Genomic DNA, 55,092 nt, shown 5'->3' with positions numbered 1-55,092 from the left:
GGCCATGCGGCCCAACCGTTCCCGCTCGAGGAGCAACCGCTCGTGCTGGCGTTTCAACGCCGCGAGCGTGTCCGGTTCGGAATCGACCGCCTCGGCGATCTCGCCCAGGCTCAGACCCAACTCCCGCAGCACGAGGATCTGCTGCAACCGCAGCAGCTGCTCGGACTCGTAATAGCGGTACCCGTTGACTCCCGAATAGGCGGGCTCGAGCAGACCGATCTCGTGATAGTGCCGCAGCGTGCGGGCGGTGACCCCCGACATCCGCGCCACCTCCGCGATCGACCAGCTCATCGCGTCTCCCATCTGTGTCGCGAGACCGGTCCCTCCGGCCTCGTCATCGACGGTAGAAGTTGCCGTAACGAGAAGGTCAAGCCGCAATTCAGCCCACCCGCGCGGGTGCGATCGGGTCCGCGGTCACCACCACCCGCGCGCCCCCCGCCGGGACGTGGGTGATGTTGCGGACCCGGGCGTGCTCGGCGCCCGCGCCCGGCGGCAACGACAACGCGTGCCGGATGAGGATCTCCCGCAACACCACCGTGCCCTCCAGCACCGAGAACCCCGCCCCGATACAGCGCCGCACCCCACCGCCGAACGGCAGCCACGTGTGCGCGGGCACACCGCCGTCGAGAAACCGCTCCGGACAGAACGATTCGGGCTCGCGATGATTGCGCGGATCGCCGTGCGCGAGCACGATCGACGTCGCCACCACCGTGCCCGCGGGCAACTCCAGCCCGCACAGCGTCAGATCCCTGGTCAGCCGCCGCACCACCCCGCCGATCACCGGCCGCCGCCGCAGCGCCTCCTTGAGCACCGCCTCCAGATACCGGTCGTCGCCCTCGACCGCCGCCCGGCGCGCGCGTCGCTGGATCTCGGGCGCGGCGGCCAGCTCGTGCAGCGCCCACGCCAGCGCCGAGGACGTCGTCTCGTGCCCGGCCAGCAGCAACGTGACCAACTGGTCGCGCAGTTCGGCATCGCTGAGCGGGGCGTCGGCGGGATCGGCGCCCGCCCCGACCGCCAGCAGCCGCGACAACACGTCCGTGCCCGCACCCGGCGCGGCGCGACGACGCGCGATCTGCGCGAACAGCAAGCGATCGAGTTCGATCAGGTTGTCGCCGAAGCGTTTCCACGGACCGTAGCGGCGCAGCCGCTCCGACGTCCAGCCCAGGAACGTGAGCGCGTCCAGATCCACGATGCGCCGCAACCGCGGGGCGAGTTCGGCGCCGCCGCGCTCGTCCACCCCGAACACCACCCGCAGGATCACCGCCAGGGTCAGCTCGTTCATCCGGTCCAACGTCACCACCGTCGACCCCGACTCCCACTCGCGCACATGCGCGGCCGCGACCTCGGCGACCAGATCGCGGTAGCCGCGCAGCGCCGACCCGGTGAACGCGGGCATCAGCAGCCGCCGCGACCGCGCGTGCGCCGCCTCGTCGGTCTGCAACAGCGAATGCTCACCCATCACCGGGCGCAGCAACCGATTCGCCTCGCCCGCATGCAGATCCGCCGGGTCGGCGGCGAAAATCTCCCGCACATGCTCCGGGCGGGAGAACACCACCAGATGTCTCGCGTACGGCGGGGCCATGCGCAGGGTGAACACGTCCCCGTAGCGGCGGGCCATCGCCCGCAGGAACGGGGCGCGGCGCCGGTTGTACAGGACGGTCTGCACGACCGAGGGCAGGCGCGGGCCCGGCGGGTACACGGTGGTCATGGCATTCACGGTAGAGCCGAACACCGCCGCGCCCAACCCCTCGCGCGATCACGGGCACAGGGTGCGCGCCAGCAGGGTCGCCACATCCAGCGGCGCGGCGTCGGGCAGGCCCGTCGCCACCACCGTCACCGCGCGTCCCGCGCTCGTCGCGCCCGCGATCGTCCGGAACCCTTGGATGCCGCCGACGTGACCGACGAACCGTGTGCCGCAAGGCAATTCGGTGGTGATCACGCCCAAGCCGTAGAACAGGCGGCCCGAGTCGTCGGCGGGTATCCCGTCGAGCATCCGTGCCAGCCACACCGGATCGAGCAGCCGCCCGGCCAGCAGCGCGGTGTAGAAACGGTTCGGATCCGCGCCGCCGGATACCAGCGACCCGGCCGTCCACGGGATCGACGGCTCGATTCGGGTGACATCGGTCGGGGGATCGCCGGAGTAGGCGTGCGGGTGCGGGGCGCGCAACTCCACCTCCCCGGGTGCGGGCAGATAGGTGTGAACCAGGTTGAGCGGGGCCAGGATTCGGCGCTGTAATTCCTCGGTGTAGGAGTGGCCGGTGACGCGTTCGATGAGCATTCCGGCCACGATGTAATTGATGTTGGTGTACCGATAGCGGGTGCCGGGCGGGAATTGCGCGGGCATCCGCAACGTCGCGGCAATCTCCTGCTGCGAGGTGACCGTGTGCCCGGCGCGGGCGGCGGCGAATTCGTCGAAGGACGGATCGTCGACCAGTTCGGGGAGCCCGCTGCGGTGCTGGAGGAGCTGGCGGACCGTGATCGCGCGGCCGTCGACGCCGTCGCCGCGCAACAACCCCGGCAGGTAGGTGTCGATCGGATCATCCAGTGCCAGAAGGTTTTCCGCGGCCAGTTGCAGCGTCAGCACGGCGGTGAACGACTTGGTGATGCTGCCGACCCGCACGTACTGGGGGCGGTCGGCGGGCATCGGTGTCCCCGTCGCGGTGTCGGCGGAACCGGCGGCGAGGGTCGCGGTGCGGTCCCCGTCGGTGACCGTCGCCAACGCGCCCACCGCGCCCGCCGCCAGCAGCGAGTCCAACTGCGCGCGCACCGCCGCCAGCCCGTCCGGCGGGGGCGGTGCGGGCGGGACGGGTGCGGGACAGCCGCTCACCAGCATCGCCACCGCCGCCAGGATCGCCGCGGCGGGCGGGAGCAGGGACAGGCGCATGATTCGACGATAGAAATGCCAAGGGCCGCAGCACATCCGGCACAACCCTGAACGGTACCCCGAATCCCACCGGTACGCCGGAAAATGGCAAATGTTCAGTTATTCGAGCGTGCCGGTCATACCATTGATCTATGCCCATCCTGCGAGTCACCGGGCGCACCGAGGTCTTCCTCGGTGACGCCTGGGCGGCGGCACTGGCCGTCGGCTGCGCTTCGGTGGGCCTGGGAGTGGCGCTGCTGGTGTGGCCGGACAAGTCGGTGCGGGTGGGCGAATACCTCTTCGCCCTCACCCTGTTGCTGACCGCGGCCTGGCAACTCGTGGTCACCTTCCGGGCCCGCATCCGCCCCGGACTGCGGGTCCCGCAATTCCTCACCGCCGTACTCACCGTCCTGCTCGCCCTGTGGTGCGCCCGCAGCGGCGACTCCGTCCCCATGCTCGCGATGTGGGTCGGAATGGGCTGGACCATCCACGGGATCATGTCCGCGATCGTCGCCGTCTGGTCCGAGGACGTCCCCGGCTCCGGGCGGCGGGAGGTTCTGGGGCTGCTCACGCTGCTCGGTGGGTTGATCATCGTCGTGTGGCCCATCGACACCCTGACCGCGCTGGCCGCGTTGGTGGGGGTGTGCTCGATTCTGTTGGGGGGCAGCCAGATTCACACCGCCGCGGAGATCGGGCGCGCTGTTCCGAGTGCGCGGCGGGTGCGTGCGCCGCGGTTGGCGGGCGCTCGGGGGCACTGAGGCCCGGCGCCCTGGGGGCACCGGGAGAGGTGCCCTGAGGCGGTCGGGCAGGGACAAGTGGAGGGGGAGCGCCCTGAGGGCAGAGGCTCGTCGAGGGCGGAGGGGGAGCGCATTGAGGGGAGTGGGTATGCCCTGCCCGGTGCCCTGGGGGCGCCGGGCAGGGACAGGGGGAGGGTGCGTGAGGGTGCCAGGCAGGGGCAGGGGAGGTGCCTGAGGGGGCCGGGCAGGGACAGGGAAGGAGAGGGCGGCTGCCTACCCGTCGAGGGAACGGAAGAACTCGCGGATGTCGGTGACGAGTTCGGTGGGGGCCTGGAGGGAGGCGAAGTGGCCGCCGGTGGGGTACTCGGTCCAGCGCACGATGGTGTTGGTCATCGCGGCGAGGCCGCGGACGGCGTGGTCGCCCTGGAAATTCGCGACCGCGGTCGGGACTCCCGAGTTCGCGGGCTTGCTGCCCCACGACGTGCCGGACTCCCGGTAGAGGCGCGCGGCCGAGCCGGCGGTGCCGGTCAACCAGTAGGTCGTGACGTCGGTCAGGATGGCGTCGCGGTCGACGGGCGTCTGAGCGGTGGCGGTCGGATCCCAGTCGACGAACCATTCGAGGTTCCATGCCAATTGGCCGGTGGGTGAATCGTTGAGGGCGTAGGCGAGGGTCTGCGGGCGCAGGGCCATCTGCGTGGCGTAGCCGTTGTGCCCGAACCACCATCGCTGATTCTCGATCGCCTTCGCGCGGTCCGCCTCCGACAACTCGGCGAGCTCCGCGCCGGTGCCGCTCGCCGTCGCGGCGTCGGCGAGCGCGTTGACGTGGACGCCGATGACCTTGTCCGGCGCGACCCGCCCCAGCGCGGGGGAGATGAGGCTGCCGTAGTCACCGCCTTGGGCGCCGTACCGGTCGTAGCCGAGTCGTTGCATCAGCGTCGCCCAGGCGCGCGCGATGCGCGGCACGTCCCACCCGGTGTCGCGGGTCGGGCCGGAGAACCCGAAACCCGGCACCGAGGGGGCAACCACGTGGAACGCGTCCGCCGGGTCCCCGCCGTGGGCCCGCGGATCGGTCAGCGGGCCGAGGATGTCGAGGAAGTCGGCGGGTGTGCTGGGCCAGCCGTGGGTCAGGATCAGCGGGGTCGCGTCGGGCTCGGGGGAGCGCACATGCAGGAAATGGACGTTCTGCCCGTCGATTTCGGTGGTGAACTGCGGGACCTTGTTCAGCCGCGCCTCCTGCTCACGCCAGTCGAAGCCGGTGCGCCAGTACTCGACCAGGTCGAGCAGATAGTCGCGGTCGACGCCGTAGGACCAGCCGACCCCGGGCAGGGCGTCGGGCCAGCGGGTGCGGGCGAGCCGATCGTTCAGTTCGTCGAGATCGGCCTGCGGAATGTCGACGCGGAAAGGGACTGTCCCGGAGGGTGTTTCGCTCATGGCACCAGCCTCTCTCCTGTGTAGGACAGATCCCGTCCTACACATGCGGCATGATCGAATCATGTCCGAATCCCCACCGGCGCGGCTGCTGCGGCTGCTGTCGCTGCTGCAAACGCATCGAGACTGGACGGGAACCGAACTGGCCCACCGACTCGACGTCAGCACCCGCACCATCCGCCGGGACGTGGACCGACTGCGGGAGCTGGGATATCCGGTGCACGCGGTGATGGGACCGGTCGGGGGATACCGGCTCGGCGCGGGCACGACGCTGCCGCCGCTGCTGTTGGACGACGACGAGGCGGTGGCCGTCACGCTGGGCCTGCAGACCAACGTCACCGGCAATATCGCGGGCATCGAGGAGACGTCGCTGCGCGCCCTCACCAAAGTGGAACAGGTGCTGCCCACCCGCCTGCGCCACCGCGTCGACGCGCTGCGGGTCGCCGTGGTCGCCATGCCCGCCCGATACGACCAGGGCTCGGCTGTGGACCCCGACTCGCTCACCGCGATCTCCGCCGCCATCCGCGCCGCCGAGGTCCTGCGCTTCGACTACCGCAGCCATACCGACCAGGACACCCGCCGCGCCGTCGAGCCCCACCGCATCGTGCACTGGGGCCACCGGTGGTACCTCGTCGGCTGGGACCGCGACCGCGACGACTGGCGCACCTTCCGCATCGACCGCATGGCGTTGCGGACACCCAACGGCGGACGCTTCACCCACCGCCCGTCCCCCGACGGCGACGTCGCCGCCTATCTCCGCCGCGCCATGGGTTTCACCATGTGGCCGTACCGCTCGGTCCTGCGCGTCCACACCCCCGCGGAGGACCTCGCCGGGCGCGTCGAAGGCATCGTCACCCCCATCGACGACCACACCTGCCGACTCGAAATGGGTTCGGACTCCTACCCTTTGGTCGTGCTGGCCGTCGGCATGCTCGACGTCGAATTCGAGGTCGAATCCCCGCCCGAACTGGTGACCCACCTGCGGACCTTCGCCGACCGGTTCGACCGCGCCGCGCGTCGATGGCGGACCTGACGGCGGCACCCGCGGACAGGACAATGGGGACTCCCCCGCGCGGTGCCGGGGTTTCGGCGGTGGGAAGGGGCTACAGTCGGCGGCTGTCGTTGCCGTCTGCGAGGGGAATGCCGATGTCGTTGTCTCGTCGAGGGTTCATCGCCGCCACCGCGGCCGCGGCCGCCGTCGTGGGGGCCGGGCGGGCGAACGCCGAGACCGCCGTGTTCACCCCCGGCCAGCCGGAATATCTGCGAGCGACGCTGCGGGGATACAACCGGCGATTCGCCGCGCAACCGGTCCGGGTGTGCGCGCCCACCACTGCGGAGGAGGTGCGAATCGCGGTGGGGCAGGCGGTATCCGACGGATTGCGGGTCGCGGCGCGCTCGGGTGGGCATTGTTTCGACGACTTCGTCGACAACGCCGAGACGAAGGCGCTGATCGATCTCGAGCGGATGAGCGAGGTCCGATGGGACGAGCGCTATCGCGCCTTCTCCGTCGCCGCGGGCACCGAACTCGACACCGTGTACCGGGCGCTGCACCCCTACGGGGTGACCGTGCCCGCGGGCATCTGCAAGGGCGTCGGCGCGGGCGGGCACATCGCGGGCGGGGGGTACGGGCCGCTGTCGCGGCGGCACGGACTGGTCGCCGATCACCTCTACGGGGTCGAGGTCGTCACCGTCGACGCCGAGGGCCGCGCCGCGCTCACCGTCGCGACCGCCGACGGACCGAACCGCGAGTTGTGGTGGGCCCACACCGGCGGGGGCGGCGGCAATTTCGGGATCGTGACCCGATACCTGTTGCGCTCCAACGGCTCCGACGGCGCCGACCCGCGCACCGCGTTGCCGCGCCCGCCCGCTTCGATGCTCACCACCCGGATCATGCTGCCGCTCACCACCGAGGACGCGTTCGTCCGGTTCCTCGGCAACTACCTCGACTTCTTCCACCGCCACCGCGACCCCGGCAACCCCTTCGCCGGACTGTACGCCCCGCTCAGCGTGCGCCCCACCCTCACCGGATCGATCGAGGTGCTGGTGCTGCTCGACGCCGACGCCCCCGACGCGCAGACGAAACTCGACAGCTTCGTCGCCGCGCTCACCGACGGCGTCCCCGTCCCGCCGCTGATCGAACCCGCCACCCGCGCCTCATACCCCGAGACCGTCGAGCAGGTCTACTACCCGAAGGCCCCCGTCCCGCCGCGCGTGAAGATCAAAGCCGCCTATCTGCGCCGCCCCTACACCGTCGAGCAGCTGCGAATCTGCTACCGGCACATGGTCGATCCGACCGTGATCGGCGAATCCGAACTGGAACTGCTGCCCTTCGGCGGGCAGATCAACGCCGCCGCCCCCGGCGCGACCGCCATGCCCGCCCGCGACGCGTTCATGAAGATGCTCATCCACGCCGCCTGGCGGCTGCCCTCCGACGACGAGCACCTCGTCGACTGGGCGCGCCGCTTCTACGGCGAGCTCTACGCCGCCACCGGCGGCGCCCCCGTCCCCGACGACGCCAACGGCGGCAGCTACATCAACTACCCCGACCCCGACCTGGCCGACCCGCGCTGGAACACCTCCGGCGTGCCGTGGCACGTCTTCTACTACGGCGCGGGATATCCACGGCTGCAACAGGTCAAGGCCGCCTGGGACCCCGGCGACCGGTTCCGTCACCAGCTGTCGATCGCGCTGCCCTGACTCACACCAACGCCAGCACCCGGCACGGGCCGCCCGTGCCCCCGGCGTGGGTCGGCGCGCCGATCACCACGCTCGCCCCGATCGGCGGGACCGTGTCGAGCCGCGCGAGCATCTCCACCCCGTAGCGGCCCGCGCCCAGCACCGCGGTGTGGACGCCGTATTCGCGGTCCGCGGCCCGGTCCAGGCTGAGGGTGTCCACCCCGAGTCCGACGATATTCCGTTCGCGCACAAGGTGATTCGCGGTCGTCGCGTGGAAGCCGGGGGCGTGCGGGGTGCCGCCCGGGTCGAGATTGACGAATGCCCCCGGCGTGGCCAGGCGTCGTTCCCAGCCGGAGAACATGGCCACGAACGCGCGCTCGGGAATCCGGCCGTGCCGGTCCTCGAACGCCTCGACGTCGGCGACGGTCACCATCGCGTCGGCGTCGGTGTCGGCGCGGGCGCTGATGTCGAGCACCACCAGCGGCGCCACCAGATCCGCGGCCGGGATCCGGTCCACGCTCGCCCCGCCCGGCACCCGATGCAGCGGCGCGTCGATGTGGGTGCCGGTGTGCTCCCACAGGATCAGGCTCTGCTGGGCGAACCCGCCGAGCTCGTGGCGGGCCACCGGCGCGGCCAGCAACGGCGGATTGCCCGGCCACACCGGCAGTTCCGGGGTCAGTGTGTGGGTGAGATCCACCACCGACTCCGCGCTCACCGCCGCCGAGGTCGCGGCCGAACCCAACGCCACCACACCGGCCGCGGCGAACAATCCGCGGCGGGTGAGTCGCGCGAGGGCCTGCTCGTGGGCCACGCGGACGATCCGAGGTGCGCACATGGTCGCCGCAGCTTACGCGCCGGTCTGGTCGCGTCGCGTGCGACGCGCGGTGCGGAACGGAGCCGGTGTGGGTCGATGTCGCGGGCGACGGCCGCGGCGCAGGGTCGATCCCGCGTCCGCTGACGGGGTCGGAGGTGGTCCGGCAGCGGAGGGAACGACGCTGCGCTGATGGGGCTGGACGCGGCCCTGCGGTCGGCGGGGTGACGCTGCTCGCGGTGACGCGGGCTCGGTGGGGACGGCATGATGGGAAGATCGACACACCCGGCGAGGGGAGCTGTTCCGTGGCCAAGGAGTTCACCGGCATCGACGACAAGCTGCGGCGGTTCATCGCCGAGCAACCCATGTTCTTCGTCGCCACCGCCCCCTCCCAGGGTGGCCGGATCAATCTGTCCCCCAAGGGGTATCGCGACACCTTCGCCGTGCTCGACGACCACACCGTCGCCTACCTCGACCTGTTCGGCAGCGGCGTGGAAACCATCGCCCACCTGCGCGACAACGGCCGCATCACGATCATGTTCTGCTCGTTCACCCGCACCTCGAAAATCCTGCGCCTCCAAGGCACCGGCCGGGTCGTGCGCCCCGACGACGCCGAATTCGCCGCCCTGCGCGGACATTTCGGCACCGACCACCCCGGCGTGCGCGCGATCATCGTCGTGCACTGCGAACGCATCGCCGACTCCTGCGGATTCAGCGTCCCCTACCTCGAATTCGTCGACGAACGCGCCGTCCTCGACACCCACCACGCCCGCAAGACCGACGCCGACTTCACCCGCCGCATCAGCGGCGACAACGCCACCAGCATCGACGCCCTCCCCGGCCTCGACGCCGACCACCCCGTCCCGACCCGCGACCCGGTAGCGTGACCGCCATGGCGCGACCCGAATCCGGCCCCCGGGCGGTGCTGGAACGCTTCCGGCAAGCGGCGATCGACCAATCCGTCGAGGCGATGACCGAGCTGTACGCCGAGGACGCGGTGCACGAATTCCCGTTCAGCCGACCGGGATTGCCCACCCGGCTCGAGGGGCGGGACCGGATCGTCGAATTCATCACCGCGGGCTGGCGGTCGGGGGTGTTGCGGTACGAGTCGTATCGCACCCTCGCGATTCACGACACCCTCGACCCGGACACGATCGTGGTCGAGCAGGAGGCGGTGGGGACCAGTACGGTCAGCGGCGCGGTCGCGTTGCCGAATGTCGTGGTGCTCACGGTGAGCGACGGGCGGATCAGGATCTTTCGTGATTACGTCAACATCTTGGCCGCCGCGGAGGCCACCGGGATCACGATCGGGTGACGCGAGGGCGAATCCTGTTCCGACACCGCCCGTTTTGCTCTGGAACCGCGGGGGCGCGGCTTGCGTCGAACAACCATGTGAGACAACTGATCGCCGCCCTTCCCCGAGGAGCATCTCGTGGACAGGGCTGAACCCAGCGTGGACGAACTCGCCGACTCGGTGATCCGCACAGCGGCGGAACTGCGATACCGGATCGTTCGCGACGAAACGGGCGGATTGGCGCTGACCGCCGACGGGGATACGCCGGTGGAACCCCCGCTGGTATTCGAGATGACCGAGGACGAACTGCTGGACTACTACCGGCAGTCGGCGGCGGACGCGGGCGATGCGAGCACCTCGTGGAAGACGTGGCTGCTGTTGATGTCGACGCACCTCCAGGAAGCCCTGTATCAGGCGGAGGGTCTCGATCGACGGTGCGTGATCGTGATCGGCGAGACGGGGTTCGAACCCCGGCCCCGGTGAGCCGTTTCCGCTGCGGAACACCCGACCGACCCCGGCCCCGCACCTACTCGTCAGATATCCTCAGAATCCCTGGCGCCGAATCGCTTTCCTTCGAGCGCACCCGGCCTCGATGGATAACCCCACGCAGCTTGCGCGGCACGATGGCGATCAGCAACGGCGCTCAATGGGTCGGTGGTGTCCAGCCGAGCGGCGGCGATTCCGAGGCGTCGCCGTAGGCGGTGACGAACTCCTCGTCGGCCGGGATGGGCTGGGCCCAGAATTTCAGGCCGAAAGGGACGGGCAGCGGGCGGGCGTCCACGGTGATCACTCGGCGCGTCGTCTCCAGGTGCAGGGCGGGCAGGGTGGGGTCGAACCGGGCGATCACGAACTCCGTGCCCTCCCCGTCGACACGGTTGTAGTTGAACCGCACCCGTTTACCCGGCTCGAGCGGCGGCCCGCCGAACCCCCACCCCGATCTGACGCCGCGGCCCTCGACTCGGATGGAGGTCATCAGCATCTCCTGGCCGGGGTAGGCAGCCCGCATGGTGGAGGGAGGCGGACCCGCGAACACCTGCCACGTCAACCGCCCATCGGATCGGCGGTCGGTAACCGGCCGCTGCTCCTCCTCCACCTGCGGACTCCTCTCGGCTCAGCGCTCGATGTCGGCGCACGCGACGCCCGGCCGTCGTTCGCCTACTCGTCGGATATCGCCAGAATCCTGACCGCCGAATCGCTTTCGCTCAATGCCACTCGGCGCAGTTCGGTGATCACGTCGAGGTAGCGGGAGACCTCCGCGGAGCGTTCGAGGTAGAGGTTGCCGACGTATTCCTCGATGTAGATCAGCGGGGGTTCGACGAATTTCGAATGCGGGGTGAGGGGGAATTCCAGGAGCGAGAACGGTCCGGCCAACGCGCCGATCCGGCTGCGGGCATTGAACGGGACCACGCGGATCGAGACATTGGGGCGTTGGCCGATCTCCACCAGGTACCGGCGCTGCTCGGCCATCACCGCGGGGCCGCCCCATTCCTCGCGCAGTGCCGCCTCGGAGACCAGAATCTCGGCCGAGAAATTCGGATCATGAAGGCGCTGTTGGTGTTTCAGCGCACCTCCGATGCGCTCTTCGATCTCGGCGGTGGCGGCGTGCGGGGTCTCGGTCCAGGCGACCGCGCGCAGATAGTCGGGGGTTTGCACGATCCGGGGCAGCAACAGGAGCGACCAGGACGTCGACCGTTTCATCGTGTCCCGCAGGCAGGCGTAGGGATCGATCCCATCGTCCCGGCGATCCATATGCGCGCGCCACCAACCACCGCCCTTGCGCTTGGTGATTCGAACGTCCTGCGCCAGAGCGAGAATCGTGCGGCGGGTGTCGTCGCAGACGTGGTAGTGATCGCACAGGGCGTTCATGTAGAGATCGCTGGCCGAGGGGCCCGCGATCCCGTCTTCGAGGCGGGCCATCGTCTGGGACGAGATGCCGAGCATGTTCGCGACGCTGTATTGGCTGAGGCCGGACTTCTTTCGCAGTGCCTGCAATTGTCGGCCGAGTACTCGGCGGGCGATTGTTGAACCTGCTGTGCCCATGGCATTCTCTCGCTTTCGGATCGGTTGGAATATCGGAGGAAAGAACTGCTCCTGCTGGTGGTCCCGACAGTGATTCACGCCCGGGTGTGCCAGAGCGCTGGACATCGAAACCTCCGAGTGTGGTTTGTCCGGAATTGTGGCTTCGCCATCGAACCCCGATTTCAAGGCTGTCAAATCGGTGCCCGCCCGGGTGCCAGAAGAGTGACAGTCCGGTCTTGTGGATCGCGCGCGCACGTCTATACCCTCGAGGCAGGAGGGGGACTCCTACACACCGAGGGCCGTTGTCGTGGCAACCGAAGGTATCGGCAGTCGAATCAAGCACGAACGCAAGCTCGCCGGGCTGACACAGGCGCAACTCGCCAATCGCATCGGCTACAGCGTGTCCTACGTCCGGGCCGTCGAGCAAGGTCGCGAGCCCGCCAGCCCGGCGTTCACCGCGGCCGTCGCCGCGAAAGTCGGTGTCGATCCCGATCGGCTCAACGGAGCCCCCTACATCGAGACCTTGGAGGAAGAGGGCCCGATCGAGGGGCTCGAGAAACTGCGCGTGATTCTCGCCGAGGGCACCCATGTGCGGGCGGCCGAACCTCGGTCACCTCAACAACTGCGGGCCGACCTCACCGCGGTGCAGGCGGCACTGCACAAGGACCGCACCCGGCTGTCGCTGTCCTTGGTGCCCGATCTGATTCGTGGATTGCACGGTGCGGCGCAGGCCGCCCGGACCGACGCGGAACGCCGGACCGCGTACGAAATGCTTTGTGAGGCATACATCGCCGCCGAGGGCGCGGTGTGCCGATTGGGTTTCTCGTCGCTCACCGCACTGATCCTCGACCGCCTCGACGCGGCGGCCGCGCACGCCGACGACCCCGGATACGCGGTCCGCGGCCTGATGAAACGCGCGCGGCTGCTGATGGCGCACGGGTCCACCACCGTGGCCATGTCGTTGGTCGAGCAAGGGTTGGGAATGATCGACGGGGATTCGGAATCGGAACGAGTCCTGCGAGGCTACGGCCACCTGCGGGGCGCGATCGTCGCGGCCCGGAGTCGTCAACTCGATTCGGCCACCGAGCATATTCGCGAAGCGCAACGCATAGCGTCGGCGATGAATCATGAAAGTGCGCTCTACACCACCGAATTCGGCCCAGGGAACACGGCGATACACGACTGCGCCGTCGAACTGGAAGCGGGCGATCCCGGGAAGGCGGCGATAACGGGATCCCGTCTGCGACTGCCCCCCGACGTCGCCGCTCCCCGGGCGGGTCATCATTGGCAGGACAACGCGCGAGCATGGCTCATGGCCGGTAAGCCCCACGAGGCGTTGCAGGCACTGAACAAGGCTCGCGCTGTCGCACCCCAGCAAACTCGCCTCCACCCCTCGGTCCGCGAGACCGTCTACGGGATCGCCTCCGCCGAGCGTTACCGGAGCGACAGTCTGGGGAATTTCACGCGGTGGCTCGGAATGAATGTCTGAGGCCATGGCCGAGGCCGAGGTGGGCAGATCGCTCATCTGCCAACTGACGCAGAACGCCGTACCGGTGCGAAAGGTCGATGAGCTTCGTGCTCGCAACGATTCGGCTGTGGGGGAGTGAGCGAGATCGCCGAAGACGCGCTGGCTGAAGTACTTCGAAATGCTTGTCTCTCAGCCGGATTCGATCCTTCCGATGCTGATCTTATGCGGATTGGTGAGAACGCCATATACCGGCTACCCGGCGGCATCGTGGTTCGAATCAGCCGACCACGACAAGAAGTCGCGGCTTCCCGAGAGGTGGCGGTGGCCCGGTGGATGGAGGGCGCGGGTGTCGAGGCGGTGCGGGTCGCGCCGGGCATCGAGCAGCCGATGGACGTTGATGGGCGGGCAGTGACCTTCTGGCGGGAGCTGCCGCCGCATCGACGCGGCACACGCGTCCAAGCGGCCGAAGCCCTCAGGAAACTGCACCGCCTCGCGCCTCCCGCGGGCTTCGATCTGGCGAAGGTGGCACCGTTCGTTCGGCTCGAGGGGCGGATCGAGGGCGCGCGTTTCCTGCCAGACGATGATCGGCGCTGGATGCGTGAGCATCTGGCGCGGTTGCGTGAGCGGTGGGAGGGGCTGCCAAATGGGTTGCCGTGGTGTGTGATTCACGGTGATGCCTGGGTCGGCAATGTCGTGGTTGCCGACGACGGCCGTGTGATCCTGCTCGACCTGGAGCGTGCCTCGATTGGGCCGCCGGAGTGGGATCTGGTGCATACGGCGATCAAATTGTCGTCGTTCGGTTGGATCACGGCGGAGCAGTACGGTGAGTTCTGCGCGGTCTACGGGTACGACGTCACAACCTGGGACGGCTTCGAGTTGCTGCGCGATATCCGGGAGTTCCGGATGACAACGATGGCGGTGCAGGCAGGGACGACCGATCCCAGGTGGCGGGAGCAGGCGGGGCATCGGCTCGCGTGTATCCGGAGGGGGTCGGGTCGGCCGTGGCCGGGGTGGGAGGCGCTTGGATGACGTCCTGTAATCGGCCGCTCGACGAATTCGATTGCGGCGGCGCGAGTCCGTCAGATCCAGACATCGAACCTCGGCAACGGGCGGCGTGTTTCCCGGCCAAATTCTCGATACCCTCGAAGAGGGTGCTTGGGGGCAGCGCAGGGCGGCGATGAGTTGGACATCGGGCAGCGGATAGAGATCCAGCGGGAGCGAAAAGGCATGTCCCGGTCCGTTCTCGCGGGTCTTGTCGGGCTTTCCCCGGAGTGGCTGGCGGCCGCCGAGAACGGACGCTTACCAACCCCGAGTCTGTCGATGCTGCTTCGCATTGCCCGCGCGCTCGAACTGCACGATCTCGCCGAGTTGACCGGGAACGACCACGCCGTACCGGTGGCGGTCTTCGCGGGCGAGCGGCACGCCGCCCTCACCGCGGTAGAGGCGGCACTGCTTCGGAGCGTTCCTTCCGAAACAACCATCACCCCAACGGAACTCGCCGAACGCCTACGGCAGGCGTGGATCATCCGCCACGCCAGCCCCGATCATCGAACCCAGTTGGGAGCGTTGCTGCCCGACCTGATCCGGGATGCGCAATCGGCCGCCCGCACCCCGGGACCCGACCGGCGGGCGGCGCGGAAGCTGCTCGCGGGCGTCTACCAGCTGGCCGACTTCTATGTCGCGTATCAGCCTGCGCCCGAACTGGTTTGGCTGGTCGCCGACCGGGGACTGCACGAGGGATACGAGGCCGACGATCCCTACGTGATCGCGTGCAGTGCGTGGGCGATGGTCCAGGCCCTGCGCGACTCGGGCCGATGGGAGGAGGCCATCGGCCTTGCGCAGGACGCGGCCGACCGGTTGCGCCCCTATCTCGAACGGGACACCATCGGCGACGACTGGCGCGGAATCGTCGGCGCGCTGGAGGCCGAAATCGCTTACGTGTACGCGCGGCGCGGGCGGCACGGGGACGCGTGGCGTCATTGGGAACGGGCTCAGCGGGTCGCCGAGCGACTGGGTGCGGCGTACCGGCACATACAGACCTCGTTCTCGCTCCCGGTGATGGGCGCGCACGCCGTCACCCTCGGGGTGGAACTGCGCCAGCCGGGGGAGGCGTTGCGGGCGGCGCAGCGGGTCGACGCCGAGCGGATCGTGTCGGTGCCCCGGCGCAGCCGCCACTTCATCGAGGTCGCCAGTGCGCACGCCGTGCGCGACGAGCCCGCCGCGACCTTCGCTCTGCTGGCGAAAGCCGAGAGCACCGCGCCGGAGACCATCCGATACAACGGGTTCGCGCGGGAGCTGCTGCTCGACTTGCAGAAGCGGCCGCCGTCGGGGATGCGGAACGAGGTCCGGGAGTTGAGCCGAAGGGTCGGTGTCGCCGCGTGAACTGGGCACCCGCGAGTCGAGGCATATCGTGGCAACCGAAGGTACCGGCAAATCACGCACGCGCGCAAGGTCGCTGGGTTGACGCGACCGAATTCTCGGTACCCGCGAGCGGGAAGGCCCGTCCCCCGCGAGGGCCGTGGTCACGCAGCGGGCGCGGTTCTCGAGACATCATGAAAAAAGTTGTGGCTGAGCCGATTACGAAATGGAGCGGACGGTTCCCCCGGCCGCGGACTGTTCGATGGCGGCGAGGAGGCGGTGGTGGCGTAGGGCGGTCTCGAAGTTGGGATGTGGTTGCCGGGCTTCGGCGATGGCCTGGGCGACCTCCAGGTAGAGGGCTGCGATGTGGGCCGGTGGGCCGGACCGGATTTCGGCGGGGACGGTGTGGTACGCGTCGGGTACGGCCAGGGCCTCGTCGCCGATCTGGATAGACCATTCGCCCCAGTGGATGAACGTTCCGGGTTGGGCTGGGGTGGCGATCAATGTCGAGTCGCTGCCGACGATCTCGAGGCGGAATCCGTAACGGGCGGGCCCGTTGCCGCCGTGCACGGCCACCGACGCGGTGGCGCCGCTGACCAGAAGTCCGTGCAGCAGCACGTGACTGGGCGTGGCGTTGGGCACCGTCCGCTCCGTCCCGGCGACGAGCACGCGGTCGTGCGTGCGGGGCAGCCGTGCGGAGACTTCGGTCAGTGGACCCACGACCCGTTCGACGGTGGCCAGGAAGTGACCGGCCATGATGGTCAGGATGTCGGTTCCCTCCGCGGGATCGAGGCCGAACACCAGACTCGGCGGTATTCGACTGCCGCCCCAGGGGGCGCCCTCCGCCACCAGCGCGACCGATTCGAGCGTGCCGATCCGACCGCCGGCCACCAGGTCCGCGGCGAAGCGAACACTCGGGGAGTGGTGGCCCTGCAGGACGACCGCGTGAACGACGCCGGCCGCGGTGGCGGCCGCGGTCAGCTCACCCGCTTCGTCGGCGTCGACGCCCAGCGGCCACTCGGACACGACGTGCTTGCCGGCGTCGAGCGCTGCCCTGATCACGGCGGCATGACCGGAGGCCTTCACCGATACGACGACCAGGTCGACCTCCGGGTGCGCGACGAGTTCCCCCGCGTCGGCGAAGACGTGCCGCACGCCGTGGGCGGCGGCCACACGGTCCGCGCTGGCCCGATTGGTGGTCGCGACCGCGGTCACCTCGAACTCCTCGAGAGCGGTGAGCGCGGGCAGATGCGAGCTGTCCGCCCAACCGCTGGCCCCGACCACGCCGACTCGGATCATGCGCCACTCCTTAGTTCTGTACCTATTGGTAAGAAAGTAGGTGGCGCGGCACTCGTCCGCAAGAGGTAATGTACCGATAGGTAAGAAACTTGGAGACAGGACGGAGGACGGCATGCCCGGCGGACGCCCGCGCTCGTTCGACGCGGACATCGCACTCGACCGCGCGCTGGAACTGTTCTGGCGGCACGGCTACGAGGGCACGTCGCTGGCCGACCTGACCGCCGCGATGGGCATCAACAAGCCCAGCCTCTACGCCACCTTCGGCAACAAGGAGGAACTGTTCGCCAAGGTTTTGGCCCGCTACCTCGACGGTCCCGGCGCCTACGCCGCCGACGCGCTGAACGCCCCCACCGGCCGCGAGGTCGTCGAGCGGCTCATTCACGGGGCCGTCGAGCTGACCGCAGGGGCGAACACGCCGAACGGTTGCCTGTGTGTCAAGACCGTTCAAGCCTGCGGACCCGACTCGCGCACCGTCCGTCACGACGCCGTGGCGGTCCGCAAAGCAGGCGAGGCCGCGTTGCGCAGGCGACTCGAGCAGGCCACCGATCTGCCGAGCCGCCATGAGCCAACCACCTTGGCCGCACTCGTCCACACGATCTCGGACGGCATCGCCGTCCAAGCCGCTGCCGGGCGCAGCCGCGACGAACTGCGGCAGGTCGCCGACTCGGCGCTGCGGGCCCTGTTGGGCGACGGCACATAGTCCTGTGCGGCCGTCGAGAATGGGTGCTTGCAGCGCACGAACGAGGCCGATGATCGAATTACGCACGCGCGCAGAGTTACTGGGCCGACACGGGGTCAGCTCGCCAGCCGACTGGACGAACGGTTGCGGCAGGCGTGGATCGTTCGGCATGTCAGTCCTGATCATCGAACTCCGTTGGCCGCCTTGCTTTCTGGCCTGATCCGGACCACGCCTCGGTCATAGGTGGAAAGTTTGCTTGACACCGCTGTGGGTGTAAGCAAACTTTCAACCCGGTTCGCGTCGCCAGGTCGTGGCTCCCGCGCGTCGCGCCGACGAAGGTTCGCGGATTCCCGCCATCGGTGCTCTCGGAGTATGGGCAGGTCGCGGTTAGCCTTGGGGTGCACGGGTTTCGGTGGGAGGAGCGCGGTTGTGGAGAGCCGGGTTGTCGTCAGTGACCGATCCGGGTCTGGGCACCGGACCGACTTCGGCTCGATTCCTCGGGGGCGGTCAGGAGTTCGGACATGACCGAGGGCATCGATGCGGCGGCAGTACGCCGTGCGGAACTCGGCGGGTTCCTGCGAACCGCCCGGACTCGCCTGACACCCGCCGACGTCGGGTTGCCGGTGCGCCCCTACCGGACCCGCCGCACACCGGGTCTGCGGCGTGAGGAGGTCGCGGGGCTCGCCAGAGTCAGCGTGACCTGGTACACCTGGCTGGAACAAGGCCGGGACGTCCGCGCGAGCAGGGGAGTCATCGACGCCCTCACACGAGCACTGCGACTCGACACCGAACAGGCCCGGCATCTTCGCCATCTCGCTGGCTTCGCCGACCCCGAAGCGCCGCAGCCGATTCGGCGCGATCTCGCCGAACTGCAACAACTGGTCGACGCTGTGCCGAGCTATCCCGCGGCCATTCACCGGGACAATCTCGACTACGTGGTGTGGAACAGGCCGTACGCCGCGATACGGCGCGATCCCGGGCTGCTGCCCGCGGAGCGGCGGAACCTGTTGTGGGTGGTCTTCACCGACCCGGACCTACCCGCGCATCCCCACTGGCAGGACGCCGCGCAGGATTTGCTCGGCTTCGTTCGCGCCGCGCTGGGGCAGCGTCCGGGCGACGCGCGACTGAATCAACTCGTGCGCGAGCTGAGCGAGGTGAGCGCGTCTTTTCGCGAGGCGTGGTCACAGCATCATGTCGGTGAGATCCGTTTGCCTGCCATTTCGATGAGCCATCCCGAGGTCGGCGAATTCCATTTGAAGTACACGCGCCTGCGCTGCCTCGATGATCCGGAACTCGTACTGGTCGTGCAGCTTCCGGTGACCGCCGCCGACGCCGACAAACTGGCCCGCGCACTGGACTTCCGGTGAGGATCGCCTGGATTTCCGAAGTGTCCTGAAGAAGTCTCGTGTCTGCCGGGTAGTAAATCTACTTGGATCACCATCGCAAGACCGTGGCATTGTCTGCTGAATTCTCCTCGAGCTGCCGCGACCTCCTCCTCGACGGGGCTTTCCTGTCATAACGTCACCGACATCCCGGTTCCCGCAACGCATTCGAGTCTTGGCACCGGGCATCGCGATACCGCGCAACCGGAGGGAGCTTGTGATGAGACCGATCAGCCACGCGACTGTCGTGAGGGCATTGGCGACAATCGTCTCGATGATCACCGTGATAACGGGACCCGCTGCGGCACAAGCCGATACCGAAGGTTCCCGACCGGATACGTCCGCCGACGGCGCGATCGTCTCCGCGCACCCGATCGTCCTGTTCGGCCTACCGGTGCCGGTCAAGGCATGGCAGGTGTCGTTCACCTCGCACGACGGACAGAATCTACCCACCACCGGCAAGACGACCATCCTCGAACCCGACACCCCGTGGACCGGCCCGGGCGCGCGACCAGTGATCAGTTGGCAAGTGGCCGAGGACAGCCTCGGCTCGCAATGTTCCCCGTCCTACGCCTTCGAACACGGCGTGGACAACATCGTGAACGAGAGCACCCTCGAAGCGACGCTCGCAACGACTGTGCTGCAACGAAACTGGGCTCTCGCATTTCCGGATTATCAAGGACCGCGAGAACGATTCCTCGAAAAAACCCAAGCGGCCCACGCCATTCTGGACGGAATCCGCGCCGCCAAAGCGTTCGCACCGGCCGGGTTGGCGGACTCTCCCATCGCTCTGCTCGGCTACTCCGGCGGAGCAATGGCGAACATGTGGGCGACCCAGGCGCTGCCCCATTACGCGCCGGAACTGCGCCTCGCGGGTGTCGCCACCGGCGGGTTGCCGGTGGATCTCGTCCATCAGCTCGAGCGCGTGAGCGGCACTGTCTACGCCGGAATCGGTCTGCTCGCGATCGCGGCGGTGCATCGCCTCGCACCCGAGGCCGACGTGCCCGGGCTTCTCAACGATCGAGGTAAGCGGATGCTGGCCGAGACAACCAATTTCTGCCTGGCCGACTTCACCCTGAAGTACCCGTTCGTCGACATCGGCGACTACACAGCGGTTCCGGACATCGTCCACAATCCTCGGTTTCAGGCGATATTGCGCAGTCTGAGCGTGGAGCCCGACGCGTCGCAGCCGCCGACGTACTTCTGGGAGTCCACCACCGATGACCTCCTGCCGATCGACGATGCCGATCGACTCGTGGCTTCCTGGTGCCGGGCCGGTGGTCAGGTGACATACGCCCGGCTGCCGATCCCGGGTCATGGACTGCCGGACATGGTGAACCTGCCCGCCGCGCTCGACTACCTCGGTGACCGATTCGCCGGTGCCCCGACACCGGAGTGCGGCTGAACCGCCGGCCCCGGTACGACGGCTCAACAACCCAGCTGCGTCGCCAGATCGAGAAAGTCGGTGGCGTTGATGTCGAACTCCTCGCTGAACTCGATGTCCGCCAAGGCGATATCGCCGTACTCGTACGGACGGGCTACGAAGGCGGTACGGAAACCGAGTGCGGCGGCGGCGCGGATGTCGTATTTGTGGCAGGCGACCATCATGATGTCGGCGGGTGCCAGTCCGAGGTAGGTGGCGGCGAGGTGGTAGGTGCGGGGGTCGGGTTTGAAGGCGCCGGCCATTTCGGCGGTGAAGACGGCGTGCCAGGGGAGGTCGGCGTGGCGGGTGATCTCCACGACGGCGGAGACGTCGGCGTTGGACAGGGTCGCCAGGAGGTAGCGGGTGCGGAGGCGGTGTAGGCCCGCCACGGTGTCGGGCCAGGGGTCCAGGCGGGTCCAGGCGCGGGTCAGGGTGTCGCGGTCGATCGGGTCGAGGTGCAGGCCGCGGCTGTCCAGGACGGTGTCGAGGGTTCGGCGGTAGATGGAGGCCACGCTCACCCAGGGGCCGTCCTGCGGTTGCCGGGAGGTTTCGGTGAAATAGGCTGTGCGCCAATCGTTCACGAAACGCGACCAGTCCTGGTCCGGGTAGCGGTCACCGGCGAGTTGCTCGGCGGCGCGCCGGATTGTGGAATGGAAATCCGTCGCGGTGCCCTGTACGTCGAACAGCAACGCTGTCGGCCGGTCGTTCACGCGCGCTCCGAACGGCTTGGGTAGACGGCGATCTCGATGAGGTTGCCGTCGAGGTCGCGGCAGTAGTGCGAGGTCATCTCGCCCAGCGCGCCGATCTTGGTCACCGGACCGTCGACGATCTCCACGCCGCACTCGACCAGATGCGCCGCGACCTGCTCCGGCGAGCTGCCGGTGACGAAACACAGGTCCGCAGAGCCCGCGGCCTCGACGGCGCCGGTGATCCACGCCGGGTCCTGACCGAGCGGACGCAGGTTGATCTTCTGGTTCCCGAACGTCAACGCCGTGCGCCCGGCCGGGCCGAATGTCTCGACGGTCATGCCGAGGACGCGCGCGTACCACCGGGCGGTGGCGGCGACATCACGGCAGTTGAGGACGACGTGATCGAAACGTTCGACGGTCAGGGCCATTTCGGCACGGTAACAGGTCTCCGGTTGGACAATCCGTGCGGCGGTAGACCCCGTGAGGTCGGCGTACCGATGGCGATTCGCTCAGCCCTGCCGAATCGATCGCACGGCCTGCACGGGGTGTTGTCGCCAGGACAGCGTCGCCTACGTACGCTCGGTGAAGATCTTGGTCAGCCGCTCCGCGAATTCCGTTGCGTGCGCGCGTGATCCATTGTGCGCGCCCGGGAACTCGGTGACCGACAGGCCCAACCGAAGCGCGATGGTGGCGGCCGGACGGTAGGGGAGATGACCGCGGGTCCGTTCACCGGCGGCCAGCACCAGACGATCCGTCAAACCGTCGAGTGCGCCGAAATCCGGGATGTACGAGGTGAATTCGCGGAGTTCGTACTCCATCATGATCGGTCCGTTGGCAGCCAGCCGGGCCCAGGTCTCGGTTTGGCGCGGGGTCATCCGTTCGGGTTGGGGGGTGGGGTCCATGACCGGGCCGATGCCCGCGAGGAAGTGGGCGCCCGCCGCGGCGAGGCCCTCGGTGTGGAACAGGTCCAGCACCTCCTCGATCCAGGCGTGGTGGGCGGCGGCGGTGGGCAGGACGGCGAAGCAGGGGGGTTCGTGGGCGACCACGGTGCGGACGCGGTCGGGGTGGTGGGCCAGCAGATCGAGGGCGGTGATCGCGCCGTTGCTGGTGCCGAACACGAAAGCCGGTTCGCTACACAATGTTTCGATGATCCGGGCGGCGTCGTCGGCCTGCACGGCCACGTGCTGGGGTTCGGGGTGGCCGCTGGTCAGTCGGCTGCGGGAGTAGCCGCGGACGTCGTAGGCGATCACCGTGAAGTGTTCGGCGAGGCCCTCGGCCAGGTCGTCGAAGTTCGCGGCGTCGCCGCCACCGCCGGGGATCAGCAGCAGCGGCGGGCCGTCGCCGCGGATCTCGGCGTACAGGTCGGCGCCGGGGACGGGCACTGTCTCGGATTTCATGATCTCTCCTTCTCGGGCCACTGCGACAAGGTGCGGTGCAGGGCCTCGACGATGTGGTGCCAGCTGGCGTCGGTGGGCCGGGAATGGGCGAATCCGCCCGCGGCCTCCAGCGTGGCGAAGCCGTGAAAGGTGCTGCGCAGCAAGCGGCCCGCGTCGGTGGCGGCGGGTTCTTCCAGGCCGTAGCCGTGCAGGATGGCCTGGGTCAGTTCGATGCTGCGTAACAAGGCGGGTTCGTCGGCGACCTCAGCGGGGTCCATGCGGATCTGGGTCGCCGCGTAGCGGCCCGGATGCTCGAGCACGAAAGACCGGTAGGCTCCGGCGAATCCGATCAAGGCGTCCTTGCCGGAGCGGCCCGCCATCGCCGCCGCGATGCGCTCGTTCAACTGCGTCGCCGACGCCAGGGCCACCCGCACCCGCAGGTCGTGCAGATTGCGCACATGGGAGTACAGGCTCGGATCCTTCACGCCGACCGCGCGGGCGACCGCGGACAAGGTCAGATTGTCGAACCCGATCTCGTCGGCCAGCTCGGCCGCCGCCGCGGTGATCCGCTCGGCGGTCAATCCCGTTCGCGGAGACACACATCCACCACCTTTCCTAACCTGATTAGGTTACACCCTAATGACCTTAGGAGGCTATTCCTCTGTACCTACTGGTATGTATAGTGCGGGTATGAGCACGAGGGACGACCTCATCGAGAGCACCCGGGCGCTGCTGTGGGAGCGCGGGTATGTGGGGACCAGCCCGAAGGCGATTCAGCGGCGAGCCGGGGCCGGGCAGGGCAGCATGTATCACCACTTCGCGGGCAAGGAGGATTTGGCGCGTGCGGCGATCGATCGGACGGCCGCGGAGTTGCGTGCCGCTGTGGACGCGCGGCTCTCCGGTCCGGGCACTGCGCTGCAACGCATTTCGGGGTATCTGCGCCGCGAGCGCGATGTCCTGAAGGGCTGTCCGATCGGTGGACTGACCCAGGATCCGGATGTGATGGCCGCCCCCGCGCTCCGCGCGCCGGTTCAGGAGACCTTGACGTGGTTGTGCGCCCGCCTGACCGAGGTGCTGCGCGAGGGGCTCGACCGCGGGGAGCTGAGTGCGGCGCTGGATCCGGGCGCTACGGCGGCGGCGATCGTCGCGGCGTTGCAGGGCGGGTACGTCCTGGCTCGGGCAGCGGACAGCACAGCGCCGTTCGAGCGGGCGGTCGAGGGTGTACTCGCGTTGCTTTCCGCCTATTCGGTGAAAACCTCCTGATAGCAAGGACATCGGCACACATGCATGTATCGCACGCTCCGCGCATCGCGGTTCCGGCCTCGTCGTCGTTCGTCACCCGTGATGTGCGCGTCGAAGAACTCGCCGTCCCCGACGGTCCGTCCCGGACACAGGTCGACCGCGTTCGGTTCGCCCCGGGTGCTCGGACGCACTGGCATCGTCATCCCGTCGGGCAGGTGCTCGTGGTGACCGACGGGGTGGGGCTCGTGCAACGCCGTGGAGGGCCGGTCGAGGTCATTCGGGCGGGCGATACCGTGCAGATCGAGGCGGGTGAATGGCATTGGCACGGAGCGACTTTCGACGCGCCGATGACGCATGTGGCGATCGAGGAACATCCGGGGGACGGCACGACGGCGGAGTTCGGCCAGGCGGTGAGCGACGCCGAATACCAGGCCGCGAACGGCGATCCGGCCCCGCCGCTGAGCCGGGTGATCGTCATGGACCAGCCGCTGCCACGACCGCTGGCCACCCAGCGCGTCGAGATCCGGCGGATCACCATCGCGCCCGGGCACGCCGCCGGAACGCACATCCACAACGGGCCCGTCTTCGGCAATATCGAGACCGGATCGGTCGTCTACCAGATCGACGGACACCCGGAAACGGTGCTCGAACCCGGCGACGTCTTCTACGAACCCGAGGGCACCCGCATCGCCCGCTTCGACGCCCGAGACGACGGCGTCACGTTCCTCGGCTACTTCCTACTCAGCGACGGCATGACCCCCGAACTGGCCTTCCCCGACGCCTGAGGACCCCCGCGATACAAACCCAGCCGCACCCCTTGTTCGAATCCGCACCCGTTTCAGGGCCTTACAAGGGGTGCGGATCCGAATAAAGGGTGCGGCTGGGTTCGTAGGGCTGGGGATTGTCAGGGTTTGCGGGCCAGGGCGCAGGAGATGAGTTTTTCCCAGACGGTGAGGTCGCGTTCGGGGGGGCCGATGTTGGTGACATCCTCGCCGTCTTCGGGGGCTGGGGCCGGGCGCCATTCGGTGCAGTTCTTTAGGCCGGGCTCTAGGACCTCGAGGTCGCCGAAGAGGGCGAGGATCTCCTCGTCGGTGCGCCAGCGGCCGCGGCCGAAGCTGCCCTGCAACTTCTGTTCGGCCAGTTGGGTTTCGGCGTTGTAGCCGGAGCGGAAGTGGGAGATGTAGACCTCGCTGCCGGAGGGGACCTTGTCGACCCACCAGCGGACCAGGCCCGCGGGGTCCTCGTCGTCGTTGAGGTGGTGCAGGATGGCGCTGAAGATCAAGCCGACCGGTCGGGTGAAATCGATCAGGCGCTGGACCTCGTCGCTGTCGAAAATGCCTTGTGGGTCGCGCAGATCCGCGGTGAAGACCGTCGTGTTGGTGTCGGTGGCCAGCAGGGCGCGGCCGTGGGCCAGCACGATCGGGTCGTTGTCGACGTACACTACGTGCGCGCCGGGGGTGTGGCGCTGGGCTACCTGGTGCACATTGTCGGCGGTGGGCAGGCCGCTGCCGAAGTCGATGAACTGGTCGATGCCGTCGCGGGCGATATCGCCGACGGCGCGGATCAGGGCCTGGCGGTTGGCGTAGGCGATGGCCACCGAGCCGGGCAGGTCTTTGATGAAGAAGTCACCGATTTCGCGATCGACCGCGTAGTTGTCCTTGCCGCCGAGCAGATAGTCGTAGACGCGAGCGATGCTCGCCTTCGACTGGTCCACATGTGTGGCGCTGTCGGTCATGGGAATCATCCCCTGTCGCTGGATGCTGGGACGGATCAATCCTAGGAGCACAACCGTTCGCGGATGGGCGGTTCGGTTATACCGGCAACTCCCCGCCCGGCGCAATGGAATCCGACGTCACGGGATGTGTTCGCCGCCAACGCGATTGCCGCTACCGGCCGCAGCGGACCGACAGCGATCGCCCAGCACCCGCACCGCCTCGCCCGACAATCGTTGCGACAGAGGATGATCACGCCCCGCCTGGCACGAAACGGCGACCGGTCGGTATGCAAGGACGAGGTCCCCCGGAAAGGTCTCGGCGGCAGCGGATTTCGTTCAGCCCGCCGGGGGCCGAGCGCATCGAACCGCCGCCGCGCCCTCGCTCAGTCGTGCGGCGTCGCACCGGGCTCGACAGCCACAGGTTCGAGCGGCGTCGCGCCGGACTCAACCGACACAGGTTCGGGCTGCCCCGGTGCGGCCCCCGCCGGTCGCGTCGACCGTTCGGGTTCCACGGCCATTGGCGCGGGTTGCGCCGGTGCGGCTTCCGCCGAACGCGTCGGCCCTTCGGGCTTCACGCCACCGGCTCGGACTGCCCCGGTGCCGCTTCTGCCGCCTGCGTCGGTCGTCCGGCCTCCACGGCCACCGGGTCAGGCTGCGCCGCTGCGGTTTCCGTCGTACGCGTCGGCCCTTCGGGCACAGCCGGGACCGCCTTCCGAGCCCCGCCCAGCCGCGCGTAGGCGAGGCAGACCACCCCGCACAACAGGTACCCCAGTGCCACCGTCGGCGCCGCGGCCCAGGCGACTCGGGCGGCGTGGATCAGGCCGATCCAGCTCAGCGCCGCGGCGGCAGCGCAGGCGGTGGCCGCGGCGAGGAAGCGTTTGTCCAGGATGAAGGTGACGATCGCGCCGAGTACCAGGCCGGCCAGGACGCCGCCCGAGCCCAGGGTTTTAAGGCCGTCGTACACCACGCCCGCTTGGCCGAGCGCGGCGTTGCCGACCTTGTCGGCGGTGGTTCCGGCCGCGGCCAGCGCGTTGTCGATCTGTCCGACAGCCCATTCGGCGAGGTTCGGGATCAGGGCCGCGACGACCGCCACGGCGTGCAGTTTGGGTACCGCTTGGAACGCTTGGGCGCCGATCAGCAGGCCGATGTACAGCAGGATCGGCACGATCGCGGGGGTCGGCAGTAGGGTGCTGAGCACTCCGAACAGTCCCAGCAGGCACATCACGCCGATGGTGACGCCGCTGGCGAGCGAGTATCCGGTGCGTCCGCCGGCGTCCTTCCAGCCGGGGTGGCCGATGTAGACCGCGGGCGGGAACGGTGAGCCGAAGCCGGAGCCGATGATGGCGCCGAATCCGTCGGCGAGCAGCACGCTGCGCAGGTTGTAGTTGTCGCCCGCCGCGGCGGCGCTCTCGACGTTGCTCATCGCCTCGGTGAAGTTGTAGACGCCCAACGGAATCGCCGTGGCCAGCAGCGGACCGAGATTGCCGAGGCCGGTGAACAGCAGGTGCGGGTGCAGGGTCGGCAGTCCGACCGCGATGTCGTGCGCGGCCTTGGTGACGTCGGGCACCGACATGTATCCGCCGATCCAGCCGATCGCCGTGCCGACCAGCAACGCCACCAGGCCGACCGGGACGTTGCCGGGCAACCGCACATCGGTGAAGAAGCCGATCAGGATGATCGCCAGCACGGGCAACGCGATCCACGCGGCCTCCCACATCTGCGCGGCCGGGCGCATGGAGATGAACGTGATCGAGATGCCCGCCAGGGTGCCGAGCATGGCCGCGCGCGGGGTGATGCGGCGGATGTAGGGGCCCACGAAGCCGCCGATCATGACGATCACGCCGATGAGGAACGCCCACGCCAGACCCGCCGACCACGCTTTGAGCGGATCGTGGCTGGCGAGGTAGATCGGCAGCATGACCACGAACACCACGATGAACATGTGCGGCACGCTGGGTCCGTACGGCAGCGCGGTCACCGTCGTCCGCTGTTCGCGGCGGGCGAGGCGGCGGGCCAGCAGCACGTAGTAGAGGTTGCCGAGCACCAGGGCCACGCCCAGCGCGGGCAGCACGCTGCCCAGCACGTCCCGGCTCGGGATGTGCACCACCGCGATCGACAGCGTGGTGAGGGTGAGCACGTTGACCAGGATGTTGAAGCAGAGCCCGAAGTAAGCGTTGGTGTCGCCGCGCGTCCACCAGGGCACGCGCAGGGCGGCGGATTTCTCGGCGGGCGCGGGCTCACGGGGTTGGGTGTGGAGGGACATGGGTTTTCCTGTTCACTAAACCGGTGTATCGGCGGAGGAGTCGAGCGGGGCGGGGGCGGTCAGCGCGGTGCGGACCGCGGCCGAATCGGCGACCCAGCCGAAGATGCCGCCCTGGGCCGCGATCATCTCCAGCCCCACGCGCTGGAATTCGGGGAAATACGAACCGACGCAATCGGAGACGACCAGGCACTCGTAGCCCCGATCGTTGGCCTCGCGCACGGTGGTGTGCACGCACACCTCGGTGGTGACCCCGGTGACCAACAGGGAGCGAATACCCTTGCGGCGCAGTTCGTCTGCGAGCCCGGTGGCGTAGAAGGCGCCCTTGCCCGGCTTGTCGATCACGACCTCCTCCGGCAGCGGGGCGAGCTCGTCGACGATGTCGTGGCCGTACTCGCCGCGGATCAGGATGCGGCCGAACCGTCCCGGGTCGCCGATGCGCTGAGAAGGATTGCCGCGCAACAGTTTCGACGGCGGACAGTCCGACAGGTCGGGCCGGTGACCCTCCCGGGTGTGCAGCACCGGCACCCCCGCCGCGCGGGCCGCGGCCAGCAGACCGCGCAGCGGCTCGATCACCGTGCGCAGCAGGGCGACGTCGTTGCCGAGGCTCTCGCCGAACCCGCCGGGCAGCAGGAAGTCGCGCTGCATATCGATGATCAGCAGGGCCAGGGTGCCCGGCTCGTAGCGGAACGGTCCCGGCCGCGCCGGAATGGCTTGTGTGGTGGTCATCGTCGCTCCTGCGCCGTTCGGGAGGTGGCCGCGGCGGTCATCGCCGTGCGGGGTTCGTCGAGGATGCGCGCCGCGGCCGCCAGCACGGTGTCGTCGGCGAGGGCGGGACCGGCCACCATGACCGACAGCGGCCGCCCGTCGCCGGTCATGCCCACCGGCACCGCCACCGCGGTGAGGTCGAGCAGATTCCCGAAATGGGTGTAGTGCCCGAGCACGGTGTTGGTGGCGATGGGATCGGCCAGCACCTGCGCCACGGTGAAGGTGGTGCCGATGGTCGGCAGCACCAGCACGTCGAAGTCGGTCCACATCCGGGCCACCCGCGCGCGCAGCCGTTGCAGCCGCTGCTGTGCCCGGAACACGTCCACCGCGTCGAATCGCTGTCCGCCGGTGAGGATTTCGCGCACCACCGGCAGGATCGAGTCCGGATGCTCGGCCAGGAACTCGCCGAACACCACCAGCCGCTCGGCCACCCACGGGCCCTCATACAGCAGCTCGCCCGCCGCCAGGAACGGCTCCAGAGACGTTGGCACGCAGTCGAATCCGAGTCCGGGCAGGCGCTCGCGCAGCGCCAGGTGCGCGTCCCGGAACACCGTGTCGCCGAAGAACTCCAGCTCGGTCGCCGCGGGCAGCCCGGCGCGCAGGCGCCCGCCGCGGTGGCGCGGCCCGCGCGGGCGGCTCCAGGGATCGTCCGGGTCCACCGCGGCGATCACGTCGAAGACCCGGTCGAGGTCCTCCACCGAGGTCGCGGTGAGGGTGACGCAGTCCAGCGACTCGCACGCCGGAACCAACCCGACCGCGCTGATCAACCCGCGCGACGGCTTCCACCCGACAATCCCGTTGAGCGCGGCCGGAACCCGGCCGGATCCGGCGGTGTCGGTGGCCACGCAGAACGGCACCTCGCCCAGCGCCACCGCCCGCGCGGAGCCGGAGCTGGACCCGCCGCAGACGAGGTCGCCGCCGAAGACGCTGCGCGGCACGGTGTAGGGGGTGCGGGTGCCGTTCAGCCCGGTGGCGAACTGATCGAGATTGGTCTTGCCGACGAACAGCGCGCCCGCGTCGAGCAGGCGCTGCACCGCCGGGGCGGTTCGGGTTGCGGTGTAGGCGAAGTCGGGGCAGGCCAGGGTGGTGGGCCAGCCCGCGACATCGATGCTGTCTTTCACCCCGAACGGCACCCCGTACAGCGGCAGCGTGCGCGCGCCGGGCCGTCGCTCGATCTCGGCCGCCGCGGCCAGCAACCGCGCGCGGGGCACCGGGGTGATCCAGGTGCCGTCGTCGCCGTGGGCGGCGATCGCGTCGGCGACCCGCGCCGCGGTGTTCGTCGGTGAGCCGCTACCGCTTTCGTGGGAGTGCAGGATCTCGGCGATGCTGGGGCCCGTGCTGTGCATTTGTCGATTGTCGACAGAATGCGTGAAGCCCGGTGTGTTCGTGTGTTTCGGTTGTGTTGCCCGCTGTCAGTGGAATTCGAGATCGAGGTAGGCCAGCTCGCCGTGGCGGCGCAGCGCCTCGAGCACGGTGTCGCGGTCGTTGGTCTCGAGGGCGGCCAGCAGCGCGGCGTGCCGGCGCACCCCGTCGCGGCGATGCGTGGCGCGCGCCTCCTCGCGCAGGTTGCGGGCCATCGGCAGTTGCAGTTTCAGCAGGATCGGCGCGTAGGCCAGATCCAGTTGCCGATGGCGGGCCAGTGCGACGATCGCGGTGTGGAAGCGGCGGTGGGCGTTGTCGCGCTCGAAGGCGTCGTCACGGTCGTCGGCGGCGCGCATGTCGTCGAGCGCGGCGCGCACCGCGCGCAACGGATCTCCCGTGGCGGGCAAGGGAAACGCGCTCTCCACCGCGTGCCGTTCCAGCACCCGCCGTAGTTCGAACAGTTGCAGCACGTCGGTGGCCGACCACACCACCACCCGGAAGCCGCGGCGCGGCAGATGCTCGATGAGCCCCTCCTGCACCAACAACCGCAGCGCCTCCCGCACCGGCGCGCGGCTGGTGCCCAACCGGGCGCACAGCGCCTCCTCGCCGATCCGATCGCCCGGCGCGTACGCCCCGCTCAGTACCTCCGACCGCACATGCCGCACCGCCAAATCCACCAGGCTCGGCGGCAGCACGGTCTCCTCCGCACCCACCGTCATGCTTCGAGTCTACGAACGGGGCGGTCGGCGGCGTGGCGGTCACACTGTCGTCGACGGAATCGGAGGCGGTCTCGTCGGGGGCCGGATGGAGGGTAGGGCGGGCGACGCGTTCGCCGAATCGGGTTGCGGCAGAACGTGATCGCGCGCCGGTCACGGTTCGGGCGGGCCTCTCGCGGTGATGGAGGGGCGGATCCGCGGCCGGACCGATGAATCTGTCGGACCCAGGGTGTCTCATGAGGGTAGGACCCATCGTGCCCCCGGGAGGACTCATGACCGTATCCGTCGCCGCCGCCACCCTCGCCGTCCCCGACGGCCGCCTCTACTACGAGTTGCGCGGCAGCGGGCCGCTGGTGGCGCTGGTCGGCTCGCCCATGCACGCCGCGCCGTTCGCGCCCGTCGCCGAGGCGCTGGCCGCCGATCACACCGTGTTGACCACTGATCCGCGCGGGCACTTCGGCAGTGTGCTCGACGATCCGGAGCAGGACTCGACGCCGGAGTTGCGCGCCGCCGACCTGGCCCGGCTGCTGCGGCACGTGGACGCCGGGCCCGCGGTGGTGTTGGGTTCCTCCGGCGGCGCGATCACGAGTCTGGCGCTGCTGCAAGCGAATCCGGAGCTGGTGCGGCTGGTGGTCGCGCACGAGCCGCCGCTGGCCGAGCTGCTCGACGATCGGGCGCGCCAGCGCGGGGTGCGCGCGCAGATCCGGGCGCTGTTCGAGGCGGGCGACCGGATCGGCGCGATCCGCAAGTTCTTCGACTTCGCCGATATGCGCATTCCCGAGCCGGTGTTCCAGGAATGGTTCGGGGGCGAGCCCACCCCGGAGGAGTTGGCCAACGACCGTTACTTCTATCTGCACGAACTCGAGGGCACCGCGGGCTGGACGCCGGATCTCGCCGCGTTGCGGGCGGTGTCGGACAAGCTGGTCATCGGGATCGGGGAGACCTCGGCGGGCCTGTTCTGCGACCGGGCCTCCCGCGCGCTGGCCGCCGAACTCGGGCTGGAACCGGTGCTGTTCCCCGGCGGGCACGGTGGATTCACCGAGGACGCACCGAAATTCGCCGACCGGCTGCGGGAGGTCATCGGGTGAACGTGGCCGCCTTGTCGGCCAGATCCAGCAGCGGCTGGGGCACGACGCCGAGCACGAGCGTCGCCGCGGCGCTCACCGCGACCACCGCGCTCGTCAGGGGCGGTTCCACGACGCGGGCGACGTCGGCGGGCGGGTCGGTGAAGAACATGAGCACGATGACGCGGATGTAGAAGAACGCCGCGACCGCGCTGGCGATCACGCCGACGATCACCAGCGCGGTGTACCCGCCCGCCCCGGCGGCGGTGAACACCGCGAACTTGCTGACGAATCCGCTGGTGAGCGGGATCCCCGCGAACGACAGCAGGAACAGCGCGAAAACCGTTGCCAGCCACGGCGATCGGCGGCCGAGCCCGGCCCACGCGGCCAGCGCGGTCGCCTCCTCCCCGGCGGCGTCGCGCACGAGGGTGACCACCGCGAACGCGCCCACTGTGCCGATGCCGTAGGCGGCGAGGTAGAACAGCACCGCCGACACCCCGTCGCTGTTGGCGGCGGCGACGCCGGTGAGCATGAATCCGGCGTGCGCGACCGACGAATACGCGAGCATGCGTTTGACGTCGGTCTGGGTGACGGCCATGATCGCGCCGACGGCCATGGTGGCGATCGCGATCGCGGCGAGGAGGGGCCGCCAGTCCTCGCGCAGCCCCGGCACCGCGACCTGCACCAGCCGCAGCAACGCACCGACTGCCGCGATCTTGGTGCCCGCGGCCATGAACGCGGTCACCGGCGTCGGCGCGCCCTGGTACACGTCGGGCACCCAGGACTGGAACGGCACCGCGCCGACCTTGAACAGCAGCCCCACCGCCAGCATCGCGACACCCAGCACCGCAAGGGTTTTGGAGTCGCCGTCGCGGCCGATCGCGTCGGCGATCCCGGCGAAGCGGACGGTTCCGGCGTAGCCGTAGAGCAGGGCCGTGCCGTAGAGGAAGAACGCCGAGGAGAACGCGCCCAGCAGGAAGTACTTCAGCGCCGACTCCTGCGACAGCAGCCGCTGCCGCCGCGCCAGCCCGCACAGCAGATACAGCGGCAGCGACAGTACTTCCAGGGCCACGAACATCGTCAGCAGGTCGTTGGACGCGGGGAACAGCAGCAGCCCGCCGAGCGCGAACAGCGCCAGCGGGAACACCTCGGTGGTGGTGATCCCGGCGCGGGCGGCGGCCTGTTCGTCGGGGCTGCCGGGCATGGCGGCGGCCTGCGGGGTGAACGCGTCGACCGGCACCGCGCCCGCGGCGACGGCGGCCGCGCGGCTCCAGGTGCCGGGACCCTCTCGGCGCACCCGGGATTCGACGCCGCGTTCGGCGATCAACGCCAGCCCGAGGATCGCGGTCACCAGGATGGTCCCTTGCAGGAACAGGGTGACCCCGTCGACGGCGACCGCGTCGACGACGGCGGTGGCGTGGGTGCCCGACAGGGCGATCACCGCCGCCAACGCGCCCGCGCAGCCGCCGAATCCGAGCAGCAGGTGCAGCGGGTAGCGCCAGGAGCGGGGGGCGAACGCCTCGACGAGCACCCCGGCGACGGCGGCGGCGAACACCACCAGCATCGGGGAGAGCAGACCGTATTCGATCGAGGGGGCCGGAACGGTCGCGGCGAGCAGCTGACTCATTTGTGCGCACCTCCGCTGGGCGTGGCGGCCTCCGGCTGCACCGTGGGCCCGGGATCGTTCTTACCGATGGTGGTCAGCGTGCCCGCGACGGCCGGATTGATCAGGTCCAGAACGGGTTTGGGGTAGGCGCCCAGGAACAGCAGCGCCGCCAGCAGCGGCACGACCACCACCAGCTCGCGCGGCACCAGATCGCGCAGCCGTTCGTTGCCGGAGGTGACCGGGCCGGTCATCATCCGCTGGTACAGCCACAGCACGTAGATCGCGGCGAGCACGAGCGCGCCGGTGGCGGCGATCGCGGCGACCGGGTAGCGGGTGAAGGTGCCGACCAGGACGAGGAATTCGCTGACGAACGGCGCGAGGCCGGGCAGCGACAGGGTGGCCAGTCCGGCGATGAGGAAGGTGCCCGCCAGGATGGGGGCGACCTTCTGCACGCCGCCGAATTCGGCGATGACGCGAGTTCCCCTGCGCGAGACCAGGAATCCGGCGATGAGGAACAGCGCGGCGGTGGAGATGCCGTGGTTGACCATGTACAGGGTGGCTCCGGCGCCGCCCTGGTTGGTCATGGCGAAGATGCCGAGGATGATGAACCCGAAGTGCGAGATGGAGGTGTAGGCGATCAGCCGCATCACGTCGGTCTGCCCGATCGCCAGCAGCGCGCCGTAGAGGATGCCGATGACGGCGAGCACGCTGATCAGCGGCGCGTAGGTGCTCGACGCGGACGGGAACAGCAGCAGGCAGTAGCGCAGCATCCCGAAGGTGCCGACCTTGTCGACCACGGCCATCATCAGCACCGCGCTGGCCGGGGTCGCCGACACCGCGGCGTCGGGCAGCCAGGTGTGCAGCGGCCACAGCGGCGCCTTCACCGCGAAGGCGAACATGAATCCGAGGAACAGCGCGTTCAATACCGCTGGGGCCGCGCCCAATTGGCCGGAGTTGGCGGCCTGTACGACGGCGCGGAAGTCGAAGGTGCCGTGATCGCCGCCGATGTTCTCCCGCGCGGTGAGCACATACAGTCCGATGACCGCGGCGAGCATGATCAGCCCGCCGAACAGGTTGTACAGCAAGAACTTCACCGCGGCCCGAGACCGTTGCTGCCGGTGCGCGAGATCGTCGGTGCGGGGCCCGAATCCGCCGATGAGGAAGTACATCGGGATGAGCATGACCTCGAAGAACACGTAGAACAGCAGGATGTCGAGGGAGACGAAGGAGATGAGCACCATCGCCTCGACCACCAGTGTCAGCGCCACGTAGATGTGCGCGACCCGAGGCCCGGCCCCCACCTCGCGTTCGTCGCGCCATCCCGCCAGGATCAGCAACGGCACCAACCCGGCGGTCAGCAGCACCAACACCAGCGCGATCCCGTCGACCCCGAGGGTGTACCCGGCCCCGAAAGCCGGTATCCACTCATGGGATTCGACGAACTGATACCGCCCCCCACCGGGTTCGAACCGCACCGCCACCACGACCCCGACCACGAGCGTGGCCATGGCGACGGCCAACCCGAGCGCGCGGGCGAGCAGACGCTGGGCGGCGGGCACGACCATGACCGCGACGGCCCCGGCGAGCGGAAGCACCCACAGCGTTGTGAGCCAAGGGAATTCGTTCACAGCAGCCTCACCGCGAGCAGGGCGGCGACCACCAGGGCCGCGCCGGTGAACATGGACAGGGCGTAGGAGCGGACGAATCCGGTTTGGACTCTGCGGATTCGGGCCGAGAGGCCGCCGATGACGGCGGCGGTGGTGTTGACCAGGCCGTCGATGCCGCGGGTGTCGACGAAGACCAGGGCGCGGGTCAGGTGGGCGCCGGGGCGCATGAAGGCGGCCTCGTTGACGGTGTCGCCGTAGAGGTCGCGGCGGGCGGCGACGGTGAGGGCGGTGACGTCGGCGGGGGCGGTGGTGGGGACCGGAGAGCGGTACTGGCGCACCGCGATCGCGACGCCGACGGCGACCACGGCGAGGGCGGCGATCGAGACCAGGGCGGCGGAGGAACCGCTCTCGGTCTGGTGTTCCTCGCCGACGACGGGGGCCAGCCAGTGTTGCAGGGAGTCGCCGAACCAGAAGATCAGGCCGGAGAACACCGAGCCGATCGCGAGCAGGATCATCGGGCCGGTCATGATCGCGGGGGCCTCGTGCGGGTGGGCGTCCTCAGGCCAGCGTCGGTCGCCGAAGAAGGTCAGCAGCATGACGCGGGTCATGTAGAAGGCGGTGATGCCCGCGCCGAGCAGCGCGGCCGCGCCCAGGGTGAATCCCGTTGCGCCGCCGTGCCCGAACGCGGCCTCGATGATGCGGTCCTTGGAGAAGAATCCCGCGAACGGCGGCACGCCGATGATGGCGAGGTAGCCCAGGCCGAAGGTGGCGAAGGTGATCGGCAGGACCGCGCGCAGCCCGCCGTAGCGGCGCATGTCGGTCTCGTCGTTCATGGCGTGCATGACCGAGCCCGCGCCGAGGAACAGCCCGGCCTTGAAGAAGCCGTGGGTGAGCAGATGCATGATCGCCACCGCGTACCCGGCGGGACCGAGACCCGCGGCGAGGACCATGTACCCGATCTGGCTCATGGTGGAGGCGGCGAGCGCCTTCTTGATGTCGTCCTTGGCGCAGCCGATGATCGCGCCGAACAGCAGGGTCACCGCGCCGACGATGAGCACCCCGGCTCGCGCGGCGGGCGCGAGGTCGAAGATCGGGTGGGCGCGCGCGATGAGGTACACCCCGGCGGTGACCATGGTGGCGGCGTGGATGAGCGCGGACACGGGGGTGGGGCCCTCCATGGCGTCGCCGAGCCAGGACTGCAACGGCACCTGCGCCGATTTCCCGCACGCCCCCAACAGCAGCAGCAATCCGATGGCGGTGAGGGTGGCCTGCGAGGCGTGCGGCGCCCCGGCGAACACCTGCCCGTAGTCGACCGAGCCGAAGGTGGCGAACATGACGAACAGCGCGATCGCCAACCCCATGTCGCCGACCCGGTTGACCACGAACGCCTTCTTGGCCGCCGTTGCGGCGGAGGGCTTTTCGTACCAGAACCCGATCAGCAGATACGATGCCAGGCCCACGCCCTCCCAGCCCAGGTACAGCACCAGGAAGTTGTCGGCGAGCACCAGCACGAGCATGGCGGCCAAAAACAGGTTGAGGTAGGCGAAGAACCGCCGCCGTCCCGGGTCGTGGCTCATGTAGCCGACCGAGTAGAGGTGGATGAGCGACCCGACGCCGGTGATGAGCAGCACGAAACACATCGACAGCTGATCCAGGCTCAGCGCGAAGTCGGCGTGCAGTCCGGCGACGGGCACCCAGGCGAAGAACGAATGCCGCAGCGCGCGTGCGTCGTTCGCGCGGCCGAGCATCTCGGCGAACGCCCACACCGCGAGCGCGAACGACGCCAGCGCCGTCGCGCAGCCCAGCCAGTGCCCCCACCGGTCGGTGCGGCGGCCCGCGAGCAGCAGGATCGCGGCCCCGGCCAGCGGCAGCGCGGGCAGCAGAACGAGCGTCTGTGCGGTCATCACGTCAGTACTTCAGCAGGTTGGCGTCGTCGACCGAGGTCGAGCGGCGGGCGCGGAAGATGGTCATGATGATGGCGAGGCCGACGACGACCTCGGCGGCGGCCACGACCATGGTGAAGAACGCGAACACCTGGCCGTCGAGGTCGGCGTGTTCGCGGGCGAAGGTGACGAAGGCGAGGTTCACCGCGTTGAGCATGAGCTCGACGCACATGAACACCACGATCGCGTTGCGCCGCACCAGGACTCCGGCCGCGCCGATGGTGAACAGCAGCGCGGACAGGTACAGGTAGTTGTCCGGATTCACCGCAGAGCCTTTCTCTCAGCTCCGGCTCGCGCCGGATGTCGGGGTGGCGCCGCCCTCGTCGTCGCCGACGCCGAGCGCGGCGGCTTCGGTGTTGGCGCGGTGGCGGCGGTGGCGCAGGATGGTGCTGACCGACAGTTCGGCGAACGACCCGTCGGGCAGCCGGGCGGGGGCGTCGACGGCGTTGTGGCGGGCGTACACGCCGGGCGCGGGCAGCGGGGTGATCTGGTGTCCGTCGCGGACGCGTTGGCGCGAGCGCTCCTTCTGGTCGGTGCGGGGCCCGAACCGTTCGCGGTGGGCCAGCACCATCGCGCCGAGGGTGGCGGTGATCAGCAGCGCGCCGGTGAGTTCGAACGCCCACACGTAGCGTACGAAGATCAGATCCGCCAGCGCCGCAATGGGATCGGCCCCGAATCCGGGCCCCTCGGCAGGCTCGGGGCCACCAGGGGAACGGTCGCGCATGCCGCGCGCGATGGCCCCGGTGAGCAGGATCCCGAACCCGAGCCCGACCACGATCACCGCGATCCGGTGTCCGCGCAGGGTTTCGCGCAGCGATTCGGAGGAGTCGACGCCGACGAGCATGAGCACGAACAGGAACAGCATCATCACCGCGCCGGTGTAGACGACGATCTGCACGACGCCGAGGAACACCGCCTTCTGCGCGATGTAGCACACCGACAGCGCGATCATGGTCGCGGCCAGGCACAGCGCGGAGTGCACGGCCTTGCGCGCGCACACCATGCCCAGCGCGCCGGCGACGGCGATGACGGCGAGCACCCAGAACAGCACCGCCTCGCCGGTGGAGGTGCGGGTAACCGTCTCCGCCAGAACGGTAGTCATCACGCGCCGCCTTCCGCGCCGACGGTGGCCGGTTCGTCGGTCCGCTCGCCGGTGATCTTGCCGAGGTAGTAGTCCTCGTCGGTGGCGCCGGGCGGCATCGGGTGCGGGGGTGCGAGCATTCCCGCGCGCAGGGGCGCCAGCAGGTCGTCCTTCTCGAAGATCAGCCGTCCCCGGTTGTCGTCGGCCATCTCGTAGTCGTTGGTCATGGTGAGCGCGCGGGTGGGGCACGCCTCGATGCACAGGCCGCAGCCGATGCAGCGCAGGTAGTTGATCTGGTAGACGCGGCCGTAGCGTTCGCCGGGGGAGAAGCGTTCGGCGTCGGTGTTGTCGGCGCCCTCGACGTAGATGGCGTCGGCGGGGCACGCCCACGCGCACAGTTCGCAGCCGATGCATTTCTCGAGGCCGTCGGGGTGCCGATTGAGTTGGTGGCGGCCGTGATAGCGCGGCGCGGTGGGCACCTTCTCCTCGGGATACTGTTCGGTGTTCTTCTTCTTGAACATGGTGGCGAAGGTGACCCAGAACCCGGCCAGCGGTTCCAGCGGGCCCGGCCGGGGGCTCTCGGTGGCGGGCCGAGAGGGCATGGGCGGCACCGGGAATCCCGCGTAGGCGCTCGGCTCGGCCGGTGCGGGCGCCTCGGGTTCGGTCCGGCGCAGCCCGGCGCGCAGGGCGACGCCGATGAGCAGCAGCGACACCACGATGCCGCCGCCGACCAGGCCGACGGTCTGGACGTGGATGCCGTTGTTCTGCAACACCTTCAGCGACGCGACGACCATCACCCACAGCAGCGACACGGGGATGAGCAGTTTCCAGCCGAGGTTCATGAACTGGTCGTAGCGCAGCCGGGGCAGGGTGCCGCGCAGCCAGATGAACACGAACAGGAAGATCCACACCTTGGCGGTGAACCACAGCACCGGCCACCAGCCGGAGTTCGCGCCGTCCCACAGGTTGAGCGGGAACGGGGCGTGCCAGCCACCGAAGAACAGCGTGGTCGCCAGCGCCGACACCGTGCCCATGTTGATGTACTCGGCCATCATGAACATGGCGAACTTCAGCGAGGAGTATTCGGTGTGGAAGCCGCCGACGAGTTCGCCCTCGGCCTCGGGCAGATCGAAGGGGGCGCGGTTGGTTTCGCCGACCATCGACACCGCGTAGATGGTGAACGACGGCAGCAGCAGCCACACGTTCCAGGTGCCCCACTGGTGTTCGACGATGCCGGAGGTGGACATGGTGCCCGTCAGCAGGAACACCGCCGCGAAACAGGCGGCCATCGCGATCTCGTAGGAGATGACCTGCGCGGTGGAGCGCAACCCGCCCAGCAGCGGATAGGTCGAACCCGACGCCCACCCGGCGAGCACGATGCCGTACACCCCGACCGAGGCCATGGCGAGGATGTAGAGCACCCCGACCGGCATATCGGTCAGCTGCACCGGGGAGTGGGTGCCGAACCAGGACACCTGCGGGCCGAGCGGGATCACCGCGAACGCCATGACCGCGGGGATCAGCGAAATGACCGGTGCCAGAATGTAAATGGGTTTGTCGACCATGGCGGGGACGATGTCCTCCTTGAGGAGCATCTTCACCCCGTCGGCGATGGACTGGAGGTAGCCGCGCGGTCCGGTGCGGTTGGGGCCGATGCGCATCTGCATCCACGCCACGACCTTGCGTTCGATGAGCACCGCGAGCAGCGGGATGAGCAGCAGGTACACGAACACCAGCACCGATTTCAGGACGACCAGCCACCAGGGGTCGTGGCCGAAGGCGCTCAGGTCACTCACGGTGGTCCTCCCGTCGGATCCGCACGAGCTGGCCGGGGGTGGCGCCGAGTTGGCGCGAGACCACCGAGCCGGGGGAATTGAGGGGCAGCCACACCACCCGGTCGGGCATGACGGTGACCGCCAGCGGCAGCACGAGGTGTCCGTGGTCGGTGCTGACCCGCACGGGATCGCCTGTGCTGGCGCCGATTTCGGCGGCGGTGTCGCGCGAGAGCCGCAGCACGGGCGGGCGCGCGGTGGCGGCGAGGTCGGGTGCGCCGTCCTGGCCGCGGCCGCGGTCGAGCAGCATCCGCCAGCCCGCGAGCACGGCCGTGCCGGGAGTGGGGTGCACGGGGTCGGGGACCGGAACGGTCGGTGCGGTGGCGGGTGGTCCGTCCCAGGCGCCCAGCCGTGCCAATTCGGTTCGGGCCGAGGCGATGTCGGGCAGGCCGAGGGGGACGCCCATCTCGTCGGCGAGGGCGTGCAGCACCCGCAGGTCCGGCAGCGGCGCGGCCTCGCGGCGCACGGTGGCGTCGCCCAGCGCGGCCTCGAAGGGGCGTTCGCGGCCTTCCCAGTCGAGGAAGGTGCCCGCCTTCTCCATGGCGGAGGCGACGGGGAACACGACGTCGGCGCGGTCGCTGATCTCGCCGCGCCGCAGCTCCAGGCTGACCACGAACGGGGCGGCGTCCACGGCGGCGAGCGCCGCGTCGGGGTCGGGCAGGTCGGTGGCCTCCACGCCGCCGATCACCAGCGCGCCGAGGGTGGGGGCGGCGGCGAGGATGTGGGCGGTGTCGCGGCCCGGTGCGGTGGGCAGGTCGGCGTGCCACAGGTCGCGAACCTGTTGGCGCGCCCGGGAATCGGTCAGGGGGCGGCCGCCGGGCAGCAGGCCCGGCAGCGCTCCGGCCTCGAGCGCGCCGCGTTCCCCGGCGCGGCGCGGCACCCACGCCAGCGCGGCGCCGGTGGCGTCGGCCAGGCGCGCCGCCGCCGACAGCGCGCCCGGCGCGGTGGCGAGGCGTTCGCCGACCAGGATGACCGCGCCGGGTTCGCGCAGCCGCCCGGCGAGCACGGGATCGGCGGTGAGCAGCTCGTCCAGGACGCGGGCCTCCTCGCCGGGCGCGGCGGCCAGCAGCCGCCCGGACATGCGTTCCAGGCCCCGATCCCCGTAGGGCGCAATCGAATACACCGGCAGGCCGCGGGTGCGGGCGGCCTTGCGCAGGCGCAAATAGACGATCGGGGATTCCTCCTCGGGCGCGAATCCGGCCAGCAGCACCACCGGGGCGGCGGTGAGGGCGGCGTAGTCGACGACGGTGCCGCGCCCGGCGACGCGGGCGGCGAGGAAGTCGGCCTCCTCGCGGGAGTGGGGGCGGGCGCGGAAGTCGATGTCGTCGGTGCCCAGCGCGAGGCGCGCGAATTTGGTGTAGGCGTAGGCGTCTTCGACGGTGACCCGGCCGCCGACGAGCACGCCCGCGTTGCCGCGCGCGGCGGCCAAACCCCGGGCGGCGCGGGCGAGGGCTTCGGGCCAGGACGCGGGAACCAGTTCACCGGTGTCGTCGCGCACGAGCGGGGTGGTGAGCCGGTCGGGTTCGCTGGCGTAGGCAAACGCCCAGCGGCCCTTGTCGCAGTTCCATTCCTCGTTGACCTGCGGGTCGTCACCGGCCAAGCGGCGCAACACCTTTCCGCGGCGGTGGTCGGTGCGCTGGGCGCAGCCCGAGGCGCAGTGTTCGCACACGGCGGGGCTGGAGACGAGATCGAAGGGGCGGGCGCGGAACCGGTAGGCGGTGCCGGTGAGCGCGCCGACGGGGCAGATCTGCACGGTGTTGCCGGAGAAATACGATTGCAGCGGTTCACCGTCGGCGATGCCGACCTGTTCGAGCGCGCCGCGTTCCATCAACTCGATGAACGGGTCCCCGGCGATCTGCTGGGAGAAGCGGGTGCAGCGCGCGCACAGCACGCAGCGTTCCCGGTCCAGCAGCACCGCGGGGGAGAGCGGAATCGGTTTGGGGTAGGTGCGTTTGACGCCCTCGAAGCGGGATTCGGCGCGGCCGTTGGACAGGGCCTGGTTCTGCAACGGGCATTCCCCGCCCTTGTCGCACACCGGGCAGTCGAGGGGATGGTTGATCAGCAGCAGCTCCATCACCCCCTCCTGCGCCTTGGCCGCGGCGGGGGAGGACAGCTGGGTGCGCACGATCATGCCCTCGGCGACGGCCATCGTGCACGAGGCCACCGGTTTGCGTTGACCCTCGACCTCGACCAGGCATTGACGGCAGGCGCCGACGGGGTCGAGCAGGGGGTGGTCGCAGAAGCGGGGGATCTGGATGCCGACGAGTTCGGCGGCGCGGATGAGCAGCGTCCCGGCGGGGACGCTGACGGTGGCGCCGTCGATGGTGAGGCTGACCAGGTCGGCCGGGACGACGTCGTTGGGGTTGCTGCTCACGGTCCTGGTCATCACACACCCTCTGCAACATCGGCCCAGGCGGTGGACCGGGCGGGATCGAAGGGGCATCCGCCGTGGCGCAGATGCTCGAGGTATTCGTCGCGGAAGTACTTCAGCGAGGACACGATCGGGCTGGCCGCGCCGTCGCCGAGCGCGCAGAACGATTTGCCGTTGATGGTGTCGGCGATGTCGAGCAGCGTCGTCAGATCGGTGTCGGTGCCCGCGCCGGATTCGAGGCGCTCGAGCAGTTGCACCAGCCAGTAGGTGCCCTCGCGGCAGGGGGTGCATTTGCCGCAGGACTCGTGGGCGTAGAACTCGGTCCAGCGCAGCACCGCGCGCACCACGCAGGTGGTGTCGTCGAAGATCTGTAATGCCTTGGTGCCCAACATGGATCCGGCGGCGATCACGTTCTCGTAGTCGAGGGGGACGTCGAGGTGCTCGGCGGTCAGCAGCGGGGTCGACGAGCCGCCGGGGGTCCAGAACTTCAGCGTGTGGCCGCGGCGCACCCCGCCCGCGTGGTCGAGCAACTCCCGCAACGTGATTCCCAGCGGGGCCTCGTACTGGCCGGGCCGGGTGACGTGGCCCGACAGCGAGTACAGGGTGAAGCCGGGGGATTTCTCGCTGCCCATCGACCGGAACCACTCCACCCCGCGCGCGAGGATCGGCGGGACGCTGGCGATGGATTCGACATTGTTGACCACGGTCGGGCACGCGTAGAGCCCGGCGACCGCGGGGAACGGGGGCCGCAGCCGGGGTTGGCCGCGGCGGCCCTCGAGGGAGTCGAGCAGCGCGGTCTCCTCACCGCAGATGTAGGCGCCGGCCCCGGCGTGCACGATGAGGTCGAGGTCGAAGCCGGAGCCGAGGATGTCGTGGCCGAGGTATCCGGCCGCGTAGGCCTCGGCGACCGCGCTCTGCAACCGCCGCAGCACCGGCAGCACCTCCCCGCGCACGTAGACGAACGCGTGCGCGGCGCGAATCGCGTAGGCGGCGACGACGATTCCCTCGATCAGCGCGTGCGGGGTGGCGAGCATGAGCGGGATGTCCTTGCAGGTGCCCGGCTCGGATTCGTCGGCGTTGACGACCAGGTAGTGCGGTTTGTCGTCGTCCTGGGGGATGAAGCCCCATTTCATGCCGGTGGGGAATCCGGCCCCGCCGCGCCCGCGCAGCCCGGCGTCCTTGACCGTCGCGATCACCTCGTCGGGCGGCATCCGCAGGGCTCGTTCCAGGCCCTGGTAGCCGTCGTGGGCGCGGTAGGTGTCCAGGGTCCAGGAGCGGGGCCGGTCCCAGGAGCGGGTGAGTACGGGGGCGAGAGTCATTGCGCGCCTTCCTCGTTCGTGTCGCGCGCGGCGCGCAGCCCGGCGAGGGTCGCCGCGCCGGGTTCGCCCTCGGTGGCGTCGGGGCGTTCGTCGGGGAATCCGGCGAGGATGCGGGCGGTGTCGCGGAAGGTGCACACGGGGGCGCCGCTGCGGGTGCCGGTGACCTGTTCGCCGCGGCGCAGCGAATCCACCAGGGCGCGAGCGGATTCGGGGGTCTGGTTGTCGAAGAACTCCCAGTTGACCATGACGACGGGGGCGTAGTCGCAGGCGGCGTTGCATTCGAGGTGCTCGAGGGTGACGGTGCCGTCGGGGGTGGTCTCCCCGGGACCGATGCCCAGATGCTCGGTGAGGTCGGTGAGGATGCGGTCGCCGCCGAGGATCGCGCACAGGGTGTTGGTGCACACCCCGACGTGGTAGTCGCCGGTGGGGGTGCGCCGGTACATGGAGTAGAAGGTGGCCACGGCGGCGACCTCGGCGTCGGTGAGGCCCAATTGTTCGGCGCAGAAACCGATTCCGGTGCCCGAGACGTAGCCTTCGACGCTCTGCACCAGGTGCAGCAGCGGCAGCAGCGCCGAGCGCGGGTGCGGGTAGCGTTCGATGATCTCCTTGGCCTCGAGCTGGAGGCGGTCGCGCACGTCCTGCGGGTAGGGGATCGGGCGCGCGGACAGTTTCAGCAGGATCTCGGTCATCGATCCACACCACCCATCACCGGGTCGATGCTCGCGACCGCGGCGATGACGTCGGCGACCATGCCGCCCTCGCACATCGCCGCCACCGCTTGCAGATTCGTGAACGACGGGTCGCGGTAGTGCACCCGGTAGGGGCGGGTGCCGCCGTCGGAGACCATGTGCACCCCGAGCTCGCCGCGCGGGGACTCCACCGCCGAGTACACCTGTCCCGCGGGCACCCGCATCCCCTCGGTGACGAGTTTGAAGTGGTGGATCAGCGCCTCCATGGAGGTGCCCATGATGCGGCCGATGTGTTCGGGGGAGTTGCCCAGCCCGTCGGGGCCGAGTTTCAGGTCGGCGGGCCAGGCGATCTTCTTGTCCGACACCATGATCGGGCCGGGACGCAGCCGGTCCAGGCACTGTTCGACGATCTTCAGCGATTCGCGCATCTCCTTGACCCGGATGAGGTAGCGGCCGTAGGCGTCGCAGCCGGTGTCGGTGACGACGTCGAAGTCGTAGGTGTCGTAGCCGCAGTAGGGTTGGGCGGTGCGCAGATCGTGCGGCAGCCCGGTGGCGCGCAGGATGGGGCCGGTGATGCCCAGGGCCATGCAGCCCGCCAGGTCGAGGTAGCCGATGCCGCGGGTGCGGGCCTTCCAGATCGGGTTCTCGTTGAGCAGCAGTTCCATGTCCCGCAGCCGGGACGGCATGAGCGCCAACAGGTCTCGGATCTTGGTGACGCCGTCGTCGGGCAGGTCCTGGGCGAGGCCGCCGGGGCGGATGTAGGCGTGGTTCATCCGCAGCCCGGTGATCAGTTCGAAGATGTCGAGGACCAGTTCGCGTTCGCGGAACCCGAACAGCATCGGGGTGAGCGCGCCCAGTTCCATGCCGCCGGTCGCGAGGGCCACCAGATGCGAGGAGATGCGGTTGAGTTCCATCAACAGCACCCGGATCACCGTGGCGCGTTCGGGGATGTCGTCGGTGATGTCGAGCAGTTTCTCCACGCCCAGGCAGTAGGCGGTTTCGTTGAAGAACGGGGAGAGGTAGTCCATGCGGGTGACGAAGGTGACCCCTTGCACCCAGTTGCGGAACTCGAGGTTCTTCTCGATGCCGGTGTGCAGATAGCCGATGCCGCAGCGGGCTTCGGTGACGGTCTCGCCCTCGATCTCGAGGATCAGCCGCAGCACCCCGTGCGTGGAGGGATGCTGCGGGCCCATGTTGACGACGATGCGTTCCTCGGCCGCGCCGCTCAGGGCCTGCTGCACGTCGGCCCAGTCCTGCCCGACGACGGTGACCGTGGTCGGGGGCGTCTGTGTGTCGGTCATCAGCTGTATGCCCTCCGCTGGTCGGGCGGCGGGATGCGCGCGCCCTTGTATTCGACGGGGATGCCGCCGAGCGGGTAGTCCTTGCGCTGCGGATGCCCGCGCCAGTCGTCGGGCATGGTGATGCGGGTCAGCGACGGGTGGCCGTCGAACAGGATCCCGAAGAAGTCGTAGGTCTCGCGTTCGTGCCAGTCGGTGGTCGGATACACCGCGTACAGCGACGGGATGTGCGGATCGTCGTCGGGGGCGGCCACTTCCAGGCGCAGCCGCCGCCCGTGGGTGATCGAGGTGAGGTGGTAGACGGCGTGCAGTTCGCGGCCGGTCTCGTCGGGGTAGTGCACGCCACTCACGCCCAGGCACAGCTCGAACCGCAACGCGGCGTCGTCGCGCATGACGCGCGCGACGGCCGGGAGGTGGGCGCGGCGGATGTGCAGGGTGAGTTCGCCGCGGAACACCACGATCTTCTCCACCGCGGCGTCGAAACCGTTGTCGGGCAACGCCTCTCGCAGCCGGTCGACGAGGTCGTCGAAGTAGCCGCCGTAGGGGGGTGCGGTGCCGCCGGGCAGGGCGACGGTGCGCACGAGGCGGCCGTAGCCGGAGGTGTCGCCGGTGCCGGTGACGCCGAACATGCCGCGCCGCACGCCGATCACCTCGTCGCCGGGCGCGGCGCGCTCGTCCTGTTCGGCGCGGGTGGCCTCGTCCTGGTCGGTGGGTTCGCGGTCCTCGCTCATCGCAGCAGTCCCGTCATCCGCACGGTCGGGGTGACCGCGAGCGCGGCGGCCTCGGCGGCGCGCACCGCCTCCTCGCGGTCCACGCCGAGGGGCATCTGCTGGATCTTCTCGTGCAGTTTCAGGATCGCGTGCAGCAGCATCTCCGGGCGCGGCGGACAGCCGGGCAGGTAGATGTCCACGGGCACAACGTGATCCACGCCTTGGACGATGGCGTAGTTGTTGAACATCCCGCCCGAGGACGCGCACACGCCCATGGCGAGCACCCATTTCGGTTCGGTCATCTGGTCGTAGACCTGCCGCAGCACCGGCGCCATCTTCTGGCTGACCCGGCCCGCGACGATCATCAGATCCGCCTGGCGGGGCGAGGCACGGAACGCCTCCATCCCGAACCGGGCGAGGTCGAATCGGCCCGCGCCGGTGGCCATCATCTCGATCGCGCAGCACGCCAGCCCGAAGGTGGCGGGCCACAGCGAGCCCTTGCGCAGATAGCCCGCGAACTGTTCGACCGTGCTCAGCAGGAATCCGCTGGGCAACTTCTCCTCGAGACCCATTGTCGTTTCTTCCCTCGGCTCAGTCCCAGCTCAGGCCGCCGCGCCGCCACTCGTACGCGTAGGCCACCGAGACGTTGAAGATGAACAGCGCCATCGCGGCCAGCCCGAACACACCCAGCGCATCGAAGTGGATCGCCCACGGGTAGAGGAACACGATCTCGATGTCGAAGATGATGAACAGCATCGCGGTCAGGTAGTACTTGACCGGAAACCGTTGTCCGGCAGCGTTTCCCGGGCCGCCGCCCACCGCGTGCGGGGTGGGTTCGATACCGCATTCGTAGGCTTCGAGTTTGGCCCGGTTGTAGCGTTTGGGGCCGATGAAGGCCGCGAGCGCCAGCGAGACCAGCGCGAACGCCGCCGCGATCGCGCCCAGGACGAGGGTCGGCACCTCGGTGTTCACAACTGCAACCCCTCCTCGAGACCTGACGCGGACGGCAGCTGCCGAGGCGGGGCTGACATCGTCGTCGGCCGGGCCAGTCTCGCCCCTGGGCCCGCTCGGCACGCGGCACGGACGAAGGGGAGAGTCTGCGGCCAGACGTGATGTCGACGCCCGCGCTCGTGTGAGCTAGGGCACAGCCTACAACCGTTCCTTCTGAATACCGCGGGAATGCGGGGGGTGTTTGATCGATTTCCGTACTGCGATTTATGACCGAATCGACGCAATCGCCCCGATTCGTCACATGACGGCGGCGTCGGGAACGCGGCCGAGCACCGCGGCGAAGTCCAGCACCCGATGACTCTCGTGATCGCGCGCCCACACCAGCCCGAGCCGGGACTCGGGCACCCCGCGCACCGGCACGAACGCCACGTCGGGGCGGCGATGGTAGTCGGCGGTGGTGCGGCACAACAGGAGTGCGCCGCGCCCGGCGGCGACCGCGGCGATCGCCTCCTGGGTGGTGCGCACGCGCGGACCCGCGGGAATAGGATCCCCGGCCGGGGTGTGGGTGGGGGCTTGGGCCAGGCGCCAATAGTCCGGTGCGGGAGCGGCGGTCGCGATGAGCGGGCAGGCGGTGAGCTCGTTGGCGTGCAGGGCGGGGCGGGCGGCGAAGGGGTGGTCGGCGGCGACGACGAGGACCTGCGGGCGGGGCGGCAGGATCTGCCCGAGCGCGAGATCGGGTTCGGCGACCGGCAGCAGTACCAGCGCGGCGTCGGTCTCCTGGCGGCGCACCGGGCCGAACGGGTCGGCGTAGGGGATTTCGACGAGTTCCACGGTGACCTCGGGGTGGTGGTCGCGAAAGGCGCTGACGGCGGCCATGATTCGTTCGTCGGCGCTGCCCTGGAACCCGATGCGCAGCACCCCGTGGCGGCCGCGGGCGGTGGCGCGGGCGGCGTCGACGGCGGCGCGCAGGTCGCGGTAGGCGGTGTCGAGGTCGGGGTAGAGCTGCTCGCCGAGCGGGGTCAGGCGCACGCGGCGGCTGGTGCGGTCGACCAGGCGGGCGCCGATGCGGCCTTCGAGGGCGCGAAGCAGTTGCGAGATCCGGCTCTGCGACAGGCGCAGCCGTGCGGCGGCCCGGCCGAAGTGCAGTTCCTCGGCCACGGCGAGGAACGCCTCCAGTTCGCGCAGCTCCATCGCGGCTCCTTCCTCGGTCGATGAGTCCCGCTCATAGAAGGATGAGGACTTCGCCGTTGTTCCCGCCGGTGGTCGCGGGTTGGCTGGGGGTATGACGGATGTGTGCGTTGATTCGGTTGCGCGGCAGGGTGTTTCGGGTGGCTGGCCGGCGGTGGCGGTGGTGGCGGCGGGGACGTTCACGGCGGTGACCTCGGAGATGCTGCCGGTGGGGTTGCTGACTCCGGTCGGTGCGGGGTTGGGGATCTCCGACGGGCGGGCGGGGTCGGCGTTGACGATCACCGGGGTGCTGGCCATGACCGCGCCGCTGGTGCCGGTGGTGTGGGGGCGGGTGGATCGGCGGGTGGTGTTGTGCGTGATGCTGGGGGTGGTGGCGGTGGGGAATCTGCTGTCGGCGGTGGCGCCGGGATTCGGGACGCTGGTGGCGGGGCGGGTGCTGATCGGGGTGGGCATGGGTGGGGTGTGGGCGGTGTCGGGCAGTCTCGGGGCGCGGCTGGTCGGGGCGGGGTCGGTGGGGCGGGCGACGTCGGTGATCTTCAGCGGGGTCGCGGTGGCCTCGGTGCTCGGGGTGCCCGCGGGAACGTATCTGGGGTCGACGGTCGGGTGGCGGTGGGCGTTCGGGGCGGCGGCGCTGCTGGCGCTGGGGGTCGCGGCGGCCGTGACGCTGGTCGTGCCGTCACTGCCCGCCGCGCGCGCCGCGTCGCCGCGGGCGTTGCCCGCGCTGCTGGCCCGGCCGTCGCTGCGCACCGGCATGATCGTGGTGGTGCTGCTGGTGACCGGGCATTTCGCCGCCTACACCTATATCCGGCCGTTCCTCGAACAGGCCACCGCCGCCACCGCGCCCACGATCGGCACGGTGCTGCTCGGTTACGGAATCGCCGGTGTCGCAGGCACATTCACCCTCGGCGCGCTCGCCGCGCGCGCCCCGCGCCGGGCGGTGCTGCTGATCACCCTCACCCTGCCCGCCGCGGTGGCCGCGCTCGCGCTCACCCACACGCTGCCCGTGGCGACCACGCTGCTCGTGGTGTGGGGCGTCGCCTACGGCGGTGTGTCGGTGACCTCGCAGAACTGGACCGTGGCCGCCGCGCCCGACGCCCGCGAGGCGGCCTCGGCGATCCTGGTCGCGGTGTTCAACGGCTCGATCGCGTTGGGCGCGTTGGTCGGTGGCGGTGTCGTCGACGGGTTCGGGATCCGCGCGGGGCTGTGGTCGTGCGTGGGGCTGGTGGTCGCGGCGGGCGTGGTGGCGGCGGTGGGCGCTCGGCCCGCCGCCACTCGGTGACCGGGCTAGGCCGCGGGGCGGCCGCGCAGGGCGCCGGTGACGGCCTCGGTGAGGTGGAAGGGGTCGATGGGGTGGGAGGTGGCGGCGTCGGCGCGGGACCAGTTGGCGAGCCAGGCGTCGTCGGCGCGGGCGGTGAGCACGACCAGCGGCGGGCAGGCGGGGATCTCGTCCTTGAGCTGTTTGGCCAGGCCGAGACCGCCGGTGGGAGCCGCTTCGCCGTCGAGGATGGCCAGGTCCACCTCGCCCGCGTCGAGGTGCGCGATGACGACGGGCGCGGTGGCGACCTCGAGGTAGTCGAACGCGGGCAGGTCGGGGTGGGGGTGTCGGCCCAGGGCCAGCATCACCTGGGCGCGGGTGTCGGCATCGCTTGAGTACACGAGAACCCGCAGCGTCGCGGGACGGATCGCATCGGCCACGGTTCGAATGCTACGTCCGCAGGGGGGGAAGGTTGGTCAGGTTGCGGTACTCCGCGGCGCGTCGGCGCGGGGACTTCACCGGCGGGTTGATCGTTCCTGCTGGAATCGTTGCTGGTCACCGGGGCGAAAACGCGAGATCCTGAACGACACAGAGGGCAACGACGGTAGGGCGGCAGATATGCGGATCTCGGAGATTCTGCGCAGGAAGGGCGCCGACGTGGTGACGATCGCGCCCGACGCGAGCGTGCGGGAGCTACTTCAGGTACTGGCCGAACACAATGTCGGCGCGGTCGTGGTGTCGGCGAACGGAATCGGCATCGATGGCATCGTGTCCGAACGCGACATCGTGCGCCGACTGCACGCGGTGGGCGCGGCGCTGCTGGATCATCCGGTGGCCGACATCATGACCGCGGTGGTGCACACCTGCGCCCCCGACGACCGGGTGGAAAGCCTCCGCGCCACCATGACCGACCACCGTATCCGGCACCTGCCCGTCCTCGACGCGGGCCGCATGGTCGGCATCGTCAGCATCGGGGACGTGGTGAAGAGCGCGATCTCCGAACTCGAGGACGAGCGCGAACACCTCGTGCAGTACCTGCAGGGGTAATTACGCCAGGCCCCAGGCGTGCAGCAGGTAGGTGATGTTGGCGGCGATCGAGGTGACGACGTTGGCCAGATTCAGGACGGCCGAGCCGAGATCGAACATGGGGCGGAACTCCTCACGACGGTAGTGCTCGCCCGCCACGGTAGGCCGGGGTACGCGGGCGCGGCAACCCGTATCCCGGTCGCGTGCGGGGTCGGGATATGGCAAGGTGGTCAGCGCTGAGACGTTCTCCCGCAGCGGGTTTCGACGCTCCTCGCGCGGGCGCGGCACGCGGGCGGGATGGCCGATCTCACGGACCCGAGGGCGCTGTGGTCGGGCTCACCGGGGCGTGGTCGGCACAGGTGGGCGGGGATACGGCGTGACAGGGTTCGAGCAGCTGACCGAGCGATTCCTGGCGGCCCTGCGGGCCGGCGGGGGTGGTGTCGCGGGCGCGTGCCGTGCCAGTGTGCGCGTGCTGCCGGTGCAGCGCGCCGCGATCGTGATCGATGAACAGCACGCGGGCGTGCAACCGTGGTGCAGCAGCGACGCCGTGGCCGCGGGCGTCGAGGCCGTGCAGGCCACCGTCGGGGAGGGTCCGGCCGTGGACGCCGTCGCCACGGGAGTGCCGGTGCCGGTTCGGGATCTGGCCGGGCCCGGGGACCGCTGGCCCGGATTCGCCGACGCCCTCGCGGGGACGCGCGTGTCGGGGGCGATGGTCGCGGTGCCGCTTCGGTTGGGGGCGTTGCGTTTCGGGGCCTTGGACCTCTACCGCGACGAGCCCGGTCCGCTCGACGAGGCCGCCCTGTCGGCGGGCCTGCACATCGCCGATCTCATCACCGCGCAGCTGGTGCTGGCCCGCTCCCGCCGCTTCGGCACCGACCTCGACGACGACTGGCTCGAACAACCCATGGCCAGCCGAGCCATCCATCAGGCCGCGGGAATGGTTGTGGCGCAATCGAACGTGACGGTCCCCGACGCCTACGCGCGGCTGCGCGCCTACGCCTTCGGGCACGGGATGTCGCTGGCCGAGGTCGCGCACGCGGTGGTGGCGCGGCGGGTGCGGTTCGACGGGGAGTGAGTGCGATCCGGCACGCGCTGCGATGTCGCATGCGATGCCAGGGCGAGGGCGCGCGCGGTGATCATCGTGCGGCACGGCCAATTTCGCGTCGCGGCTCACCGGGGCGGCCCGGCCGATTCCGCGTCGCGGCTCATCGAACGGCCCGGCCGATTCCGCGCTGCGACTCACTGGGCGGCCCGGCCGATTCCGCGCCGCGGCTCAGTCGAGGAAGGGGTCGGTGTCCTCGGTGCCGTCGACGACGGCGGCGGCGACCTCGGCGAGGCGGCGGCCGGTGCGGTGGGCGTGGGCGCGCAGGCGGCGGAACGCCTCGGCCATGTCGAGGCCGCCGCGTTCGGCGAGAACGCCTTTGGCCTGTTCGATGACGATGCGGGTGCGCAGCACGGCGGGCAGGTGGGCGGTCAGGTCGTCCAGGCGCGGCAGCGCGACCCGGGCGGTGATGCCCAGGCCCGCGAGATCGGCGAGGGCCTGTCCGGCGCGCAGGGCGGCGGGGTCGGGGCCGCCGGGGGTGGCGGTGAGGATGGTGAGGGCGCCGACGCTGCCGCCGCGCGCCCGCAGCGGCAGCGCGCACGCCGCGCGGTAGCCGAAATCCATTGCGCGCTGGCAGAATTCGGGCCAGCGGTGGTTGGTGCGGGCGAGGTCGGCGACCACGGTGGGCGCCCCGGTGCGGAAGGTGTGCCGGCCGGGGCCGTCGAGCGCCTCGACCTGCAACAGCTCCAGCAGGTCGGGTTCCTCGCTGGTGGACGCCATCAGTTGCAGGTCGCGGCGGTGGTCGGCGAGGAACAGGCCGGCGTCGGCGCCGCCGGTGAGCGGCGGGCAGGCGTCGACCAGGTGCTGGGCCAGGTCGACGACGTCGAAGTCGTGGGCGAGCACCTCTAGCCCGGCGATCAGCGCCGTCAGCAGGGGGTGCTCGTCGTCGGGCCGCATAGCGCCTCCGGGCGGGACGAAGGGAGTCACGCGCATACGGGATTCCATGCTGGCATCTGTGCGCCACTGTTGTCGACGGCCGTTGACACCGCAACAAAGTTGAAACAGCCACGCCGGTCGGGTGTTTCGGGGACGGTCCGGCGGTCATACCATCGAGGGGTTCGGCTCAGCGCGATGTCGGGCGAGGTGTCGGCACGGACGAGGGCGAACCGGGATGGGTGAGGGCGAGCGGCGTTGGCGCGGTTGGAAACGGTTCTCGCCGAACCCGATTCATGATCGCGCCGAAACACGACGATATGCTCTTTTCACCGCTTCGTAACAGCGAAACCGCCCAGTACCCCCGGGCCCCGGGTGCACAATTCCATGCGGGCGGATTGTTCGATCGCCACCCCCGCGGTACACGACACCGCTGCCCGGGTGGGGCCCGGGATGTGCCTCGACCCCCGAACCTCACCCCCGCCCAGCCGCCCCACCGTGTGAACAATCCGCCCATCCAACGTGCGCGTGCCGGTGGGTCATCGCCGGGCGGGGCCGAGCCATGCCGTGATGTCGATGACGGCGTCGCAGTAGTCGTCGGTGTCGTCGAGGACGGGTCGGTCGTCGAGGTCGCCGGTGCGGGCCAGGGGCGCCAATTCCTGTGTGAGATAGGCGTATCCGGTTTGTCGGCCCGGGCCCGCGGTGACGTCCAGATCGATGCCGTAGGTGCGGGCGCTGCGGGTGACCTTGATGTAGATGCGGCAGGTGTCGGCGTCGCGGTGGAGGAATCCGGCGAAGGCGAAGTCGTCGGCGAACCAGGGTATGCCGCCGCCGGTGAGCAGGCTGAACAGACCGAAAAGGCGTTGGTCCCCCGGATCGGTCACGATCGTGGTGTCGAATCCGAGGTCGGCGGCGGCAATGACGATGTCGCCGTGGCTGTCTCGGGGCTGGTTCGAGTGGTCCGCCGCCACGCGGTCGAGTACGGGCGCGACGACGAAACGGGCATGATCGAGGGCACTGGGAACGTCGAGTTGAGAGCCCAGGTCATACTCGACCGCGACCCCGGGCCGCATATCCGCGCTGTCGCACAACACAATCCGTGCGCGCCCGGCCCCGCCGCGCACCACCCCGCGAAGCCGGGGACCGCCGCCGGAACCGATCGGAGCGAGCACGAACGGAATCGCCCGAGAGAGCAGAAAATCGAACCGCGCATCGGCGTCGGACAACCGCATTCCTCCTCGGTCGGCGTGACTTGACGACGCACAGGGCGTGCGAGGGAAACCCTGTGCGTCGCACCGGGATCGGGCCGGATGCTACATAACCTGCTCCCAGCTACCGCGGGTGTCGATGTGGGTGGCGTCGGCGAGGGACTCGAGTTCGGTGATTTCCTCGGCGGTGAGTTCGATGTCGCGGGCGCGGCGGAGGCCGTCGATGTGGGCGGGCTTTGTGACGCCGATGAGGGGGGTGGTGCCCTTGGTGAGGGCCCAGGCGGTGGCGATGTCGGCGGCGGAGGCGCCGTGGGGGGCGGCGAGGGCTGTCATGCGGTCGGTGAGGGTTTGGAGTTGGGGGAGGACGGGGTTGTAGACGGTGGCGCGGGCGCTGCCGGGTGGGAGCGGGTGGGTGGGGGTGTAGGTGCCGGTGAGGGCGCCTTGTTCGAGGACCATGTAGGAGAGGAACGGGATGTCGTGGGTGCGGCAGTGGGCGAGGATGCCCGCGTGTTCGGAGTTGCGGTAGAGCAGGCTGTAGTGGTTCTGGACGGCCTCGACGCGGTAGCCGGCCGTGCCGAGGATGCGGTCGGCGAGGGTGATCTGTTCGAGGTTGTGGTTGGAGACGCCGACGTGTCGGATCTTGCCGCTGCGCAGGAGCGGGATCAGCGCCGGTGTCCAGCGGGCCACGTCGGCGGGGTTGTGGATCCAGTACAGGTCGACATAGTCGGTGTCGAGGCGGTCGAGGCTCTGGTCGAGCATGGTCGCGACCGGATCGTCGCCGTTGCCCGCGATCTGTGGGGTGAACTTCGTCGACAGTTGGAACTCGTTGCGGGAGTGGCCTTTCAGGGCCTGCGCGAGGGCCGTCTCGGAGTGGCCCATGCCGTACACCGCCGCGGTGTCCCACAGGGTGAATCCGTGGGCGTGTGCCTTCTCGACGACCTCGCGCAGGCCGGAGGGGGTCAGCGGGCTGCCGAAGTAGCCGTCGCCCGGCGCGCCGCTGTCTCCCCAGGCCCAGGTGCCGAGCGCCACCGGCGCGATGGTGCCGAATACGTCAGATGTCATGTCTCCAGCAGACCGCGCGCGCCGCCGCGGGAGAAGGTCGCGTTCATCGGGGTATCGTCTCGACCCCCCTCGGGTGGCGACCGGCGGCTAGCGTGGAGGTCATGGACCAGCAGCCCGGCAACCGCGACGACATCCGGCATTTCCTTGCCAGTCGGCGGGCCCGGCTCAGCCCGGTGCAGGTCGGGCTGCCCATGGGGCCGCGGCGTCGGGTCGCGGGGTTGCGGCGTGAGGAGGTCGCGGTGCTCGCGGGGGCTAGCCTTGGATAAGTGGCCCCTTAGCGAGAGGGAGTGGTCACCGTGCCGAAACCGCAGGTCAAACGCACTAGCTACAGTGACGTGACGCT

The 55,092-nt window shown here is 69.7% G+C and carries 55 protein-coding genes (1 of these 55 only partly in view); 19 read left to right on the top strand and 36 right to left on the bottom strand.

Going from position 1 to position 55,092, the window contains the following annotated elements:
- The 3 genes from ACFYTQ_RS34890 to ACFYTQ_RS34880 form a co-directional block, all read right to left on the bottom strand.
- Nucleotides 1-291, bottom strand: the 5' end (the start) of a protein-coding gene (locus ACFYTQ_RS34890) for a MerR family transcriptional regulator (protein WP_387370131.1). Its footprint begins 468 nt before the window's first position; the window shows 291 of its 759 coding nt (coding positions 1-291); the start codon lies at nt 289-291; the stop codon falls past the left edge of the window.
- Nucleotides 292-379: 88 nt separating this feature from the next.
- The gene (locus tag ACFYTQ_RS34885; RefSeq protein WP_387370129.1) at nt 380-1,708 is read right to left on the bottom strand and encodes a cytochrome P450; all 1,329 of its coding nucleotides are present in this window, start codon (nt 1,706-1,708) and stop codon (nt 380-382) included.
- Nucleotides 1,709-1,756: 48 nt separating this feature from the next.
- A complete protein-coding gene (locus tag ACFYTQ_RS34880) occupies nt 1,757-2,884 on the bottom strand; it encodes a serine hydrolase domain-containing protein (protein ID WP_387370127.1) in 1,128 nt (375 codons plus the stop codon).
- A 131-nt stretch (nt 2,885-3,015) separates the two neighbouring features.
- Between ACFYTQ_RS34880 and ACFYTQ_RS34875 the strand changes: the two genes are divergently transcribed.
- A complete protein-coding gene (locus ACFYTQ_RS34875) occupies nt 3,016-3,621 on the top strand; it encodes a DUF308 domain-containing protein (RefSeq protein WP_387370125.1) in 606 nt (201 codons plus the stop codon).
- Between the two features lie 252 nt (nt 3,622-3,873).
- Here ACFYTQ_RS34875 and ACFYTQ_RS34870 read toward each other — a convergent pair whose 3' ends face one another.
- Nucleotides 3,874-5,031: an epoxide hydrolase family protein gene (locus ACFYTQ_RS34870; protein WP_387370122.1), complete on the bottom strand. Its 1,158-nt coding sequence runs from the start codon at nt 5,029-5,031 to the stop codon at nt 3,874-3,876.
- 61 nt (nt 5,032-5,092) lie between these two features.
- On the opposite strand from ACFYTQ_RS34870, the gene ACFYTQ_RS34865 reads away from it, so the two are divergent.
- Nucleotides 5,093-6,061 carry a helix-turn-helix transcriptional regulator gene (locus ACFYTQ_RS34865; protein WP_387370120.1) on the top strand — a complete coding sequence of 323 codons (969 nt, stop codon included), beginning with the start codon at nt 5,093-5,095 and terminating at the stop codon, nt 6,059-6,061.
- Nucleotides 6,062-6,174: 113 nt separating this feature from the next.
- Nucleotides 6,175-7,725 carry an FAD-binding oxidoreductase gene (locus tag ACFYTQ_RS34860; RefSeq protein WP_387370118.1) on the top strand — a complete coding sequence of 517 codons (1,551 nt, stop codon included), beginning with the start codon at nt 6,175-6,177 and terminating at the stop codon, nt 7,723-7,725.
- A gap of 1 nt (nt 7,726) precedes the next feature.
- Here ACFYTQ_RS34860 and ACFYTQ_RS34855 read toward each other — a convergent pair whose 3' ends face one another.
- Nucleotides 7,727-8,539, bottom strand: a complete 813-nt coding sequence (locus ACFYTQ_RS34855) for a cyclase family protein (RefSeq protein ID WP_387370116.1) — start codon at nt 8,537-8,539, stop codon at nt 7,727-7,729.
- 281 nt (nt 8,540-8,820) lie between these two features.
- Here ACFYTQ_RS34855 and ACFYTQ_RS34850 point away from each other — a divergent pair, with 281 nt between their 5' ends.
- From ACFYTQ_RS34850 to ACFYTQ_RS34840, 3 genes are all read left to right on the top strand, one after another.
- Nucleotides 8,821-9,402, top strand: a complete 582-nt coding sequence (locus ACFYTQ_RS34850; RefSeq protein ID WP_387370114.1) for a pyridoxamine 5'-phosphate oxidase family protein — start codon at nt 8,821-8,823, stop codon at nt 9,400-9,402.
- Nucleotides 9,403-9,407: 5 nt separating this feature from the next.
- Nucleotides 9,408-9,830 (top strand): nuclear transport factor 2 family protein, encoded by a 423-nt coding sequence (locus ACFYTQ_RS34845; protein ID WP_387370112.1) that lies wholly within the window; start codon nt 9,408-9,410, stop codon nt 9,828-9,830.
- Nucleotides 9,831-9,947: 117 nt separating this feature from the next.
- Nucleotides 9,948-10,292 (top strand): hypothetical protein, encoded by a 345-nt coding sequence (locus ACFYTQ_RS34840; protein WP_387370111.1) that lies wholly within the window; start codon nt 9,948-9,950, stop codon nt 10,290-10,292.
- Between the two features lie 160 nt (nt 10,293-10,452).
- Here the strand turns inward: ACFYTQ_RS34840 and ACFYTQ_RS34835 are convergent, their stop codons facing one another.
- Both ACFYTQ_RS34835 and ACFYTQ_RS34830 read right to left on the bottom strand, forming a co-directional pair.
- Nucleotides 10,453-10,782 (bottom strand): hypothetical protein, encoded by a 330-nt coding sequence (locus ACFYTQ_RS34835; RefSeq protein ID WP_387370109.1) that lies wholly within the window; start codon nt 10,780-10,782, stop codon nt 10,453-10,455.
- Nucleotides 10,783-10,964: 182 nt separating this feature from the next.
- Complete coding sequence (locus ACFYTQ_RS34830; protein WP_387370107.1) at nt 10,965-11,849, bottom strand: helix-turn-helix domain-containing protein; 885 nt, start codon at nt 11,847-11,849, stop codon at nt 10,965-10,967.
- A gap of 286 nt (nt 11,850-12,135) precedes the next feature.
- Between ACFYTQ_RS34830 and ACFYTQ_RS34825 the strand changes: the two genes are divergently transcribed.
- From ACFYTQ_RS34825 to ACFYTQ_RS34815, 3 genes are all read left to right on the top strand, one after another.
- A complete protein-coding gene (locus tag ACFYTQ_RS34825; protein WP_387370105.1) occupies nt 12,136-13,317 on the top strand; it encodes a helix-turn-helix domain-containing protein in 1,182 nt (393 codons plus the stop codon).
- Between the two features lie 114 nt (nt 13,318-13,431).
- Entirely contained in the window at nt 13,432-14,325 is an 894-nt protein-coding gene (locus ACFYTQ_RS34820) for a phosphotransferase family protein (protein ID WP_387370103.1), read from the top strand.
- Between the two features lie 126 nt (nt 14,326-14,451).
- Nucleotides 14,452-15,678, top strand: a complete 1,227-nt coding sequence (locus ACFYTQ_RS34815) for a helix-turn-helix domain-containing protein (protein WP_387370101.1) — start codon at nt 14,452-14,454, stop codon at nt 15,676-15,678.
- 195 nt (nt 15,679-15,873) lie between these two features.
- On the opposite strand, the gene ACFYTQ_RS34810 is transcribed toward ACFYTQ_RS34815, so the two are convergent.
- A complete protein-coding gene (locus ACFYTQ_RS34810; protein ID WP_387370099.1) occupies nt 15,874-16,953 on the bottom strand; it encodes a Gfo/Idh/MocA family protein in 1,080 nt (359 codons plus the stop codon).
- A gap of 112 nt (nt 16,954-17,065) precedes the next feature.
- Between ACFYTQ_RS34810 and ACFYTQ_RS34805 the strand changes: the two genes are divergently transcribed.
- From ACFYTQ_RS34805 to ACFYTQ_RS34795, 3 genes are all read left to right on the top strand, one after another.
- Nucleotides 17,066-17,653, top strand: coding sequence for a TetR/AcrR family transcriptional regulator (locus ACFYTQ_RS34805; protein ID WP_387370097.1), 588 nt, complete (start codon nt 17,066-17,068; stop codon nt 17,651-17,653).
- A 500-nt stretch (nt 17,654-18,153) separates the two neighbouring features.
- Nucleotides 18,154-18,999 carry a helix-turn-helix transcriptional regulator gene (locus ACFYTQ_RS34800; RefSeq protein WP_387370095.1) on the top strand — a complete coding sequence of 282 codons (846 nt, stop codon included), beginning with the start codon at nt 18,154-18,156 and terminating at the stop codon, nt 18,997-18,999.
- 289 nt (nt 19,000-19,288) lie between these two features.
- Nucleotides 19,289-20,419 carry a lipase family protein gene (locus tag ACFYTQ_RS34795; protein ID WP_387370093.1) on the top strand — a complete coding sequence of 377 codons (1,131 nt, stop codon included), beginning with the start codon at nt 19,289-19,291 and terminating at the stop codon, nt 20,417-20,419.
- A 23-nt stretch (nt 20,420-20,442) separates the two neighbouring features.
- Here the strand turns inward: ACFYTQ_RS34795 and ACFYTQ_RS34790 are convergent, their stop codons facing one another.
- The 4 genes from ACFYTQ_RS34790 to ACFYTQ_RS34775 form a co-directional block, all read right to left on the bottom strand.
- Nucleotides 20,443-21,147 carry a haloacid dehalogenase type II gene (locus ACFYTQ_RS34790; protein WP_387370090.1) on the bottom strand — a complete coding sequence of 235 codons (705 nt, stop codon included), beginning with the start codon at nt 21,145-21,147 and terminating at the stop codon, nt 20,443-20,445.
- The gene (locus ACFYTQ_RS34785) at nt 21,144-21,554 is read right to left on the bottom strand and encodes a VOC family protein (RefSeq protein ID WP_387370088.1); all 411 of its coding nucleotides are present in this window, start codon (nt 21,552-21,554) and stop codon (nt 21,144-21,146) included. Before ACFYTQ_RS34785 ends, ACFYTQ_RS34790 begins: the two co-directional genes overlap by 4 nt.
- A 141-nt stretch (nt 21,555-21,695) precedes the next feature.
- Nucleotides 21,696-22,523 (bottom strand): alpha/beta fold hydrolase, encoded by an 828-nt coding sequence (locus ACFYTQ_RS34780; protein WP_387370085.1) that lies wholly within the window; start codon nt 22,521-22,523, stop codon nt 21,696-21,698.
- A complete protein-coding gene (locus tag ACFYTQ_RS34775) occupies nt 22,520-23,101 on the bottom strand; it encodes a TetR/AcrR family transcriptional regulator (RefSeq protein WP_387370083.1) in 582 nt (193 codons plus the stop codon). The genes ACFYTQ_RS34780 and ACFYTQ_RS34775 overlap by 4 nt, the downstream gene beginning before the upstream one ends.
- A 91-nt stretch (nt 23,102-23,192) precedes the next feature.
- Here ACFYTQ_RS34775 and ACFYTQ_RS34770 point away from each other — a divergent pair, with 91 nt between their 5' ends.
- Nucleotides 23,193-23,765, top strand: a complete 573-nt coding sequence (locus ACFYTQ_RS34770; protein WP_387370081.1) for a TetR/AcrR family transcriptional regulator — start codon at nt 23,193-23,195, stop codon at nt 23,763-23,765.
- 20 nt (nt 23,766-23,785) lie between these two features.
- Nucleotides 23,786-24,529 carry a cupin domain-containing protein gene (locus ACFYTQ_RS34765; RefSeq protein WP_387370079.1) on the top strand — a complete coding sequence of 248 codons (744 nt, stop codon included), beginning with the start codon at nt 23,786-23,788 and terminating at the stop codon, nt 24,527-24,529.
- A 119-nt stretch (nt 24,530-24,648) separates the two neighbouring features.
- Here the strand turns inward: ACFYTQ_RS34765 and ACFYTQ_RS34760 are convergent, their stop codons facing one another.
- The 5 genes from ACFYTQ_RS34760 to ACFYTQ_RS34740 all read right to left on the bottom strand — a co-directional run bounded on the left by ACFYTQ_RS34760 (nt 24,649) and on the right by ACFYTQ_RS34740 (nt 30,567).
- On the bottom strand, nt 24,649-25,479 hold the full coding sequence (locus ACFYTQ_RS34760) for an SAM-dependent methyltransferase (protein ID WP_387370077.1): 831 nt from the start codon (nt 25,477-25,479) through the stop codon (nt 24,649-24,651).
- Nucleotides 25,480-26,029: 550 nt separating this feature from the next.
- The gene (locus ACFYTQ_RS34755) at nt 26,030-27,721 is read right to left on the bottom strand and encodes a regulator (RefSeq protein ID WP_387370075.1); all 1,692 of its coding nucleotides are present in this window, start codon (nt 27,719-27,721) and stop codon (nt 26,030-26,032) included.
- A gap of 15 nt (nt 27,722-27,736) precedes the next feature.
- Nucleotides 27,737-28,447: a cysteine hydrolase family protein gene (locus ACFYTQ_RS34750; RefSeq protein ID WP_387370074.1), complete on the bottom strand. Its 711-nt coding sequence runs from the start codon at nt 28,445-28,447 to the stop codon at nt 27,737-27,739.
- Nucleotides 28,444-29,832, bottom strand: a complete 1,389-nt coding sequence (locus ACFYTQ_RS34745; protein ID WP_387370072.1) for an allophanate hydrolase — start codon at nt 29,830-29,832, stop codon at nt 28,444-28,446. Before ACFYTQ_RS34745 ends, ACFYTQ_RS34750 begins: the two co-directional genes overlap by 4 nt.
- A gap of 66 nt (nt 29,833-29,898) precedes the next feature.
- Nucleotides 29,899-30,567: a GntR family transcriptional regulator gene (locus ACFYTQ_RS34740; RefSeq protein ID WP_387370070.1), complete on the bottom strand. Its 669-nt coding sequence runs from the start codon at nt 30,565-30,567 to the stop codon at nt 29,899-29,901.
- A gap of 269 nt (nt 30,568-30,836) precedes the next feature.
- Between ACFYTQ_RS34740 and ACFYTQ_RS34735 the strand changes: the two genes are divergently transcribed.
- Nucleotides 30,837-31,652: an alpha/beta fold hydrolase gene (locus ACFYTQ_RS34735; RefSeq protein ID WP_387370068.1), complete on the top strand. Its 816-nt coding sequence runs from the start codon at nt 30,837-30,839 to the stop codon at nt 31,650-31,652.
- On the opposite strand, the gene nuoN is transcribed toward ACFYTQ_RS34735, so the two are convergent.
- From nuoN to ACFYTQ_RS34665, 14 genes are all read right to left on the bottom strand, one after another.
- Nucleotides 31,642-33,255: an NADH-quinone oxidoreductase subunit NuoN gene (gene nuoN, locus ACFYTQ_RS34730; RefSeq protein ID WP_387370066.1), complete on the bottom strand. Its 1,614-nt coding sequence runs from the start codon at nt 33,253-33,255 to the stop codon at nt 31,642-31,644. The two genes, ACFYTQ_RS34735 and nuoN, sit on opposite strands and share 11 nt — an antisense overlap.
- Nucleotides 33,252-34,862 carry an NADH-quinone oxidoreductase subunit M gene (locus ACFYTQ_RS34725; protein WP_387370064.1) on the bottom strand — a complete coding sequence of 537 codons (1,611 nt, stop codon included), beginning with the start codon at nt 34,860-34,862 and terminating at the stop codon, nt 33,252-33,254. Before ACFYTQ_RS34725 ends, nuoN begins: the two co-directional genes overlap by 4 nt.
- Nucleotides 34,859-36,745: an NADH-quinone oxidoreductase subunit L gene (gene nuoL, locus ACFYTQ_RS34720; protein WP_387370062.1), complete on the bottom strand. Its 1,887-nt coding sequence runs from the start codon at nt 36,743-36,745 to the stop codon at nt 34,859-34,861. Before nuoL ends, ACFYTQ_RS34725 begins: the two co-directional genes overlap by 4 nt.
- A gap of 4 nt (nt 36,746-36,749) precedes the next feature.
- Nucleotides 36,750-37,049, bottom strand: a complete 300-nt coding sequence (gene nuoK / locus ACFYTQ_RS34715) for an NADH-quinone oxidoreductase subunit NuoK (RefSeq protein ID WP_387370060.1) — start codon at nt 37,047-37,049, stop codon at nt 36,750-36,752.
- 15 nt (nt 37,050-37,064) lie between these two features.
- Complete coding sequence (locus tag ACFYTQ_RS34710) at nt 37,065-37,886, bottom strand: NADH-quinone oxidoreductase subunit J (RefSeq protein ID WP_387370058.1); 822 nt, start codon at nt 37,884-37,886, stop codon at nt 37,065-37,067.
- On the bottom strand, nt 37,886-39,661 hold the full coding sequence (nuoH, locus tag ACFYTQ_RS34705; protein ID WP_387370056.1) for an NADH-quinone oxidoreductase subunit NuoH: 1,776 nt from the start codon (nt 39,659-39,661) through the stop codon (nt 37,886-37,888). Before nuoH ends, ACFYTQ_RS34710 begins: the two co-directional genes overlap by 1 nt.
- Nucleotides 39,654-42,083 (bottom strand): NADH-quinone oxidoreductase subunit G, encoded by a 2,430-nt coding sequence (locus ACFYTQ_RS34700; protein ID WP_387370054.1) that lies wholly within the window; start codon nt 42,081-42,083, stop codon nt 39,654-39,656. The genes nuoH and ACFYTQ_RS34700 overlap by 8 nt, the downstream gene beginning before the upstream one ends.
- Nucleotides 42,083-43,387, bottom strand: a complete 1,305-nt coding sequence (nuoF, locus tag ACFYTQ_RS34695; RefSeq protein ID WP_387370052.1) for an NADH-quinone oxidoreductase subunit NuoF — start codon at nt 43,385-43,387, stop codon at nt 42,083-42,085. Before nuoF ends, ACFYTQ_RS34700 begins: the two co-directional genes overlap by 1 nt.
- Nucleotides 43,384-44,076 carry an NADH-quinone oxidoreductase subunit NuoE gene (nuoE, locus tag ACFYTQ_RS34690; protein ID WP_387370050.1) on the bottom strand — a complete coding sequence of 231 codons (693 nt, stop codon included), beginning with the start codon at nt 44,074-44,076 and terminating at the stop codon, nt 43,384-43,386. Before nuoE ends, nuoF begins: the two co-directional genes overlap by 4 nt.
- The gene (nuoD, locus tag ACFYTQ_RS34685) at nt 44,073-45,377 is read right to left on the bottom strand and encodes an NADH dehydrogenase (quinone) subunit D (RefSeq protein WP_387370048.1); all 1,305 of its coding nucleotides are present in this window, start codon (nt 45,375-45,377) and stop codon (nt 44,073-44,075) included. Before nuoD ends, nuoE begins: the two co-directional genes overlap by 4 nt.
- Complete coding sequence (locus tag ACFYTQ_RS34680; RefSeq protein WP_387370046.1) at nt 45,377-46,105, bottom strand: NADH-quinone oxidoreductase subunit C; 729 nt, start codon at nt 46,103-46,105, stop codon at nt 45,377-45,379. Before ACFYTQ_RS34680 ends, nuoD begins: the two co-directional genes overlap by 1 nt.
- Nucleotides 46,102-46,656 (bottom strand): NuoB/complex I 20 kDa subunit family protein, encoded by a 555-nt coding sequence (locus ACFYTQ_RS34675; RefSeq protein ID WP_387370044.1) that lies wholly within the window; start codon nt 46,654-46,656, stop codon nt 46,102-46,104. The genes ACFYTQ_RS34680 and ACFYTQ_RS34675 overlap by 4 nt, the downstream gene beginning before the upstream one ends.
- A 19-nt stretch (nt 46,657-46,675) precedes the next feature.
- Nucleotides 46,676-47,056 carry an NADH-quinone oxidoreductase subunit A gene (locus ACFYTQ_RS34670; RefSeq protein ID WP_387370042.1) on the bottom strand — a complete coding sequence of 127 codons (381 nt, stop codon included), beginning with the start codon at nt 47,054-47,056 and terminating at the stop codon, nt 46,676-46,678.
- A 276-nt stretch (nt 47,057-47,332) separates the two neighbouring features.
- Nucleotides 47,333-48,226 (bottom strand): LysR family transcriptional regulator, encoded by an 894-nt coding sequence (locus ACFYTQ_RS34665; protein ID WP_387370040.1) that lies wholly within the window; start codon nt 48,224-48,226, stop codon nt 47,333-47,335.
- Between the two features lie 91 nt (nt 48,227-48,317).
- Here ACFYTQ_RS34665 and ACFYTQ_RS34660 point away from each other — a divergent pair, with 91 nt between their 5' ends.
- Nucleotides 48,318-49,502: an MFS transporter gene (locus ACFYTQ_RS34660; protein WP_387370038.1), complete on the top strand. Its 1,185-nt coding sequence runs from the start codon at nt 48,318-48,320 to the stop codon at nt 49,500-49,502.
- A 5-nt stretch (nt 49,503-49,507) separates the two neighbouring features.
- Here the strand turns inward: ACFYTQ_RS34660 and ACFYTQ_RS34655 are convergent, their stop codons facing one another.
- A complete protein-coding gene (locus ACFYTQ_RS34655; protein WP_387370036.1) occupies nt 49,508-49,918 on the bottom strand; it encodes a hypothetical protein in 411 nt (136 codons plus the stop codon).
- Nucleotides 49,919-50,096: 178 nt separating this feature from the next.
- Here ACFYTQ_RS34655 and ACFYTQ_RS34650 point away from each other — a divergent pair, with 178 nt between their 5' ends.
- Nucleotides 50,097-50,525 (top strand): CBS domain-containing protein, encoded by a 429-nt coding sequence (locus tag ACFYTQ_RS34650; protein ID WP_387370034.1) that lies wholly within the window; start codon nt 50,097-50,099, stop codon nt 50,523-50,525.
- Here ACFYTQ_RS34650 and ACFYTQ_RS34645 read toward each other — a convergent pair whose 3' ends face one another.
- Nucleotides 50,526-50,663 (bottom strand): hypothetical protein, encoded by a 138-nt coding sequence (locus ACFYTQ_RS34645; protein WP_387370031.1) that lies wholly within the window; start codon nt 50,661-50,663, stop codon nt 50,526-50,528. It lies immediately after the preceding gene.
- Nucleotides 50,664-50,880: 217 nt separating this feature from the next.
- Here ACFYTQ_RS34645 and ACFYTQ_RS34640 point away from each other — a divergent pair, with 217 nt between their 5' ends.
- Nucleotides 50,881-51,579 (top strand): GAF and ANTAR domain-containing protein, encoded by a 699-nt coding sequence (locus ACFYTQ_RS34640; protein ID WP_387370028.1) that lies wholly within the window; start codon nt 50,881-50,883, stop codon nt 51,577-51,579.
- A gap of 198 nt (nt 51,580-51,777) precedes the next feature.
- Here ACFYTQ_RS34640 and ACFYTQ_RS34635 read toward each other — a convergent pair whose 3' ends face one another.
- The 3 genes from ACFYTQ_RS34635 to ACFYTQ_RS34625 all read right to left on the bottom strand — a co-directional run bounded on the left by ACFYTQ_RS34635 (nt 51,778) and on the right by ACFYTQ_RS34625 (nt 54,749).
- Nucleotides 51,778-52,539, bottom strand: coding sequence for an ANTAR domain-containing protein (locus tag ACFYTQ_RS34635; protein WP_387370026.1), 762 nt, complete (start codon nt 52,537-52,539; stop codon nt 51,778-51,780).
- Nucleotides 52,540-53,018: 479 nt separating this feature from the next.
- Nucleotides 53,019-53,705 (bottom strand): hypothetical protein, encoded by a 687-nt coding sequence (locus tag ACFYTQ_RS34630; RefSeq protein ID WP_387370024.1) that lies wholly within the window; start codon nt 53,703-53,705, stop codon nt 53,019-53,021.
- 87 nt (nt 53,706-53,792) lie between these two features.
- Nucleotides 53,793-54,749 carry an aldo/keto reductase gene (locus ACFYTQ_RS34625; RefSeq protein WP_387370022.1) on the bottom strand — a complete coding sequence of 319 codons (957 nt, stop codon included), beginning with the start codon at nt 54,747-54,749 and terminating at the stop codon, nt 53,793-53,795.
- 101 nt (nt 54,750-54,850) lie between these two features.
- On the opposite strand from ACFYTQ_RS34625, the gene ACFYTQ_RS34620 reads away from it, so the two are divergent.
- Entirely contained in the window at nt 54,851-55,015 is a 165-nt protein-coding gene (locus ACFYTQ_RS34620; protein WP_387370020.1) for a hypothetical protein, read from the top strand.
- Nucleotides 55,016-55,092: the final 77 nt, after the last annotated feature.

The organism is Nocardia sp. NPDC004068, from assembly GCF_042874315.1.
In the GTDB taxonomy this organism is placed as follows: domain Bacteria; phylum Actinomycetota; class Actinomycetes; order Mycobacteriales; family Mycobacteriaceae; genus Nocardia.
This window is presented reverse-complemented; position numbering and strand designations above follow the sequence as displayed.

Coding starts and splice junctions, on each gene's coding strand:
- ACFYTQ_RS34620 (WP_387370020.1), top strand. CDS start 54,851: ATGGACCAGCAGCCCGGCAACCGCGACGACATCCGGCATTTCCTTGCC.
- ACFYTQ_RS34830 (WP_387370107.1), bottom strand. CDS start 11,849: ATGGGCACAGCAGGTTCAACAATCGCCCGCCGAGTACTCGGCCGACAA.
- ACFYTQ_RS34810 (WP_387370099.1), bottom strand. CDS start 16,953: ATGATCCGAGTCGGCGTGGTCGGGGCCAGCGGTTGGGCGGACAGCTCG.
- ACFYTQ_RS34795 (WP_387370093.1), top strand. CDS start 19,289: ATGATCACCGTGATAACGGGACCCGCTGCGGCACAAGCCGATACCGAA.
- nuoE (WP_387370050.1), bottom strand. CDS start 44,076: ATGACCGAGATCCTGCTGAAACTGTCCGCGCGCCCGATCCCCTACCCG.
- ACFYTQ_RS34765 (WP_387370079.1), top strand. CDS start 23,786: ATGCATGTATCGCACGCTCCGCGCATCGCGGTTCCGGCCTCGTCGTCG.
- ACFYTQ_RS34870 (WP_387370122.1), bottom strand. CDS start 5,031: ATGAGCGAAACACCCTCCGGGACAGTCCCTTTCCGCGTCGACATTCCG.
- ACFYTQ_RS34760 (WP_387370077.1), bottom strand. CDS start 25,479: ATGACCGACAGCGCCACACATGTGGACCAGTCGAAGGCGAGCATCGCT.
- ACFYTQ_RS34710 (WP_387370058.1), bottom strand. CDS start 37,886: ATGACTACCGTTCTGGCGGAGACGGTTACCCGCACCTCCACCGGCGAG.
- ACFYTQ_RS34675 (WP_387370044.1), bottom strand. CDS start 46,656: ATGGGTCTCGAGGAGAAGTTGCCCAGCGGATTCCTGCTGAGCACGGTC.
- ACFYTQ_RS34885 (WP_387370129.1), bottom strand. CDS start 1,708: ATGACCACCGTGTACCCGCCGGGCCCGCGCCTGCCCTCGGTCGTGCAG.
- ACFYTQ_RS34865 (WP_387370120.1), top strand. CDS start 5,093: ATGTCCGAATCCCCACCGGCGCGGCTGCTGCGGCTGCTGTCGCTGCTG.
- ACFYTQ_RS34845 (WP_387370112.1), top strand. CDS start 9,408: ATGGCGCGACCCGAATCCGGCCCCCGGGCGGTGCTGGAACGCTTCCGG.
- ACFYTQ_RS34635 (WP_387370026.1), bottom strand. CDS start 52,539: ATGCGCGTGACTCCCTTCGTCCCGCCCGGAGGCGCTATGCGGCCCGAC.
- nuoD (WP_387370048.1), bottom strand. CDS start 45,377: ATGACCGACACACAGACGCCCCCGACCACGGTCACCGTCGTCGGGCAG.
- ACFYTQ_RS34855 (WP_387370116.1), bottom strand. CDS start 8,539: ATGTGCGCACCTCGGATCGTCCGCGTGGCCCACGAGCAGGCCCTCGCG.
- ACFYTQ_RS34665 (WP_387370040.1), bottom strand. CDS start 48,226: ATGGAGCTGCGCGAACTGGAGGCGTTCCTCGCCGTGGCCGAGGAACTG.
- nuoN (WP_387370066.1), bottom strand. CDS start 33,255: ATGAGTCAGCTGCTCGCCGCGACCGTTCCGGCCCCCTCGATCGAATAC.
- ACFYTQ_RS34800 (WP_387370095.1), top strand. CDS start 18,154: ATGACCGAGGGCATCGATGCGGCGGCAGTACGCCGTGCGGAACTCGGC.
- ACFYTQ_RS34880 (WP_387370127.1), bottom strand. CDS start 2,884: ATGCGCCTGTCCCTGCTCCCGCCCGCCGCGGCGATCCTGGCGGCGGTG.
- ACFYTQ_RS34785 (WP_387370088.1), bottom strand. CDS start 21,554: ATGGCCCTGACCGTCGAACGTTTCGATCACGTCGTCCTCAACTGCCGT.
- ACFYTQ_RS34660 (WP_387370038.1), top strand. CDS start 48,318: ATGACGGATGTGTGCGTTGATTCGGTTGCGCGGCAGGGTGTTTCGGGT.
- ACFYTQ_RS34770 (WP_387370081.1), top strand. CDS start 23,193: ATGAGCACGAGGGACGACCTCATCGAGAGCACCCGGGCGCTGCTGTGG.
- ACFYTQ_RS34740 (WP_387370070.1), bottom strand. CDS start 30,567: ATGACGGTGGGTGCGGAGGAGACCGTGCTGCCGCCGAGCCTGGTGGAT.
- ACFYTQ_RS34745 (WP_387370072.1), bottom strand. CDS start 29,832: ATGCACAGCACGGGCCCCAGCATCGCCGAGATCCTGCACTCCCACGAA.
- ACFYTQ_RS34755 (WP_387370075.1), bottom strand. CDS start 27,721: ATGTCCCTCCACACCCAACCCCGTGAGCCCGCGCCCGCCGAGAAATCC.
- ACFYTQ_RS34625 (WP_387370022.1), bottom strand. CDS start 54,749: ATGACATCTGACGTATTCGGCACCATCGCGCCGGTGGCGCTCGGCACC.
- ACFYTQ_RS34860 (WP_387370118.1), top strand. CDS start 6,175: ATGTCGTTGTCTCGTCGAGGGTTCATCGCCGCCACCGCGGCCGCGGCC.
- nuoL (WP_387370062.1), bottom strand. CDS start 36,745: ATGACCGCACAGACGCTCGTTCTGCTGCCCGCGCTGCCGCTGGCCGGG.
- ACFYTQ_RS34835 (WP_387370109.1), bottom strand. CDS start 10,782: ATGACCTCCATCCGAGTCGAGGGCCGCGGCGTCAGATCGGGGTGGGGG.
- ACFYTQ_RS34650 (WP_387370034.1), top strand. CDS start 50,097: ATGCGGATCTCGGAGATTCTGCGCAGGAAGGGCGCCGACGTGGTGACG.
- ACFYTQ_RS34805 (WP_387370097.1), top strand. CDS start 17,066: ATGCCCGGCGGACGCCCGCGCTCGTTCGACGCGGACATCGCACTCGAC.
- ACFYTQ_RS34680 (WP_387370046.1), bottom strand. CDS start 46,105: ATGAGCGAGGACCGCGAACCCACCGACCAGGACGAGGCCACCCGCGCC.
- ACFYTQ_RS34780 (WP_387370085.1), bottom strand. CDS start 22,523: ATGAAATCCGAGACAGTGCCCGTCCCCGGCGCCGACCTGTACGCCGAG.
- ACFYTQ_RS34700 (WP_387370054.1), bottom strand. CDS start 42,083: ATGACCAGGACCGTGAGCAGCAACCCCAACGACGTCGTCCCGGCCGAC.
- ACFYTQ_RS34735 (WP_387370068.1), top strand. CDS start 30,837: ATGACCGTATCCGTCGCCGCCGCCACCCTCGCCGTCCCCGACGGCCGC.
- nuoF (WP_387370052.1), bottom strand. CDS start 43,387: ATGACTCTCGCCCCCGTACTCACCCGCTCCTGGGACCGGCCCCGCTCC.
- ACFYTQ_RS34750 (WP_387370074.1), bottom strand. CDS start 28,447: ATGACCACCACACAAGCCATTCCGGCGCGGCCGGGACCGTTCCGCTAC.
- ACFYTQ_RS34875 (WP_387370125.1), top strand. CDS start 3,016: ATGCCCATCCTGCGAGTCACCGGGCGCACCGAGGTCTTCCTCGGTGAC.